Raw genomic sequence first — 55,971 nt, 5'->3', positions numbered from 1 at the left:
TCCAGCGCGATGCAGTCGGCCCGGTCGCCCAGCCGCGCGATCACCCGCTCCCATTCGCCCGCACTGGCGCCGAGCGCGTGGAGGAAGAACAGCTGGAGCTGGGGCATGGCCTGGCCGGAGCGATCGAGGTGGAGCGCGAGCATTGCGTCCGCCTGGTGTGGGGCGTGTGCAGGTTGGCTTCGCACGGCGTGTACATCGCGCGGCTTTACGCGAAGCCCGTCAGGCTCGGTCCGTCGTCCCCGCGAACGCGGGGATCCGTGGACGTTCGGTCCGGTGGCGCAACGTCCATGGGCTCCCGCGTGCGCGGGAGCGACGAGGATTTGGATCGCGACGACAGTTCAGAGCTAGGCGAAGGCCAGGTCTACGGCAGCGTCCCACGGTGCTTGGTTCGACAAGCAGTCGGTTGGAGATCCGCCGGGTCTCTGCCCGCGCCAAGCCCTGCGCTCGCGTAACGCCGGGTGAGGCCTGCCCGCCACTTGCTTCGCATCGCATTTACCGCACCCGGGCAAGGCTCGCGCGATCTCGCTCGCCTCCGCCGGCCACAGGACCGCCCCGCCATGTCAGACGCCCGCCGCTATGCCGCCTACTCACCGCAGATGGCCCTCCCCCATCCGGATGAGGCCGCGCTGGCCGAGGAGATGAGCGAGGTCCTGCTGCGCATCTCGCAGCAGACCTGGGAGGACAGCCACCATGCGCTGCGCAGCGTGCACGCCAAGAGTCACGGCCTGCTCGCCGCCACGCTGGAGGTGCTGCCCGACCTACCGCCGGAACTGGCCCAGGGCTTGTTCGCGCAGCCCGGTCGCTACGAGGCGGTGATGCGCTTCTCCACCACGCCGGGCGACCTGCTGCCCGATCGCGTATCCACACCGCGCGGGCTGGCGCTGAAGTTCCTCGATGTCCCGGGCGAGCGTCTGGAAGGCAGCGAAGCGGCGCGCTGCCAGGACCTGCTCATGGTCAACGGCCCGCAGTTCAACGCGCCCAACGCCAAGGCCTTCCTGCGCAGCCTCAAGCTGCTGGCGCCGACCACCGACCGCGCCGAGCGCACCAAGCAGGTGCTCTCCGCCTTGCTGCGTGGCACCGAACGCGCGCTCGAAGCGGTCGGCGGCCAGAGCGCCAAGCTCAAGGCGATGGGCGGCGAGCCGCCGCACCACATCCTGGGCGAGACCTTCTTCACCCAGCTGCCGCTGCGCTACGGCGCGCACGTGGCCAAGCTGCAGCTGGTCCCGGTGGATCCGGCGCTGCTGGCGCACCAGGACGAACGGATCGACCTCAAGCAGGCCAATGCGCTGCGCGATGCGGTCAGCGCGCACTTCGCCTCGCAGGGCGGCGTGTGGGAACTGCGCGCGCAGCTGTCCACCGATCTGGAGCGCATGCCCATCGACGATGCCACCGTGGTCTGGGACGAAGAGGAGAGCCCGTTCCGCACGGTGGCGCGCCTGACCGCATCGCCACAGGTCGGCTGGAGCCAGGACAGGGCCCGCCTGGTCGACGATCGGATGGGCTTCAGTCCCTGGCATGGCGTGCAGGACCACCGCCCGCTGGGCGACATCATGCGCATCCGCAAGCGCGCCTACCAGGCCTCACAGGACTTCCGCGCCCGCAAGTCCGGCTGCCCGCTGCACGATCGTTCGCTGTCGGCCGGCGCGCAGAACGAAAGCGAATAAACCGACCCCGCTTAGGCGTTGCCGATAGCGCTTCATTGCCGCCATTGGCCGAAAAGGTCACAACGGCGCCGCCCACCTGTAGAGCGGAGCTTGCTCCGCTGGGGCCTTCCCTACGAACCAGAAGCAGGTGAGCCTGCTCAGCTGGAGGCTTCCCACGAACTGAGCGAAGAGCAGCGGAGCAAGCTCCGCTCTACAGGTGAGGCGCTGCGCCTTACAGCACCGCCTGCGCTCCGGCGATGGTGATCAACGCACCCGAGGTATAGCTGGAGCTGTCGCTGGCCAGCATGACGAAAGCGAATAAACCGACCCCGCTCATGCAGTGCCGATAGCGCTTCATTGCCGCGATTAGCTGAGAAGGCCACAACGGCGGCTCCCACCTGTAGAGCGGAGCTTGCTCCGCTGGGGCCTTCCCCACGAACCAGAAGCAGCTGGGCGTGCTCGGCTGGAGGCTTCACACGAACCGGGCGAAGAGCAGCGGAGCAAGCTCCGCTCTACAGGAAAGGCGCTGCGCCTTACAGCACCGCCTGCGCTCCGGCGATGGTGATCAACGCACCCGAGGTATAGCTGGAGCTGTCGCTGGCCAGCATGACGTAGGTCGAAGCCAGTTCCGCCGGCTGACCAGGACGGCCGAACGGCGTCTGCGAACCGAAGTTCTTCACCTTGTCCTCGGCCATGCCGGCCGGGATGAACGGCGTCCAGATCGGCCCAGGCAGCACCGCATTGACGCGGATCTTGCGCTCGGCCAGCCACTGCGCCAGGCCCAGGGTGAGGTTGGCCACCGCACCCTTGGTGGTCGAGTACGGCAGGATGTTGGGCGTGGGGTCCTTGGAATTGACCGAGGCCGTATTGATGATCGAGGCACCCTCGCCAAGCAGCTCGAGCGCGCACTTGGTCAGGTAGAAGGTGCCGTGCACGTTGGTGTCGAAGGTCTTGCGCCATTCCTCCAGCGTCACCTCGTCGATGGACTGGAAGTACTTCTGGTAGGCCGCGTTGTTGACCAGCACGTCGAGGACGCCGAAGGCGGACTTCACCTCGCCGACCAGACGCTCGACTTCGCTCGGCTGGCTGATGTCGCAGGCGACCTTGAGCACCTTGACGCCAGCCTGTTCCATCAGCGAGGCGACCTGATCGGCGTCATCCTGCTCGCTGGGCAGGTAGGCGATGGCTACGTCGGCGCCTTCGCGCGCGAAGGCCAGCGCCACGGCCGCACCGATGCCGCTGTCGCCACCGGTCACCAGGGTGCGCTTGCCCTTGAGCAAGCCATGACCCTGATAGCTGTCCTCACCGATATCGGGCTTGGGGTCCATCTTGCTTGTCTTGCCCGGGAAGCTCTGCTGCTGCGGCGGGAACGGCGGGCGGGGATAGTCGGGCATGGCGAGACTCCTGCGGTCGATGTGTCGATGGGGCACGGCAATGCGCGTGCGGGAGTGACCCATCCTCACGGCTCGCGTAAAAAGCGACCGTGAACTTATCCGCGGCGATTCGTCATGCGGGCATGACAAAGCACTGCGCGGCAGCGTCGGTGTGAACACACCAGGGCCATCTCGCGCGCACAACGCAAGAAGCGCCGCCCTCACGAGCGACGCTTCACCTTGCATCTTCAGAAGAAGCGCGCGGCGCCGATCGCTCAGCGTCCGCGCCCGGCCCTCAGCTCTTGCACTCGAACACGCTGATGCTGCGCGGCGGAGCGAGGAAATCCTGCGCCCCCTCGGGCACCACATCAGTGCCGAGCGCATCGTCGGTGGACAGCACCAGCTCCCACTTCAGATGCGTCTCCGAATCGGGAAGCCTGAAATTGACGCCCTCGTGATACGCGTTGATCAGGATCAGCAGCGTCGCGTCCTGACCGTACTCGCGCACACCGGACACCTGCGCCTTGCCTTCCAGCAGCAGGCCCACCGACCGCGCGCCGCCATCGCTCCAGTGCGCGTCCTCCATCTCGCTGCCGCCCGGGTTGAGCCAGGTCAGGTCGCGCACCCCGGCCTGCTCGTTGTACTGGCCATTGAGGAAGCGGCCACGGGTCAGGATGGGGTAGCGACGACGCAGCGCGGTGAGCTGGCGCACGAAGTCGGCCAGGCGACCCTCGGTCGGGTCGGCGTCCCAGTTGATCCAGGTGATCTCGTTGTCCTGGCAATAGGTGTTGTTGTTGCCGCCCTGGGTCTGCGCGCGCTCGTCGCCGGCCAGCAGCATCGGCGTGCCCTTGGCCAGCAGCAGCGTGGCCAGCAGGTTGCGCATCTGCCGCTCGCGCAGCGCGTTGATCTGCGCGTCGTCGGTCGGCCCTTCCGCGCCGTAGTTGCACGAGCCGTCGTTGTTGGAGCCGTCCTGGTTGTTCTCGCCGTTGGCCTCGTTGTGCTTCTCGTTGTAGCTGACCAGGTCGCGCAGGGTGAAGCCGTCATGGGCGGTGATGAAGTTCACCGACGACCACGGCCGCCGCCCGCGTCGGTCGAACAGATCGGCCGAGCCGGTGAAGCGCGTGGCGAATTCGGCGAGCTTGCCCTCGTCGCCGCGCCAGAACGCGCGCGCGTTGTCGCGGAACTTGTCGTTCCATTCGGCCCAGCCCGGCGGGAAGTGACCCACCTGGTAGCCGCCCGGCCCGCAGTCCCAGGGTTCGGCGATCAGCTTGACCTGGCTCAGCAGCGGGTCCTGGCCGCAGGCGTCGAGGAAGCCGCCGCGCTGGTCGAAGCCGCTGGGTTCGCGCCCCAGGATGGTCGCCAGGTCGAAGCGGAAACCGTCCACATGCATCTCGCGCGCCCAGTAGCGCAGCGAGTCGTTGACGAACTGCACCACGCGGAAGTTGCTCAGGTTGAGCGTGTTGCCGGTGCCGGTGTCGTTGATGTAGTAGCGCGGGTCGTCGGCCAGGCGGTAGTAGCTGGCGTTGTCGATGCCCTTGAACGACAGCGTCGGCCCCATCTCGTTGCCTTCGGCGGTGTGGTTGTAGACCACATCCAGGATCACCTCCAGACCCTTGCGGTGCATGGCCTTGACCATGTCGCGGAACTCGTCGCGGTGGCCGCTGGCCAGGTAGCGCGACTTCAGCGCGAAGAAGCCCAGTGTGTTGTAGCCCCAGTAGTTGCGCAGGTCGCGATCCAGCAGGTGCTGGTCGTCCAGGTAGGCGTGCACCGGCAGCAGTTCGACCGCGCTGACGCCCAGCGACTTGATGTAGTCCAGCACCGGCGCCTGGGCCAGGCCGGCGAACGTGCCCTGCAGGTCCTGCGGCACCTGCGGATGGCGCTTCGTGTAGCCGCGCACGTGGGTCTCGTAGACCAGGGTCTGGCTCCACGGCGTGAGCAGCCGCTCGTCGTCCTCCCAGTCGTAGTCGTCGTGCACCACCACGGCCTTGGGCATGAAGGGCGCGCTGTCGCGTTCGTCGAAGCTCAGATCGCCATCGGGGTGCCCGACGGTGTAGCCGTAGAGCTCGTCGGCCCAGATCAGGTCGCCCTCGATCTCCACCGCGTACGGGTCCAGCAGCAGCTTGTTGGGATTGAAGCGGTGGCCCTCGGCCGGCGCGTAGGGGCCGTGCACCCGGTAGCCGTAGCGCTGCCCGGGGCCGACGTCGGGCAGATAGCCGTGCCAGATCTCGTTGGTGTACTCGGGCAGCTCGATGCGGGTCTCGTTGCCGGCCTCGTCGAACAGGCACAGCTCCACGGCGGTGGCGTTGGCACTGAACAAGGCGAAGTTGGTGCCCTTGCCGTCATAGGTGGCGCCGCGGGGAAACGGGCGGCCTTCGCGCACGCGCGAGGGGCTGGCGTACTTCGGGGTTGGAGCGTTGGGCATCGTGGGGGGCCGCAGTGGGGAGGACGGAGCATGTGGGCGCGCTTGTCGAGGTCGCGTCAGCGCACCGCGCCTGTCGCCCGGCGCTCGGCTTAGATCGCCGTCCGCGCCGCCCAAACAAAAAGAGCGTGAATTCGGCGTGACAAGCGTCGCGCAATCGATAGTATGTTCATCACTCCCCGCGCGTCCCCACCGCCCCGATGGCCGCCTCCGATCCGCTTCGTTTCCGCATGTCCTCCGGCCTGATGCAGGCCGGCCGTCAATGGCAGAAGGTGGTGGACGCGGCGCTGGCCGGCCACGGCCTGTCCAACGCGATGACCACACCCCTGCTGATGATCGGCCGTGCCGGCGGCGGCGTGCGCCAGATCGAGCTGGCCCAGCTGATCGGCGTCGAGGGGCCCTCGCTGGTGCGCATCCTGGACAAGCTGGCCGCCGCCGGCCTGGTCCGGCGCGAGAACGACGTCAGCGACCGCCGCGCCAACAAGCTCTGGCTGACCGAGGCCGGCGAAGCCATCCGCCAGCAGCTGGAGACCCAGTTGAACGCCCTGCGCAAGAAGACCTTCGGCGACATGAGCGACGCCGAGATGGAGGCGGTCCTCAAGCTCTACCGCATCGTCGAGACCGCGGCGCGCGGCGGCTGAGCGCCAGGGCCGGCGGCCCACGCCGTCGTTCCGGCAAAGACCGATCGCGCTGCGCGGCGCAACGCCGCTTCAGCACACGCAGACCGCTCTACCGTCATTCCCGCGAAAGCGGGAACCCATGGACTTCCGCGTAGAAGGCCAAAGGCGCTGGATTCCCGCGTTCGCGGGAATGACGGACTTTTGCGAATCGTCGGAGCACCCGGCGGCGCGCTCCCTAGAAGCAGCGGCCCACTCGAAGCCCCCAACCCCCCTCCTATCGTCATTCCCGCGAACGCGGGAATCCAGTGCCTTTAGCGCCTCCCGCAAACGTCCATGGGTTCCCGCGTTCGCGGGAACGACGGCTATGGCTACGCGGGCGAATGAAAGTGTTTACGGGGATGACCGTGGCTTGTCCGCACCCCGGCCATCACCGCCCCGCCAGCCGCCCTCAACCCCTGGGCTGGATGATCTGACTCAAGTAGTCCGGCGTGCCCTCCACACGTACCAGGTGCGGATACTGCAGCCCGTCGTGGTAGTCCACCTGCACCGTACGCAGCCCACCCTGGAACTGCAGCAGCAAGGTGATCGGCGTCTGGCCGCCCTTGGCCGCGGTGATCGCCTGGGCCAGCGTCTCGGTCGAATACTCCTGCCCGTTCACCGCCACCAGCTTGGCGCCGGTGCTGACCCCGGCCTTGAACGCCGGCCCGTTCCAGCGCACGTCGTTGATGCTGCCGTCCGGGTTCATGGTCAGGCCGATCGACCAGGCGAAGTTGTAGCGATGCCGCGGCGACTGCGCGGCGCGGTTGTACTGGGCCTCGTACTCGCTGGGCGTGTCGGTGTAGACCAGTTTCCAGCCGCTGGCGGCGATACCGTCCAGCAGCGGCGGGGCCACCGTCTGCACGCGCGTCTTGAGGAAGCCCGCCCAGTCGTCGTGGGCCACGCCGTCCAGCGTGTTGACCACGTCCTGGAAGGTGTAGGGATGGACCACGTAGCTGCCGTCGTCCACGCCGAAGAACGCCTTGGCGAAATCGTCCAGCGACTTGCGGTTGCCGGTGAGCTGGCGCAGGCGCGCGTCGATCTGCAGCCACACCATCTGCCCGGCGCTGTAGTACTCCTCGCTCATCTGCCAGCTGCGGTAGGGCAGCGCCTCGCGGTGGGCGGCGGTGGGATCGTTGGTGGTGTCCTCCAGCGTGCGCCACTGGAAGCCGACCCGGTTGCGGTCGTAGTTGGCCGCCACCATCGCCAGCGCGTCGCGGAACTGCTGCGGCGTCCACAGCCCGGCGCGCGCGGTCAGCACGAAGCCCCAGTACTGCGTGGCGCCCTCGTACACCCACAGCAGCGAGTCGCCCATCGGCTCGCTGAAGTTGGGCGTGGACAGGTCCGCGCCGCGGCGGAACTTGCCATTCCAGGAGTGGGTGAACTCGTGCGCCAGCAGGTCGCGGTCGGTCGGGTTGTCCTTCCAGCCGGTGAAGTAGCTGCGGTCCAGGCCGTTCTCGCTGGACTGGTGATGCTCCAGGCCGTTGCCGGCCAGCTCGTCGGACAGCGAGAACAGGAAGTCGTAGTGGTCGTAATGGTGCGAGCCGAACAGGCGCGTGGCCTGCACCGGCAGCGCGCGATGCGCGGCCAGCTGCTCGGGCGTGATCTCCAGGTCCTTGGGCTCGTCGGCGACGATGTTGAGCATCACCGGCGCGCCGCCCTTGGGCGTCAGATCGACCTGCTTGAAGTGCAGGCCGGCGTAGATCGGCGAATCGACCAGCGTCTCGTAGGACACCGGGTTGAAGGTGGTGCTGGCGCCGTCCTTCGACGCCGCGCGCAGGGCGCTGCCGAACTGCCAGCCGGCCGGTAGCGTCACGCTGGGCTGCACCTGGATGCCGCGCGTGTAGTAGCCGGCCGGATACAGCGACATCTGGTCCCAGTCCAGCATCAGCATGCGGTCGGTCATCTGGAAGCCGCCGCCGCGGCTGGACAGATACTGGAAGTCCGCCTCCAGCGTGGTCGCGCCGACCGGCACGTCGACATGGAACGCGTAGACGTCATACGGATCACGCTTCCACGGCAGCGGCTTGCCGTTGGCGCTGAAGCTCAGCCCGGCCAGCTGCGCGACGGGGCCGCTGGGCGAATGCGCGCCGGGGATCCACTCCGGATACAGCAGCGTGACCCGGCCGGCCTGCACCGGCAGGGACTCGTGGACGCGGAAGATGCCCTGGCGGGTGTCGCTGGCATCGACCTTGAGCTGGATCTGGCCGGGATAGGCCACGTCCTGCGGCGGCGGGACATCGGCCTTGCGCACGATCTGCGCCGAGGCCGTGCCGGCCAGCAGCGCCAGGCCCAGCGCGGCGGCCAGTCGGGTACGGGGACGACGCACCGAAGCGGCGGCGCGGTGGACGAAGGGCATGACGGGCTCCAGCACAGGATCAGGGCGATGAACCACCGTAGCATCGGTCCGCCGATCTGACATCGGGCACCCGTCCGGTCTGGATCCTGCCCGCTGCGATCCCCGTGCGGTGCGCTGTCGCCGCGACTGCATCATGGCCGACCCCGCCGATGCCGGATGCCATGCACATGGCACCGGCGACGCGTCGCACGCATGCCGTTGCCGATGCGGCACCTCGCGACCTATCCGCCGACGCGGGACGCCCCTACACTCGCCCGCGGGGAACCGGGGAGTCAGGATGGACCACACCGACCAGGCCGTGCAGGACGGCGACGCCGACATGCCTGCGGGTCGCCGCATCAGCTTCGAGCGCCTGCGCGAGCGCACCGACGAGCTGGAACTGCTGATCTCCGGCCTGCTCGCCTTCGCCCTGCTCACGCTGCCGCCGCGCCTGTTCGAGGCCTGGGTCGGCAGCGAGCTGCACGCCGAGGGCGCGACCTGGTACGTGCTGCAGTTCGCCTTCAATATCGGCGTCGGACTGAGCTACGCGCTGGGGTTCGCCTTCCTCGTCCATCTGGCGATCCGCGGCTACTGGGTCGGCCTGGTCGGCCTGAAATCGCACTTCCCCGGCGGCATCCGCTGGGAGCGCCTGTCGGCGATGGGCCCGGTCTCGCGCCGCTTCTATCGCGGCGCGATCGGCGACCTGGGCCAGGTGATCGATCGCGTCGACCGCACCGCCTCGGTGTTGTTCGCCACCACCGTGCTGGTCGCGCTGACGCTGGCGTGGATCGGCGTGCTCGGCCTGGGGCTGCTGATCCCGGCGACGCTGATCGGCCTGCTGTTCGAGGACAGCGAGCGCGCGACATTCATCGCCTTCGCCGTGCCCTATGTCGCGTTCCTGTTGGGCGGCATGGCGATCTTCGTGCTCGACAAGCTCGTCGCGCGCCGCGCCCAGCGCGATCAGCCCGCGCAAGGGCTGGAGCGGGCGACGGATCGCCTGCTGCGGGTGTTCTCCACGATCGCGCTGCAGCGCCTGGGCGGCCCGGTGCAGTTCACCCTGCAGAGCAATCTGGGCAACCGCGGCTTCAGCGCGGTGTATTTCCTCGTCCTCTCCGCGGCGATGGTGATCGGCGGGATGCAGATCGTCTCCTCGGCCAGCTTCTCCCTGCTCAGCCGCTATCGCGTGGTCACCAGCGAGGCGGTCGATCACGGCATGCTCAGCGCCCACTACGAATCCATGCGCGGGCCGGACGATGTGATGCTGCGCTATCCGATGATTCCCTCCGACCGGATCGAGGAGGGGCGGCTGCGGGTGTTCATCCCGCATCGCCCGCGCCTGGACAATCCGCGCGCCGAGCAGGCCTGTCCAACCCTGGCGCACGGCCGCAATGCGGCCCAGGGCCGCGTCGCCGCCGATCAGGCCGTCGCCTGCCTGGCGAAGATCTGGACCGTGACGCTGGACGGCCGGCCGGTCGCGCTGACCGACTTCGTCCCGATGGAGCGTCGCGACCTGGGCATGCGCGGCCTGGTCGGCTATCTCGATCTGGAGGGTAAGGCGCCGGGCCGACACGACCTGCGCCTGTTGTGGAACGCCGGCGGCGGGGAGCGCGGCGTGCAGCGCCAGCGCGACTACTTCATCCCGTTCTGGTACGACCCGCAGGGCGCCCCGCCGCCCGCCGCAAAGGCTGCCGACGCCTGAGCCGCCTGCCTCACCACGGCACCGTACGCCCCAGATAATCCAGATACTGCAGCCCGGCACGGCCGCGCTGCGCCTCCATGGTGTCGAGCAGGTTCGGGATGCTCTCCTCGATGGTCAGCCGCGCATCCGGCCCGCCCATGTCGGTCTTGACCCAGCCCGGCGCCATCAGCAGCAGCGTGCGCGGGTCCTCGGCATGGCGCGCGGCGAAGCTGCGCATGCACATGTTCAGCGCCGCCTTGCTGGCCCGGTAGGCCTCATGCCCGGCCCGGGTGTTGTTGGCCAGGCTGCCCTGGCCCGAGGACATCAGCCCGATCGTGCCGCTCGGCGGCACCAGGTCCTGCAGCGCTTCGACCACGCGCATCGGGCTCAGGGTATTGGTCAGCATAAGCCGCAGGAATTCGTCGGTGGCCACGTTCGCCACGATCGCGTCGTCATCGGTGTTGACCACGCCGGCATTGACGAACAGCAGGTCGATCGTCTCGCCTTCCAGGCGTGCGCGCAGGGCGGCGACCTGCGCCGGCTCGGTGATGTCCACCGTCTCCACGCGCAACGCCCCGGGATGCTGGCGCGACAGCGCGTCCAGGCGCTCGGTGGAATGCGCGCGGGCTGTGGCGATCACCCGCCAGCCGCGCGCCAGAGACTGCTCCACCATCGCGTAGCCAAGCCCGCGCGAAGCGCCGATCAGCAGGACGGTGTTGGATGAGGGTTTCATGGTGCGACTCCCGTGCGGCGCCATGCGCCAGTCCCCTCAGGCTAGGGGCGGCCCCACGCATGCGGAAGACGCACGGCATGCATTGATAGAGTGCGTGGCATGCACGCGTCCCCGACCCGCCGCCGCACGCCATGCCCGTCCCCGACCTCAACCTGCTGATCGCCCTGGACGCGCTGCTGGCCAGCGGCAGCGTCGCCGGCGCCGCGCGCAGGCTGGGCCTGAGCCCCTCGGCGATGAGCCGCACGCTCACCCGGCTGCGCGACACCACCGGCGATGCGCTGCTGGTGCGCGCTGGCCGGCAGATGGTGCTCACGCCCTATGCCGAGGCGCTCCGCGACCGTGCGCGCACCGCGGTCGAGGATGCGCGCGCCGTCCTGCAGCCGCCGCCGACGACACTCGACCTGGCCACGCTGCAACGCGTGTTCACCCTCCGCGCCAACGACGGCTTCATCGAAGCCTTCGGCCCGCGCCTGATCGCCGCCGTCGCGCACGCGGCCCCTGGCGTGCAGCTGCGCTTCGCGGCCAAGCCGCAGAAGACCGCCGCGCCGCTGCGCGAGGGCGAGGCCGATCTGGAGATCGGCGTGCTGAACGCGATGGGTCCTGAAGTGCGCGTGCAGGCGCTGTTCCGCGACCACTTCGTCGGCGTGGTCCGCGCGGCACACCCGCTGGCCAGGCCGCGCGAGGTCACGGCACAGGACTACGTCGCGCATGGCCATGTGGTCGCCTCGCGCCATGCGCGCGACCACGGCCCGGTCGATGACGCCCTGGCCAGGCTCGGCCTGCGGCGTCGCATCGTCGCGGTGGTACCCGGCTTTCCAGCCGCGGTGGCCGTGGCCCGCGCTTCGGATCTGATCGCGCTGGTGCCCGCCTCCTATGCCGCCAGCCAGGGCACCGCGGACGCGACATCGCTCCACGCTTTCAAGTTGCCGGTGCCGCTGGCCGGCATCACCGTCTCGCAGATGTGGCACCCGCGCCTGCACGGCGACGCGGCGCATCGCTGGCTGCGCGAGCTGGTCCTGGCGCAATGCCGGGAGCCGTAGGAACGCGGCACTGTTCACCCGGCGCAGGCGACCGGTACGGCGGCGATTGATGCTGCCGCTTTTGACGTCGCCGACCAGCAGCACAGTGGGGGAGCGGACGGCATGGCAGGAGGAAGCTCGGAGTCCGCATCGACCATGCTCGATCGCACGGGCCTGCAACGCCGCAGGGCCCCCGACGACAGCAGATCGACCCGGCACATGGAATCATGCGGCCCGCACCCGCCGGACATACGCAAGGAACAGTCCCATGATGAAGCTCTACTACGCCCCCGGCACCTGCGCCCTGGCCTGCTGGATCGCCCTGGAATGGGCCGGTGCCGACTACGAGGCGGTGAAGGTCGACCCGCACGCGGACGCCTACCGCGCCATCAACCCGCTGGGCACTGTGCCGGCGCTGGACATCGGCGGCGCACGCGCGATGACCCAGGCCGACGCCATCCTGCAGTACATCGTCCAGCGCCATCCCGAGGCCGGGCTGGGCGCCGACGCGGGCATCGAGGCGCAGTTCGTGTTCAACGAGACGCTGGCCTTCCTGACCGGCGACATGCATCCGGCGTTCTGGCCCTTCTTCACCCCTGAGCGCTACACCACCGACGCCAGCGAGGCGGCGCTGCAGGCGGTGCGCGATGCCGCGCCCGCACGCATCGCGCGCGTGCTGGCCCACCTGGACGCGCTGATCGGCGACACCGACCACGTCTACGCCGGCCGCCGCAGCGTGGCCGACGCCTACGCCTTCGTCATGGCGCGCTGGTCGGACAAGGCCGGCGAGAGCTGGCGCAAGTACCCCAACCTGGCCCGCTTCATGCAGGCCATGGCGCACGACCCCGCCGTCAAGACCGTGCTGGAACGCTCGAGCGGCCGCTGAAGACGCAAAGAACCTGCGGGAGCAACTGTCCCCTCAAATCTCGCGACGGTCTGCCTGTAGAGCGGAGCTTGCTCCGCTGGGGCCTTTCCCAGGCACTGAACGAAGAGCAGCGGAGCAAGCTCCGCTCTACAGGGGAGCCGCCCGTGGCGACGGGCTTTCCCCCCTTCCTCGGCCCTCCCAGCTGTACCCAGAAATCAGACTTTCCTTCCTGAGAAAACCCAACCCGTCGTTCCCGCGAACGCGGGAATGATGGGAGGAAGTGGCGGGCGGCTGTCAGTCACTGCACTTGCGGGAGCAACTGTTTCCTCAAATCTCGCGACGGTCTGCCTGTAGAGCGGAGCTTGCTCCGCTGGGGCTTTCCCACGAACTGAACGAAAAGCAGCGGAGCAAGCTCCGCTCTACAGGGGAGCCGCCCGTGGCGGCGACGGGGTTTTCCGGGAGAGCCCCATCGCCGGCATGCCGGCTCCCACCACAAGCGCTGCACTGGTGGGAAGTTTCGCGGTGCTGGGGCAGAACGGCCCGCAACCCCGTCGCTGCCAGGATCTTCCCCATCCGTCATTCCCGCCAACGCGGGAATCCAAGGACGTTCGCGCGGGAGCACCGGGGCGTTGAAGCGGAAGAGCAAAGTCCGTGGGTTCCCGCCTTCCCGGCAACGACGGTAGCCGCACCCATCACCCCTCCGACGCAAGCGTCTGGCGCACGATCACGTACTGATCGCGGCCGCGGCGCTTGGCTTCGTACAGGGCGGCGTCGCTGGCGGCCAGGATGGTCTCGACCTGGTCCGGCGCCGCGTCGTGGCAGACCACGCAGCCGCAGCTGATGGTCAGGATGCCGGCCTGGGTCCCGGCGTGGGCGATGCCCAGCGCATGCACGCGCTCGAACACGCGACGCAGGAAGGGCTCGGGGTTCTCCGTGCCGGCGAGCACGAAGACGAACTCCTCGCCGCCATAGCGCGCGACCAGATCGGTGGGCCGCACCGCATCGCCCAGCGCCTGCGCCACCTGGCGCAGCGCGCGGTCGCCTTCCAGATGGCCGTGCAGGTCGTTGAACGCCTTGAAGTCGTCCAGGTCGATCATGCCCACGCACACCGGTGCGCCGCCCGCGCCGGCCAACAGATCGTCCAGCTGCCGGTCCATGCCGCGCCGGTTGGCCACGCCGGTCAGCGCGTCCTCCTGCGCCTCGCGGCTGAGGACATCGCGCTCGTGCCGCAGCCGGCGGTTGGCGTCGCGCAGGGCGTGCTCGCCGCGCATCGCATCGGTGACATCGACCGCGAAGCCCACCGCGCGCGGCGCGGCGCCGCCGCGGGTCTCCATCCGCGCGGCCGAACGGATCCAGCGCACCTCGCCGTCCGGGCGCACGATGCGGTAGGCCGTCGAATACTGCTTGGCGCCGGTCAGCATTTCGGCGGCGAGGGTCTCCACCTGGGTGGCGCGCTCGCGATCGTCCGGATGGATCAGCCGCCGGAACTCCTCCAGCGTGGACACCGCCTGCCCCGGCGGCAGGCCCATGATCCGGCACCAGGTCTCGTCGCAGTCGAAGTGATCCTCGGACACGTTGTAGTCCCAGATGCCCAGCCCGCCGACCTGGGCGGCGACCACCAGCCGCGCCTCGCTGTCGCGCGCGGCCTCCAGCGCCAGCCGCTCGCCGGTGATGTTGCGCGAGATGCACAGGATCGCCGTGGGCTGCTTCGCCTCGTCGAGCATTGGCGTCAGCAGGTTGTCCCAGTATTCCGGCGCCCCGCCCTCCACCTCGCTACGGCCGGTGAAGCGATCGGCGTGCCCCTCCCGCACGCGCTCCAGGGCCCGCGCGCCAGGCCGATGCACGTCCTGCGGCAGCAGCGGCAACCACGGCATGCCGAAGCCCGAATCGGCCGCCACGCCCAGCGCCTGGCAGCCGGCCCGGTTCATGTGCAGCAGGCGGCCGTCCAGGGAGATGATCTTGATGCAGTCCTGGCTGACATCGAGCATGCGCGACTGCGCCGTGGTCAGCCGTTCCAGCTCGGCGATGCGCTGCTTGTAGCGGTGGATGTCGGTGCCCCGCCACAGCAGGGTGGGCGTCCCCCCGTCCAGCGCCGGCTGCGCGCTGACCTCGAACGCGCACCAGCGCAGGCCGGCCGGCGTGCGCAGCGGCAGCTCCAGCGTCTGCGGCGCGGCGTCGGACGCCAGCGCATCCAGGGCGTCGCGCAGCCCGGGCCGGCCCTGCACCGCCACCAGGTCGAGCAGCGAGGTCGGCATCTCGGCCTCATCGGCCAGGGTCAGCCGCCGCAGGTCCTGGCCCAGCTGCAGCAGGCCGCCGGCGCGGTCGGTGACGCAGGCCAGCCCGTGCAGGCGCGCCATCGCCAGGTCGGCGCCTTGCCCAAGGCCGGGGCCCCTGGCGGGGTCCTGGTGTTGCACGCTTTCGTTCTGCACTCGCCGCTCCTCCCGACACCCGGGCCGTTCCGCGCCGGGTTCGCATCGATCCAACGGCTGTCGTATACGTGGATCGCACACTGCGCGTCCAGAGCGTGTCTTGGCCCCGCCGTGCCGCGCCACGCCCGGCTCCCGAAGCGCGCCGGGCAGCCCGGCGCGAACGCCATTGCGCCGCCCGCGCCCGCCCCGACCCGCGCGATCTTGCGTCAACGCCTGCCACGGAAGCCGCGCGCCGGCGCGCTACGATGCGCACACCCCACCGCCGCACGCACCAGAGCGCCATGAAGTCCCGCCCCCTCGACGCACCGACGGCATGAGCGACGCGTCGAACCTCGCGCGTGCGCGGACCCGGCCCTGGAACGACCGCGTCGACCCCTGGGTCGGCGCGCTGCTGAGCCTGCTGCTGCACCTGCTGATGCTGTGGGTGCTGCTGCATGCCGACGTGCCGGTGGTGCAGACCACCCAGGGCGCGCCGGCCGGCGGCCGCACGCGGGTGGACTTCATCGGCGAGAGCACCGCGCCGGCCGATCCGGCCCCGCCCAGCCCGCCGCCCTCGCGCCAGCCCACCCCGCCCACACCGGTCCCGCCCAAGCCGAAGGTCGCGCGCAAGCCGCCGCCGGCCTCGCGCCTGCAGACCACGCGCGTGGACCACGCGGCCGACCCGCTGCTGACCGAGGCCGACACCACGCCAGCGCCCAGCGCCACGCCCAGCCCGCCCGTGCCCACGCCGGCGCAGACCCCGCCCCAAGCGTCCACGCGCCCGCCGGCCAACCCGCCGCCGACCGACCGCCGCTCGCCCAACTGGGGCCACCCGCCCGGCTACATCGCCCAGGACAGCGCGCCGGAGAACGCCGGCTTCGACGACAGCCCGGCGCTCAACCAGGGCCGCGGCCGCGACAGCGGCATGGATGGTGCGAGCCTGTCCGTCGGCGGCTACCAGGCCTATTACGAACCGCGCGTGGAAGAACGCGTGCGCACCTGGATGGCGCAGGGCATGAAGGAGTTCTTCATCCCCCTGCCCGGCACCGAATACCTGATGGTGTGCCCGCTGGAGATCGTGCTGCGCAACGGCTCCGGCCCGTGCCGCGCGCTACCGCCGGATTCGCCCGAGCTCAAGGGCATCGGCGACTCGCGCGACATCATCAACATGCAGCGCGTGTATCACCGCGGCGAGCTGGTGTGGAAGGGGCCGGGGCCGTATCGCTGAGGTTGGGCGGGTGGGCTCAAGCGGATGATCGGATATGCGCTTAGGCGTTGGCCGATGGCCTGAGGCAGGCCGAAGGTGGGGGTGCCGGCGCCTTCGCTTCGACACCCACTCACGTGATTCGCGCACGAGTGCAGAGCATCGAACGCCTCGCCTGATGAGAAAGCGAGCAGGCCCTCGATCGCGCATGCGCAAGACCCCGGCACCGCGCACCACCTTGCACCGGATCGACACCGACTGGCCCAATACGGCTTCTCACCTGCCTGATCGGCCCGCTTCCATGTCGCCTGCCACGCCCACCTCCGCCGCGACCGTTCCCCTGCTGGAGACGCCGCGGCTGATCCTGCGCGAATACCGCGCCAGCGATTTCGAGCCCTTCGCCCGGCACCTGTCCGACCCGATCAGCGCCGAGTTCCTCGGCGTGGTCGACCGCCCCACCGCCTGGCGCTTCTTCTGCTCGCACGTGGGCATGTGGCAGCTGTACGGCGCCGGCTGGTGGTCGGTGACGCTGCGCGAGGGCGGCGAGCCGGCCGGCCATGTCGGCGCCTTCCTGCGCGAGGGCCACAACGGCCTGGAACTGGGCTGGAGCATCTACCGCCCGTTCTGGGGCCAGGGCCTGGCCGGCGAAGCCGCCGCAGCCGTCCTCGACTACGCCTTCCAGACCCGCCGCGAGCCGCAGGTCCACGCCCTCATCGACCCCGGCAACATCGCCTCGCGGCGCGTGGCCGAGCGCCTGGGCCTGCGCTTCGACGGCAACACCGAGCTGCATGGCAAGCCGGTGGAGCGATACGTGCGCAGCGCGACGCCCTCCGAGGCCTGATGTCGCGAGCGGCCGCCAGGTCGCCGACACGCCTCGCAGGCAGCGGATTCGGCAGGCCATCAGCCACGAGCGCTTGCGCGGCGCGCCGGTCGCCACCGACGGCGCCAGGCCCGCCGCGCCGCATCGCACCGCGGCGAATCAGGGATGCGCATCTCGATTTAGCCGCCGGACAAAACGGAGGGCTCGATCCCGTGCGCTAGTATCGAGAGGGGACGCACCCCACCATGCAAAGGAGCTGACATGGCGGATCCGAACCGGATGCCCAGCGACCCCTCCCATCCCGACCACGCGCTGTATCAGCAACTCCTGCGGGGCGTCGAGGGACTGCACCGCTGGCAGGGCGACCAGAACGCCAACGTCGCCGCCGCACTCTATGCGCAGGTCAAGGCCGATCCGCGCTTCCCGGAGCAGATCAGCCAGGTGGTGCTTGGCGATCCGTCCGCGAAGGTCCCTTCCGTCTTCGCCACCTACACACCGCCTTATGGGGCGGACCCCATGCGGGCCAGCGCGCCGACCTCGAGCGCGCAGACGCCAGCGGCGGACAGCCTGCGACCCTTCGCATTGCCTGCCTCCCAGGTCGACAAGGACGGCATGCTCACGGCCCCGGAGATCCGCAATGCGCGCGTCACCGCGCTCGAACATGGCGCGCTGACCTCGCCGGAAGCCATCGTGATGCACCGCACCGAATCCTCTACGGCAAAAAGCACGCTGGATGGCTACAACGCCGGCGGCCAGCCTGCCGGCGCGCACTTCCTGATCGACAAGGACGGCACCATCTATCAGACCGCGAGCCTGGACCACCAGACCTGGCACGTGGGCAAGATCCGCTCGCGCGGGGCCGAGGAAGGCACGCTGATCGAGCCCGACAAGACCTGGCACGCGCAGACCGGCTTCAAGCCCACGGCCATCAACAGCCACGAGAACGCGAACCCCTATCCCATCCGCTATCCCAACAACAGCGACAGCATCGGGATCGAGGTCGTGGGCGCCTACAACGCGACGACCAAGACCTGGGACGCGCCGACCGCCGAGCAGACCGCCTCGATCAATCGTCTGGTCGGCGTGCTGCAGCAGCAGTATGGATTGGACAACCATGACATCTACAAGCACGACACCATTTCCTACAAGACTGCGGGCGAGGGCGATGGCCTGTACGTGCCTGGCGCTGCCGCTGCTGGCGGCGTGCAACAGCCCGCAGGCCCGACCCGCTGACACCGGCGCGGCGCCGGCCGCTGCAGGCAGCGGCAACGTCCAAGTGCTGAGCGTGGGCACGTCGGTCTACGTGCCGGATGCGGGACGTGCAGCGGATCCGGGACTGGAAGCGGCTTGCAAGGCATGGAAGCTGGATCGCGAAGGCGTCGCGCGCTTCTTCGGCGCCAGCCGCGAGTATCCGGACGGCACGGGGGATGCGTTCTACGCCCTGCCCTGCACCATCAGCGGCCAGCTGCAGGCGGACGGCAAGACCTGGTCCTATGCGATCAATGCCGCCGCCACCGCGACGTGGACCCGTGGCAACGTGGTACGCACCTTTGGCTGTTCCGCCAGCGCGTGTACGCCGCTGGTGCTGATGATGCCCGACAACAATTCGGGCTAGTAGCGTTACACCCGCGGCGCCATCGAGGCCGCGGTGCTGCTGCCGATGCGACGCGGGACTGCAGGCCCGCTCGTCCATGTCCTTTCCCGCCCCGGCCGGATCGCCGAGGCTGGCACTGCACCCTCGATGCAGCCGGCGCTTGCGGGGCGGAGCGCAATCTCACGAGCGCCGATGCCGACATGGCACCTGTGGAACATCGACCACCAGGCACCGCCGCGCCAATCGTGTTTCAGCAGACGATCGGGCCCGACGCCCGCATGACGCGCCGACCCGAGCGCCTAACCGTTGCGTCGGGCGAACGCCTCGAACCGCGCATGCTCGGCGGACAGACGCTCGCGGAACTCCGCCGTGTCGGTGGGCCCGAACCCGACCTCGGCCTCGCCGCGCTCGATGCGCGGGAACACCGCATCGCAGAACGCGTCCAGATCCGCGCCGTGCGCCTGTCCCGGCCCCGCCAGGGCGGTGGCCACCGCCGGCGGAATCAGCTCGGTGACCGTCACGCCGGTCCCGGACAGGGCCCGGCGCAGATTCATCGTGTAGCTGTGCAACGCCGCCTTGGCCGCGCTGTAGCCCGGCGCGAAGGTCTGCGGATTGAAGGCGCCGCCTGAAGTGACGTTGACCAGCTGCCCACCCTGGCGGGCCTCGCGCAGCAGCGGGACCAGCAGCGAGCCCAGGTGGATCGGCGCGCAGAACAGCAGATCGATCTCCGCCTGACGCTCGGGCCAGGCCGCGGTGTCGTGGGCGATGTCGACCCGACGCTGGATGCCGGCATTGTTCACCAGCACATCCAGGCCGCCCAGCTCGGAGGCGATGCGGTCGGCCAGGCGCTCGCGCGCGTCGGCGCGCGCCAGGTCGCCGGCGATGGTCACGCAGCCGGGCAACTCGGCCCGCGCCTGCTCCAGGCGCTCGGCGAAGCGGCCGGTGATCACCACCCGCGCGCCGCCTTGGGCATAGCGCTTGGCCAGCCCCAGGCCGATGCCGGACGTGCCGCCCGTGATAAGCACTGTGCGTTGTGTTGTCATGTCAACAGCATGCGTCCGCTATTGTTGCCATGTCAACAAGGTGGAGATGCGCATGAGCAGGCTTTCGGAACAGGACATGCAGCGATGGATCGCCTGGAAGCGCGCCACCGAGGCCGTGATGGCCGCGGTCGTCGCGGAGATCACCGCACACACGGGCCTGTCGGCGGCGGACTTTTCCGTGCTGACGCGCGTGGTCGAAACGCCCGCGGGCCAGATCCGCCAGCAGCGCCTGTCCGATGATCTGGGCTGGGAACGCAGCCGGCTCTCGCGTCAACTGAGCCGCATGGAAACGCGCGGGCTGCTGCGCCGCGAAGGCTCGACCGCCAACTGGCAGGTCGTCGCCACCGCCGACGGACGCGACGCCGTCCGCGCCGCCCGCCGCGTCCACGCCGACGCCGTGCGGCGCGCCCTGATCGACGCGGTGCCCCCGGAAGATGCCGACGCGTTCTGGCGCGTGGTGGCGCGGCTTGGGGCGGGCAATCCGTCGCCCTGACCACCTAGGCATTGCCTCTAACCTTCCCTGCGCCAAGGCTTTTATCCCTCAGCAGGCGGATGAATTGGAGTTCAAGCCAGCAGCGTCAGACCCGCGGCGCGATCAGCGCCGTGTCCATCGAACATGCCGATATCCGCGCTGGACAGGGCACGCCGTCGACCTGACAAGGCTGCCCAGTGGATGCGCTTGCCAAACGCCTGCGCTACGCGCGGTCATGGCGCAGCGCGGCGCCCTCCGCCCATGACCCGCGATGCGACACGCCGGCCAGCTTGCGCCACAGCGCATACAGCAACAGCGGCACCGCCCAGCTGCCCCACAGCATCCAGGCGATCAGGTCCGGCGATGGCGCCAGGCCCTGCGCCACCACGCCCGCAAGCGACAGCCGGAACACCGCCGGGGCCAGCGTGACCAGATACGCACCCAGCATCCAGCGGCGATGCGCGGCCACGTTGCGACGCAGGATCGCCACCAGGCCCGCACCGCCGGTGACCAGCCACGCCAGCAAGGTGGAACTGAAGGCCACGCGGATGCCCGTCGGGGCCGGCGAGGTCGCGATCAGGCCGACCGCGCCGACCATGGCCACCAGCATCGCGGCGAAGTACACGCGGCCCGACACGCGATGCACGCGCCACAGCCGCGGCCAGCGCTGGGTCAGCAGTTGCACCAAGCCCAGCACCACGCCCAGCCCGCCACCGGCCAGATGGCACCACAGCCAGCCCCGCCGCAGCAGGAACATCGCGTACGCCGGCGAATCCAGCGCGGCGTACTTGAGATACGCCGCATGCAGAAAGCCGATGCCTAGCCAGCCCAGGGCCAGCACGACGGCCGCGGAGGCCGCCACCGAGATCCCTCGCCCGCTCCGCCCGCCTTCCCATGCCATCGCGCGACTCCCGTTCGCGGTGCTGCCGGCGCTTGGTTTCCTGGCGCCGGCAGGTGAGATCACCTGGCCTTGCGGACCAGCCCCACCCCCACCAGAACAGAAAGCGGCGAGGCGGGCGGATCGCAAGGTGCCCCGCGCTTCAGCGGCGCGGTGCTGCCGCCGATGCTACGCGGGATTGCGGGCCCGCTCATCCGTGACCTTCCTCATCCGGGACGGCTGGCCGACGCCGGCGCTGCCCCTCTTTGCGCCGCCCGCCGCTTACGGGGGCGGAGCGGAACCCACGAGCGCCGAAGCCGACAGCGGCTCCCCGCCCCGCAGCCGCTGCGCGTAGATCGTATCGACCAGCACCCGCACCTCGTGCGCCGCATGGAAGATGCTCTCCCCCAACGTGCCCAGGCTGGCGTCGTCCAACTGCGCGCCCGCGCACACCGCCACCATGTCGCTGTGCGCGCTGATCGTGCGCAGCAGCTGATGGAACCGATCGATCTGCGCCTGTGTCGCGCCGAACGCGTAGCTCGCGCTGGGCGGCGCGGCGGCCTTGGCCCGGGCCTTTGCGGACTTTTTCAAGGCCTTAGAAGTTGTCACGGCATCCTTCCTCGACAGGGCGGACAGAGCGTCCGTGAGTCGAACTTATCCGTTTTTCGGATATTTGAAAAGGGGATATAGCGTCGTTGCTCCCGCGCGACTTTCCCCCGCCATGTCCACCAAGTCGATCCATAAAGCGGAGTACGCAGTCCTGCTTCAACAGCTGCGCGATATCCGGTTGGCTGCAGGGCTGACGCAAGTGGGCCTGAGCGCCGCGCTGGGCCGTCCCCAGTCCTACGTAAGCGATGTCGAACGCGGTGAGCGGCGGATGGATCTGCTGCAACTGCGTGATTTCTGCACCGCCTGTGGAACCTCTCTCAAGGCATTCGTTTCGAAGTTCGAGCGAGCGCTGGCCGGCTGACCACAGCTGGCTTTTGGTGACGCGCCGCGCTTGATTGCTCACGGCATATCTTCGTAGTCGCGACTTCTTAACCGCTCCGTCTGCTCATCGCCGTACCCGCGAACCCTTCCTCGGCTGCAGCCAATTCCCCAAATGCAGGGCGCCGCCCGAGTACCCCTGATCCCGCTTCTCACACGGAACTCCACCATATCCTTCGACCTATCCGCTACTGCACGGAGCCCTGGGCGCCGCTTTCCTGATCCGCGGCGTCAGCCACCTGCTCGAGACGATGCCCACATTGCTGCCTGCGACGGATGCCACGCCCTGGGTCAACGGCTACGCGGTCGGACAATCCCTTGGATTCACGGTACAGCTGATCGCAGGCGTGAGTCTGCTGATTCTGGCCGTCCGCCCGTTGCTGACGAAGCGCGACAAGCAGCAGTCGGAAAGCGCGCTCTGACCCTCTTCGATGTGTCGAAATTTTCCGCCGCCGAAGCTTGGCCAATATTACTGCTGGCAGACTTAGCCCTAGAAGTTGCCGCTTGGTTAATTGTGAAGAATCCACGTCACTAATTCCCCGTAATCTTAATTTCTATGTGATCTTTCCTGTATCCCTCGTCCTCGCTTAGCTTAAAATTAACCGAAGCTCCGGCTCCAATTGCGTTCGCGACATCCCGAATCAGCTTGGCTAGTAAGCACTGCTTATGTTTCCAGAACTTTTCAAAATCTTCGCTCCTATCCAAAGTACCATCGATATCTATTAGGGAAAATAGTCGTTCTTCGTCGAGACGAAGTGCGTATATCGGGTCCAAATGCTTCGTTGCACCGAATTCGAACTCGTCACTTCCTTCCTGCTTTAGTCGAATTCGAATGCTTTTTGTTTTCGAGACCTTCTCCATAAGCTCAGAGTATGAGCAGACCGTCCTTTGAAATATGAAGAGCGGTTTGGTCTCGTCTGGTGCGGAAATAATTGCGAGCGCCCGCTGCACGGCAAGAGTTTCTGCCTCGTTCTCGCAGATGCCGAATGCTTTAATCGACGCCCCCCTAACCCATTCTTTGTCTTGCGTAAGTAGGAAGTCATCAAACCTGTCGCGGGCTGCATTGGTCGTTTCTCGATCTAAGAAGCCATAAGCTGGCTGCATGCCACTCACGCCCACAAAAATTCCCTTGTCATATACAACAAGGCTTCCTTTTGCAGAATACTTAGAATCATCCTCTAAAGGCATTAAAAAGGCCCGGCCGATCGTCTGGCCGTTTTCTGAGATGTCGGTCATCCCAGAACTAAATTTCTTAGCAACTTCGTCCCGAGGAAAGAACATCGGGGTAAAAAGCGAAGTCAAATCTTCGCCGCTTATCGAAGCCCAATCAGAAACACTAACCCGCTTGCGAACTTGTCCATATTCGACTTCTAATGTAAATGGCAAAAGTCCACCGATCTCCTTCACCATGTCCACCCAAAAATCCTCTGATCCGGGGCCTTGCTTATGCCGACCTCTCTGTTCAAAAAATCGAAATTGACTGGAAAGACGACGCTTTGTGGTGGCCTTAAATAGATCCGGCCTTAGATTTAGGGTGATTTGTGTGTGCCAACGCGTGGAGGTTTCGTTTTCACTTGCCAATCTTATTAAAGGCCTTGAGTTCAAACCCTCTTTGAATTCGAGGATTCTAGTTGAAGCTATGTTATCTCTGAACCGCCGAGAGGCCACCTTCACATCATTAGCCCACATGAAGACTGAGAAAAATCCGATGCCGTATCGGCCACGCATCTTTGTTAGCGCCTTACCTATTCCCGGCATCTCTTGCCTTGCCTCTGCCGATCGCCAGAATGAGGAGCCAAAATCAAGAAGAGCACTAGTTAATGTTCGCTCCGACATACCCACGCCGTTGTCAGAGACAGTTATGCTGCGCTGAGAATCGCTTTCATCTATCGAAACTAGTATCCGCGCATCACCGACGGAAAAATCTTTATCCACCGCAATTCTAGCCTCGATAGCATCTGCAGAATTCTGAATTAATTCTCTAAGCGTCGCGTACTCATAATTATATAGGTCTGAGCCACCGACAGTGCTTGCTAGTTTTGCAACATCCGTAACCCTAAGATTCACTGCGAGTGGTCGCCAGCCATTTACTCTTATATACTGCGACAACGATTCAGGTGAATCTGCTCCGCGAACACTATTGACGCTGAACCTATTGGCCCCGCGCCTGACGTTAATTTCATCTGCTGATCTAAGTTCGCCATCAATCATTCTCACTGCGTCGAATGCTAAATACCACGCATCAGCTTCCTTGGCTTCGAAGGCTTTGGTACTCGTATAGACAATTGCCATTTCATTAACTTGCGGTTTGGCTAGTCGGCTCTGAAAGTTCCAGTGTTCTCCTGATAAACCGGCGGGATTTTGTATTGCATATGCCATCAATGGAGCCCTTCGATGATCTATATGTGCCGCGTCAGCGCAGCGCAATAGCAATGCGACCTTAAGCACATCCACTTTCCATTCGATCGGGCAACCACTGATTGCTCCCAGTCCTTCCGAGAAATCCTCTAATAATTTTGAATGCGGCCAATGATGGCTTGCTGCAACTCTTCCGATCGTTTCACCGTAATGTGCTTCAAGCTCAGAATTGTCAATCAAACCAATTGACTCAGATGAATTAGGAATTCGCCACCTTTGCGTAGCTAAAATGCTGGCACGCTCTGCGTGCATAACCCTCAGCGCGTCAACGCGCGCAAGTCGTTCTGCCTCGGAATTTTGCAGATGATCCCGACCCTCGTAAAAAGCTAAGGCGTCTGCATACGCCGGCAGGACCATAAGGTCTTCCCACCCTTTTTCGTACGCGGCCAATGTCATGCCGGCATCGTGTAAAAGGATAGCACCGCCTAAAACGAACCCTTCAGCTGGATTTATCTCTACATCCGGAGCGATGAGCGATGCCATTTCCCACAGTGCATCTAGGTGCGAAATATCGTGTACTGTGTAGCCTCGCATGTCTTCCTGAACATGTGAGACCAAAGTCCTTACTTTATCTCTAAATTGACTCAAAGCGATGGCGAATCTCGAAGCTGCCTCTGAATCTTGGGGTCGTGCTTCAAAAGCCTTGCGATACAGCAAAGAGCTTTTCATTATTGAGTCTTCGTACATGCGAGCTCCTTTCCATTGGAGAGATATGAATTGGCAATCCACTTTTGAGTTGCTATAACTTGTTTCATATTGCGTGACAAGTTGTCTTAAACTGACGCCAGATGGGTTCGTCCTTTTCAATCTCCATCTTGTTTCAAGATGACTCGGATTTGACCAATCGTTTATAAGCTGTATTGGCCACTAGCTCAAGCATAAAGGGCTCGCCATGATAAGGAGGATGCGGAGCCGCATCGCCCTGTCGTCGCCGGTGTGCGCTATGCCAAGGTGGATGCGAGAGACTCATCGGGTACTGGATTAACATGTTAGGACAGAGCAGAGAGGGCAGTTTCTCCACAGAGCGCGCTCGACCCTCACCGCAGCTCCGCTCTATATCTTGGCCTCCCCTGCATCCCCCACCCGACATCCTCGCCGCCAGCTCAACTAGCACAGGGGTCAGAGTGCACTTTCTGATAAATCCCGCCCCACCCCAATTTTCTATCGACGTCCCCCGCTTTCAGTAGCGGGGCTCTTTAGAGTCCGGGCTTCATCCTAGCGGCTTTGCCGCTAGCTGTTGGCGCGCTCTTGTGAAAGGCACGCTAGCTCGTTCGAAAGGCACGCTAGCTCGTGATTTCCCTGCCGCCTCTTATCAGTTCCCGAAGTGCCGGGAGACGGAATGAGCGCCGCAAGCGCCCAAAAGCTGCACTCTGACCCTATTTTCCCCCTGCGCCGGGGCACGCACTCCCCAAGGTACCGGGCGCCCTGGGCTGCTGGGCCGGCACCGGGCAGCGGGGGACCGTCAGGCTGGCGGGGCCACCAGGCTCACCACGACGCGATGCACGCACGGACGGCCAGGACGCTGAGAGTGAGGAAGAGGACGAGCTCCAGCATGGGCGTCTGCGCATGGAGGAAGCCGACGGGCACGCCCCCATCGGCGTGGAGGCCTCATAGGCTGCCGAACACGCGCACCGCGAACACCGCGGCGCCGAGCAGCAGCAGGACGGTGGGGTAGAACGTCAGCGCGAAACCGAACGCCCGGCCGCGCGCGCCCCGCGCGTACCCGACGAAGAACAACGCCCGCCCCAGCAGGAACATCCCCGCCGCCACGGGCAACACTCCGAGCCAGCGCGCAGGCGCCAGCGCCCCCCACGCGGCGTAGACGGGCACGGCCAGGGCCAGCTGCTCCAGCGTGTTCTGCAGCAACGCCTGGAGCAACCGCGCCTGGCGGGTGCCTTCGGTCATGCCACTGCCATCCAGGTCGGCCGGCGTATGGAAGCGATGGGCTGCCAGCCGCGCGATGCAGAAGGCCAGCGCCAGGGCAGGCGCCAGCGCCGCAAATGCGACCAAGTGCAAACGCCCCTCCAGCGCGTCCTCCGCCCACGCGCCCGGCATGGCGAGCGCCGCGCCCAGCCCGACCGCCGCCAGCACCAGGGCCGACGCCATCCCGAAGGCAACACCGCGCTGTGGCGTGGACAAGCTCATCGGGCCCCTGATCGCAGATCCCCCGGTTGCGCCGTGCCGCAAGGCGGCCGGCCGGACGGATGGTGGTTCGGCTACAGCGCGCCCGACATGACGCCGGCCGCGAGAATGCCGAACAGCATGGCAGAAAACACCGCCAGGATCGTCATGCCCGGACGCCGCCCTGCCAACCCTTGCGGGCATCCCATTGCGCGGCCAGCTCCCGGAACTGAACCCCGGTCACAGCCTGACCCAACCCGATCATCGCCAGCACCACCAGCAACGCGTAGAGCCAACCGAACGGCTTGAAGCGCCACAGGTCATAGCTGACCGGAAACAGGGGTCAGAGTGCAGTTTCTTCGCAAGGCACACTGACCCCTGCTACCACCCGGATCTACATCCTTGACCTACTCTGCATCCCCTGCCCGGCATCCTCCCCGCCAGCTCAACTGACGGAGTACACACGATGATGAAGTGGATGGGTGCCGCACTGGCCACGGCGTTGCTGGTGTCCGGCTGCGCCAGGGGGGAGGGCGAGAAGTTCGTGGGCCACTGGGTCAACGTGCAGACGCAGGACGAGACGATGGACATCGAGCGCAGCGGCGAGGCCTTCATGGTCCGCAGCACCACGCCGAAGTTCTTCAGCCGCAAGCCCCAGACCGACAGCTACCCGGCCATCTACAAGGACGGCGCGCTGCAGGTGAACAACGACGGCGAGACGGTCACCTTCGCCATCGATGAGGCCAACGGCCACCTCAACACCGGCAGCGATCAGTACCGCCGCGTCGAAACCAAGTGATGTGAAAGGCTGGCCCCCCCAAACGCGGGCTCAGCCGACCGGATCAGGGGTACGCTGTGGTCCTCGCATGGAAGCCGGACACGCTCCACCGGCGTCGTCCGGGACCGTCAGACGCCATGGCGCTCGCTCCATGCGGTGGACCTCAGGAAAAGGAAGATCGCCATGCCACGCTTCACGCCTTGCGGCTGGACTGCATCGATGGCTTTGATTGCCGCCGCGGCCCTGCCGCTTGCATCCTGCACCAATACGGGCACGGCGCATCGCGCGGCGACACAGGAAGCCTCCATGAAATCAGGAGTTGGTCCCATGCTGGAAGAGATCTACGCGTCCCGGAAACCTGTCCGGTTCGAACAGTTGGATGTCAGCGACATCGTGCGCAGGCATTTCCCCGTCGGCATCGACAAGGCCACCGTCGTTGATGCGTTCGCAAGCTCCTCCACCTCGAAGGTGGTCGAGGACACGGCGGACAAACTGGTGGTACGCGACAACCATGGTCAGGCCATGCTGGATCCGGATGCGCGCTCTGTCGTGATCACCTTCCACCTGGATGCGGATGGCAAGGTGTCCGGGATCGAAGCGCTGCACCTCAAGAACCAATAGGGATCCTGGAGCGCCTCATGGACGAGAAGATCGAGGTCGGGTACCGCAACATCGGGTCGCAGTTGGGCAAGGACTATCACCACAAGTTCCTGCTCTACACGGACAAGCAGGGTCACCAGCACACCATCAGTGGATGGACGGGGGATCCTCAGCCCGGCCTGCCCTATGGAAGGATGCACGTCGAGGCCAACCTTCCCTACGACAGGACAAATCCCGACCATCCCGCCAACCCCAACGCGGTGGGCCAGAAGCAGTATCGGGAGGGCATCGCGCACGGTCCGGACTTGTCCAAGACCTGGCAGCAGATGATCGCCAACGCCAGGAGCAAGGACGACAGATACCCTTACGACCCGCTGGAGCAGAACTCCAACACGCTCGCAGACAGCGTGCTGCGGGACGCAAAGCTGCCGGAGCCCAGGCAGGATGGATTCACTGGTCATTGGGCGCCCGCATCGGGTCGGCAGCTGGATGAGTCGATCAAGCCGGTCGTGCCTGGGCTTGGCAATTCAGGCCGTGTCTCCAGCGCCGGGCACCCCGCCCTGGATGCCGATCGCGAGGCCCAGCTGCGCAACGACCCGTATTTCAGGCAGGCGCTCGCAGGGCTGGACAGGCTTGGTCCCGAGGCAGGCGTCTACATGAACCAGCAGGACAAGGAACGGATGGCGGGTGCGCTCGCGGTAGAAGCCAAGCAGGGCCGTCTGCCGGGGATCCAGGAGGTAGTCGCCAATCCGGCCAACGGCAACCTGTTTGCGGTCTGGAAGAATCCGGGAAACGATCAGGACGTCATGCGCGTCCACATCGACAAGGGCGAAGCGATCAAGCAGCCCTTGGCCGACCATCTGCACAGGCTTGAAATCGCCAACCAGCAGGCCATGCAGGCGCCAACTCAAGAAGCCCATTCGCGCTTGATGGAGCAGCCCCACCACGGCGCACTCGCGCGGTAAGTTCCTTTCGAGAGCCACGAGATCCCCGCCTTTACGGGGATGAGTGCTAGCAGGCGTCGACTTGATGCGCAACGGTATACAACCGCGATGGGCGGCGCCTGCGGTGACTCGCTAACGCTTCTTCCGACCGGGGCCGGGCTTCGTGCCACGCACAGGCTGCTTGCGTGCTTGCTCGATCTGTTTCAAATCCCGTGTCGCCGCATCGAAGTCGCGCTCGACGGGCGAAGACTGGTTCAGCTGGTGTCGCTTAAACCTGGCGAACTGCGCCTTGCCATGTTCCAGCGCCTGTTCACTGCTGACGCTGCCTGCGTGCGTCAGGACCGCGCGATCGCTCAGACGCAGAAGGTCATCGAGCTTGGCGATCCAGTCGGCCATGGTCATCGGTTTGCGGTTGAACGCCTGTAGCTCCGCGAATTCCAGATAGGCGGTCCGATGCGGTTGAGCGCTTCCAGTTCATCGGCCTGCAGATAGCTCTTGGCCACCACCGCGTCTGCGCCGCGCGGCGCGCTGCCGACCCAGTTGGTCATGCCGGCCTGTGGCTTGTCGCCATCGGCACGCGCCAGGATCAGCTCCGCGGCGGTGTGTCCGTGCGCCGCCCAGTGCATCTTGTTCTGCACGGTGGCGAAGAAGCGCTGACTGGCTTCGGCTCTCGGATCGTAATCGACGCTGGTCGCGTAGATATCCAGCACCTTGCGCCAGAACATCTTCTCCGAGGAGCGGATGTCCCGAATCTTCTCCAGCAACTCTTCGAAGTAACCGTCGTCCGGGCCGCGCTTGAGACGCTCGCTGTCCAAGGCGAAACCTTTGACCAGATAGCTGGAGAGGCGCTCGGTGGCCCACTGGCGGAACTGTGTGCCCCGGGCGGACCGGACGCGATAGCCGACGGCGAGGATGGCGTCGAGATGGTAGTGATCGGTCACGCGCTTTACTTGGCGCTCGCCCTCCATTTGAACTATTCGGAATTTCCGAATAGTTCGTTCAGGATTGAGCTCGCCCTCGGCGTAGATCCCCGCCAGATGCTCGTTGACGGTCGGAACAGACACCTTAAAAAGCTCTGCCAGCTGCCGTTGCGTTAGCCAAACAGATTCGCCTTCCAGCCGAACCTGGATGCGCGTCTTTGCGTCCTCCGTGCGGTAGAGGATCAGCTCCGACTGCGGCGCGTCCTGATCTTCCTGGCTCATTGTGTCTCCTATTTGCGTCAGAACAAGTCGCCCTGGATCGGTGTGGCCGCATCCTCGGCGCGCGCGGGTTCCATCGCATTCTCCTGACCTCCCAACCGCCACGCCAATCCCGACATCCGCTCGGCGTGGCGGGCCAGGGCGTCGCGCAGGACCTGGGCGCTGCCGGCGATGTGCAGGCGGGTGCGGGCGCGGGTGATGGCGGTGTAGATCAGTTCGCGCGAGAGGACGCGGCTGTCGTTGCGGGGGAGCTGTAGCCAGACTTCGTCGAATTCGCTGCCTTGTGCCTTGTGCACGGTCATGGCGAAGGCGCTGTCGTGGGCGGGCAGTGTGGCGGGGTGGAAGGCGCGCACTTCGCCAGGTGCGTCGCCGGGGAACCAGGCCATCAGGGTGCCGTCTTGTGCGGCAGATGGGCTTGCTTCGCCAGACTCGGAGAACGAGCTAACTTCGCTGCGCAGGCAGATGCCGATGTCGCCGTTGAACAGGCGGTGGCGGTAGCTGTTCTGGGTGATCAGCAGCAGGCGGCCGTGGAACCAGGCCGGGGTGGGGCCGGTGCGGCGGCCGGAGAGCAGTTCTTCGATGCGGGCGTTGAGGCCGCGCGCGCCCTGCGGGCCTTCGCGCACGGCGGTGAGCAGACGCAGGCGCTGGGCGCGGGCCAGGGCGGTGGCCGGGTCGGGGGCGTCGGCCAGGCTGCGCCAGTGCGCCAGCAGGGCCTCGCGCTGCACCTCGAACGGGTCCAGCACGTCTTCGTGGAAGTGCACGCCCTGCAGCCCGCCGCCGCGCAGCAGGGCCAGCGCGGTGTCGGCCTCGCCGCTGCGCGCGGCTTCGGCCAGCGGGGCGAGGTCGAAGTCCGCGTCCTGGCGGTATCCGCGACGCAGCTGCACGCGATGGCCGCGCAGGCCGGTGGCGTCGGCATCGATGGGCGTGCCGGGGCCGAGCAGCGGCTGCAGCGCGCGCGCGTCGTCCTCGCGCAGGGCGTCGCCCGCGCCGGCGGCGGCGAGGATGGCGGCCAGCACGTCGCCGGCCTCGACCGAGGGCAGCTGGTCGGCGTCGCCCAGCGCGATGAGCTGGGTGCCGTCGGCCACGGCCTCGACCAGCTTGCACATCAGCGGCAGGTCGACCATGGAGGCCTCGTCCACCACCAGCACGTCCAGCGGCAGCGGGTTGTCGGGCGTGTGGCGGAAGTCGGGGCTATCCGGGATGACGCCGAGCAGGCGGTGCAGGGTGCTGGCGGTGTCGGGCAGCGCGGCGCACAGGGCCGGGTCGATGCCGGTGGCCAGCATCGCGGCCACCGCGCGGCGCAGGCTTTCGGCCATGCGCTCGGCGGCGCGGCCGGTGGGCGCGGCAAGGGCGATGCGCGGCGGCGGCGCGCCCGAAGCGGCGGCCAAGGCGATGCGCAGCACCAGCAGGCGGGCGATGGTGGTGGTCTTGCCGGTGCCGGGGCCGCCGGTGACCAGCAGCAGGGCGCGGCGCAGGGCCAGCGCGGCGGCGCGGGCCTGGCGGTCCTCGCCCTGGGCGGCGTGCGGGAACAGCGCGGCGAACGCCTCACGCACGCGGCCGGGGGCGTCGGTGAGCGGTGGCTGCGCGGCGATGCGGCGCAGGCCGGCGGCCAGGCGCGCCTCGTACTCGCGGTAGCGGCGCAGGTAGAGCAGGCCGGTGCCCTCGCCGGTGTGTTCGAACACCAGCGGCGCATCGGTGGCCGAGGTGGCGAGCGGATCGTCGGGCTGCGCGATCCAGGGCGAGGCGCGCAGCTGTTCGATCCAGTCGGCTGGATCGGGCCAGGGCAGCGGCGGGTCGGCGCTGGGTGCGGGGCCGGCGTCGATCAGCAGGCGCGGGCGCGCGGGGTCGAAGCCGGCGTGGCCGTTGGCCACCGCCAGCGAGGCCAGGGCGGCGGCGGCCAGCACGGCGTCCGGGGTGTCGGGGCGCAGGCGGCGCAGGCTCTGCGCGAACGCGTGGTCGAGCGTGCGCAGGTGGCCTTGGGTGTGGAGGGCGGTGAGGAGGAAGGGGGTGGAGCTCATGGTGTGCGCTCGCTTGGTGCTTCGGCACCGTGATTGCGAGCGTGCTTGGGGTCGCGGGTGGGGGTGGAGAAGACAGACGTGTTCTGTTGAGCGCCGCGGAGCGGCAGCGTTCCTTCTTCGGGTTGGGTGCTGCGCGCGTTCTGTTTGTGACTTCGGAAGCGCCCCCTCACCCCCTCAATCGCTAGCCGCGATGTCGAGCTCTCCCCCGCGGGCGGGGGAGAGGGGGCAGAAGATGGCGCGCGCTGTGGAGAGGGGGCAGTGAGGTGCGCGTGCGGGTGAACCGAAGCGTGCAAGTGAGGGCTCATGCCGCGGCCTCGGCGGCGTTGCCGGCGAACAGGGCGTCCAGCGCGTGAATCAGTTCCGGGGCGAAGCGCTGGGCGTGGACGCCAGGGGAGTCGGCGCGGGTGGCGTCCAGGCCGCGGCAGAACAGGTAGCGCAGGCCGCCGAAGTCGCGGGCGTAGTCGTAGGCCGCGCCCAGGCGGAAGCGCAGCCAGCGGTGCAGGGCCAGGGTGTAGATCAGGGCCTGCAGGTCGTACTCGCTGTGCGCCATCGCCTGGGCCATGGCCGCCGCGTCGTACTGGGGCAGGCGGTTGGACTTGTAGTCCAGTACGTACCAGCGCCCGACGTGGGTGTAGGTGAGATCGATCAGGCCGGTCATCAGACCCTCCAACACGCGGCGCAGGCCGAAGCCGTGGCGCTCGCGGATCACGCCATGGGCGTGCAGCAGCTGCAGCAGCGCGTCCACCTGGGTGGGCTGCAGGGCGAACTGGAACTCGATCTCGGCGCGGCGCGCCTCGGTCGGCAGCTCGCACAGGCGCAGGCCTTCGGGCAGGGCGACGGTCAGCGTCTGGCCGATCAGGTCGGTCAGCGCGGCCACGCCGTCGTCGAGGGCGTCGAGCGGGTAGCCGCCGGCCTTCAGCGCGGTCTCGATCGTGCTGCGCTCGTCGGCCGGCGCGGGGTCGCCGGCCTGCCAGTCGCGCCAGGCGCCGAAGTCGGCCTCCTCCAGCGCCGCGTGCAGCACCACGCCGAAGCGGTTGCCGGAGAAGCGCGCGTCGAAGGCCTCGGCCGGCTGGGTCGCGTTCGGCGTGGGGTCGGCCTCGGGTTCGTCGCGGCCGCCGGCGGTGGCCACGGTGGCGCGCGTGGAGGTGTCGACGCTGCCGCCCTCGGCGTTGGCCAGCTGGGTGAAGCTGTAGACCCACCAGTCCGGCGCCAGGTGGCGCGTGGCCTGGCGCGCGGGCGGCGTGTCGCCGGCATGCGGCGGCGGCGGCCACGGCAGCGCGGCGGGCTGGGTATCGTCGCGGGCGATGTCGGCAAGCTCGGGCAGGCCGTCGAGCATCGGCCACAGCGGGGTCCTGCGGTGCTCGTAGAAGGCGCCGGTGGCGATCCATAGCGCGTGCTCGGCGCGGGTCAGGCCGACATAGAGCAGGCGCGCGTCCTCGGCGCGCTGGGCATCGACCCAGCGCTGCCTGGCGGTGGCCCAGCCGGAGGTCTCGGTCTGCAGTCTCCAGTGCAGCGCGCGCGTGCCGTCCTCATCGGCCACCACGCAGGCGCGGCCCGGGTCGGGCGGCTTGCCGCCGATGCCGGCGAAGGGCAGGAACACCAGCGGGTACTCCAGGCCCTTGGACTTGTGCAGGGTGACGATCTGCACACGGCGCGCGTCCGACTCCAGCCGCAGCAGCTGGGTCTCGTCGTCCGGGTCGGCCTGGGCGATGCGCTGGCCCAGCCAGTCCACCAGCCCGGCCAGGCCCAGCGCGCGTGCGTCGGCCTGCTGCAGCAGTTCGCCCAGCTGCAGGTAGTTGGTGAGGCGGCGTTCGCCGTCGAACAGGCCGAGCAGGCGCTCGGCGTTGTCGGCGCACAGGTCCGAGACCAAGGCCAGCGGGCCGCCGCGCTGCCAGCGCTCGCGCCAGGCCACGGCGCGCTGCTGCCAGGCGCCGAGCGCGGCGCCGTCCTCTTCCAGCGCGGCGATGCCGGCCGCGTCCACGCCCAGCAGCACGGTGGCCAGCGCCGCGCGCAGGCGGCCGTCGTCGGCGGTGTGCAGCAGCGCCAACAGCAGGCTCAGCAGGTCGCGCGCCTCAGGTGTGGCGAACAGGCTCTGCTTGCCCGCCGCCACCGCCGGGATGCCCACCGCGGCCAGCGCCTGCTGGATGCGGGTGGCCTCGCGGTGCGTGCGCACCAGCACGGCGATGTCGCCGGGCTGCACGGGTGCGCCGTTGAGCGTGGCGTCGCCGGCGCGGGCTTCGCTCAGCACCGCGTGGATGGCCGCGACGCAGGCCTGGGTGGCCAGTTCGCGCGAGCGCTGCGCGCTGTAGGGCTTCTGCCTGCCGGCCTCGTCGCTGGGCGGCGGCGGGGCTTGCCACAGCGTCAGTGCGGGCGCGTCGCGCCCGGCGCGCCGGTAGTCGGCATCGCGGCGCTGGGTGCCGGGCAGCACCGGGTGGAAGGCGATGTTCTCGTCGAGGAAGGCCTGCGCGCCGGCCTGCGCGTACAGCGCCTGGATCGCGCGCAGCACGGCCGGGCGCGAGCGGAAGTTGCGCTCCAGCGGCGGCGCGATCTGCGCGGTGGCCGCGGCGCGCAGGTAGGTCTGCACATCGCCGCCGCGGAAGCCGTAGATGGCCTGCTTGGGGTCGCCGATCAGGGCGAGGAAACGGCCGTCCGCGCCCTCGCCTGCGCCCTCGCCGAACACCGTGTCGAAGATCGCCCACTGGCGCGCGTCGGTGTCCTGGAATTCGTCCACCAGCGCCACCGCGTACTGCGCGCGCAGGCGCTGGGCGAGCGCGGCGCCGTGGGGCCCTGCCAATGCGTCGGCCACGCCGTCGATCAGGTCGTCGTAGGTCTGCACGCGCAGCTGGCGCTTGCGCTGGGCCAGGCGCGTGCGGGCGGTGTCGCGCAGGGTGTGGAGCAGGCGCACGCTGGCGCGTTCCTGTTCGTCGGCCAGCTCGGCGAGCGCGGCCAGGTACGGCGGGATCAGCGCGCACAGCGGCGAGGTCGGCGTGGATGCGGCCTTGCCCTTGTTCGTCTTGGTCTCCAGCGCCTCGGGCGCCAGCAGCGCCAGCTTGGGGTGCGGCGGCGTGGACCAGTCGCCGCGCGCGCAGCGCTGGGCCAGCTCGTCCCAGAGTTCGTGGATCCAGGCGGCCTTGTAGCTCTGGCCGTTGAGGATCTTGGCTTCGACCGCCTCCAGCAGCGCGGCGCGCAAGGCATCGCCGTGGGTGGCGAAGGCGTCGGCCAGCGCCTGCGAGGCGCGGTGCAGTTCGGTCGCGCTGCGCTCGGGGTCGTCGGCCTGCGCGGGCAACGGCGGCAGCAGTACGGGCTGGCGGATCAAGACGTCCAGATCGCGCGCCAGGGCCTCGGGGCCGGCGGGCCACAGCGTCATCAGCAGCGGCGCCTGCGCCGCGTCGGCGGCGGTGGTGCGCCACAGGTCGGCGGCCAGCTCGTCGCGCAGCGCGCGGTCGTTGGCCAGCAGCTCGGGCGCGGCAAAGGTCTGGTCGCTTTCCAGCGCATGCTCGCGCAGCACGCGCGCGCAGAAGCCGTGGATGGTGAAGATGGCGGCCAGGTCGATCTCGTCGGCGGCCTGGCGCAGGCGGCGGCGCAGCTGCGCGGGCGTCTCCTCGCCGATCTGCAGATGCGCGGCGATGATGGCGCGGCTGAGGGCGATGTCGGGTGCTTCGGCTGCGCTTGGTGCTGCGTCCTGTTGCCCCTGTGAGAGCCGCCATGGCGGCGAGGGGCTTTCCCCGTTTACTGCGTCTGCGCTGTCCTGCTCTCGTTGGAAATCGGAGGAGTCGGCGAGTTGGTCGGTGAAGCCACTCGCCGCCATGGCGGCTCCCACCGGGTCGGGGACCAGGGAGGCGGCCAGGGCCAGGCGCTCGCGGATGCGCTTGCGCAGTTCCTGCGTGGCGGCGTCGGTGAAGGTCACCGCCAGGATCTGGCCGATGCGCAGGCGCCGCTCGACCACCAGCCGCGTGACCAGCGTGGCCAGGGTGAAGGTCTTGCCGGTGCCGGCGCTGGCCTCGATCAGGCGCGTGCCGGTCAGGGGCAGGTGGAGGAAGGGGTCGGTGGGCGGGGTCATGCGCGGGCGTGGTGCGCTGTGCGGCGGGCGCATGGGGTGTGGGGCGGGGGCGGTGGTGTGACGATCTTCTGGCTGATGGCGATGAGGCGCTTCGCGTGCCTGCGCGATGCAGGCGGCGGCAACATGATTGCTGCTCTTGCGCTGGCGGGAGACGTTGCGAAGGGGCGTGCTGTGCTGGTCGTCCCGTGCGTTTGCGTGGTCGGGTCGAACGTCCCTGGATTCCCGCTTTCGCGGGAATGACGAGATTTGAGTTTGGGGCGAGGTTTGTGTGCGTCGTGGTGTTGAAGTGCGTCGCGATCGTAGGGCGGCTGTGTTGCCGAGCGGCTCGCAAACACGCTGAGGCGCAGCTGGCCGCGTCCATCGGGCAGGCCGTGTCCGCTGGCTCCGCCTTGGCCGCCGCGCCCATGCTGCGGGCAGTGCCCGCGTGAGCCGCCCTGCCCCGTCATGGTTCTCCCTCGCTTTCGGCTTCGGCGGCGAAGGCGTGCGCGTCGTCGAAGCCGGCGTGCAGGGTGCCGTGTTCGACCGCGCCGAAGATGTCGAAGCTGGTCTGTGCGAAGTCGCGCAGCAGGGCCGGGTCGGTGAAGGGGTCGCGGCCGCGCAGGGCGAGCTGGTAGGCCTCGCCGTTGCCTTCGCCCCAGCTGCGCTCGCTGCCGCGCCAGCGGGCGGCGGCTGCCTTCAGCGCCTTGTCGGCGTCCTCGGCGTTGAAGTATTCCCAGCCGCTGTAGGGGCCGAACGGCAGCGGCGCCTGCAGGCCGCGGGCGCGCACCTCGAGCAGGCGCTGCAGGGCGGCGCGGGCCTGGTCCGGGGCGAGCGGCGCGCGCACGAACGGCCCGACGCCGGGCAGGTCGCGGCTGCCCGGCTCGAAGAAGCGCACCAGCGGCAGCGCCAGCCCGGCCGCACTGGCGAGCAACCAGTCCAGCCCCTGGCGGATCGCGGCTGGGCCGTTCATCGGGCCCAGGCGTACATGGGCCAGGCCGTGTTGGTAGACGCCCTCGAGGCGGCCCTGCAGGCGCAGCGCATCGAGCTCGACCTCCACCCGTACGCTGCCGCGTGGCGCCGCGCCGCGCCAGGCGAGGAAGGCCTCGGCATACGGCTGCAGCCGTGCGACCAGTGCCGTCAGCTGCTGGCGCCCCAGCGGCCCGGACGGCAGCAGCGCACGCGCGCGCAGCGTCTCGTACAGGCCCTCGTCCTTGCCTTCGAGCAGCGCGTCGAACACCTGCTGCTGCAACAGCGCCTTCTCCAGCCCGGCGGCGGGCGCGAGCAGCGGCTCGACGTCCTGGCCGACGTCGTGGTCCTCGGCCAGGCGCAGGCCCAGGCGCTGGCGCAGGAACTGCTCGGCCGGCGCGGTGAGGAAGCGGCGCAGCGGTTCGAGCGGCAGCACGCTGTCCGGCTCGCCGCCCGACGCGGGCAGCCCTGCCTGGTACCAGGGCGCCAGCGCGGTGCGCGCGCCGCCGATGCGGACCGAGGCCGGCTGCCACTGCGTGCGATAGCTGAAGCGCCGCGGATCGCCGTTCGCGCCGAACGCGGCCGGCGCGAACGGCTGCAGCGCGTGGCGCACCGTCAGCCCCTTGGCCGCCGCGACCGAATCGGCGTGGTAACGCGCGGCTTCGGCGATCAGCTCGCTGACCAGCGCCGAGGGCTCGCGCACGCTGCCATCGCGCGCATCGGCGCCCAGGTAGCTGACGTAGAACACGTCCTGCGCGGCGGCGAACAGCTGCAGGAACAGGAAGCGGTCGTCTTCGCGCGTGGAGCGGTCGCCGTGACGGCGCCGCTCGCTGCCGAGTTCGGCGGTGAGGCGGTTGAGGCCGGCGGCCGGGTCGCGGCGCGGGAACTCGCCATCGTTCATGCCCAGCAGGCAGATCACGCGGAACGGCAGCAGCCGCATCGGCACCATGCGCCCGATGCTCACGCCGCCGGTCAGCAGCGGCGCGCGCGTGTCGGCCTGGCCGAGCACCGCGGCGAAGTGCGCGCGCACCACCTCGGCCGGCACGGCGGCGGCAAAGCCGGCGCGCGCAGCGTCCTGGGCGAAGGCATCGATCAGCGTGCGCAGACGATCCAGCGCGCGCTGGGTGTTCGCCGCCGCCGGGGGCTGCGGCAGCAGCGCGTCGAGCAGGTCGAGCAGGCGCTCGCGCCACTGGGTGGGCGAGAGCGCCTCGTCCAGGCTGCGCTGGGTGCGGGCCAGCACCCGCAGCAGGCGCAGCAGCGCATCGAGCGCATCCAGCGCGCCGCCTTCCAGCGCCGGATAGGGCGCGACGCCGGCGATCTCGTCGCTGCTGCCGCTGGCGTGGCCCAGCAGCAGCCGGTCCAGCGCGAAGGCCCAGGTGTAGGCGTCGTCGGCCGGCGCGCCGTGGCGCGCGCGATGCGCCGCGTCCACGCCCCAGCGCGCGCCGGCGGCGGCCAGCCAGCCGTGCAGGCGTTCGAACGCGGCCGCGTCCAGCCCGGCCGCGTCGGCCAGCGGCGGGCTGGCGAGCAGGTCCAGGATCTCGTGCAGGCCGAAGCGCGAGACCGGCAGGTCCAGCAGGCGCACGAACACCTCGGCCAGCGGCTCGCCGGCCAGCGGGCTGGTGTCGGCCAGCGCATAGGGAATGCGCGCGCCGGCCGTGTCGCCGCCGAACACGGCTTCCAGGTACGGCAGATAGGGATCGATGTCCGGTGCCAGCACCGCGATCTGGCGCGGCTGCAGCGGGGGATCGAAGCGCTTGTCTTCCAGCAGGCCGCGCAGCTGATCGTGCAGCACCTGCAGCTCGCGCAGGCGGGTGTGGCAGGCGTGCACCTGCAGGCTGGGATCGGTCGGGTCCAGCCTGGTGAGCGGCGCGGGCTCGGGCGGGGCGGCGCGGCGCAGCAGGTCGTGCTGCAGCCGGCGCAGCAAGGTGTCGCCCAGGCCGCCCTCGGCCAGGGTGCGCTGGCCGGTGTCGAGCGGATCGGCGTAGACCTCGATCTCCGCGCTCGGGTGCACCACCTCGTAGCTGCCCAGCATCGCCATGAAGTCGCGCCCGGCCGCGCCCCAGGCCTGCAGCAGGCGGTTGTCGCCGGCGGTGCCCTCGAACAGGTCCGCATCGGCCGAAGCCGCCGCGCGCGCGCGCGGACCCAGCGCCTGCAGATCGCCCCAGTAGCCCTGCGCGGGCGTGGGCAGGTAGAAGTGCAGCGTGCCCACGCGCGCCTGCGTGGCCAGCACGCGCAGCACGTCGGGCGAGACATTGAGCGTGGCGAAGGCGAACACGCGCCGCGGCAGGCCCTGCGGCAGCGCCCCGGTTTCGAACCGGTCCAGGTAGTCCTGGATGCGCCGCGCGCGGTGCGTGGTGCCGGCGGCGACATGGCGCCACAGCAACGCCTGCGGATCGCGCGGATCTGCGCCGGCTTCCCAGCGCAGCAGCCAGTCGCGACGCCAGGCCTGGTACTTCTCGAACACGCCGGCCAGCTCGCCGGCCAGCGCCCACGGCTTGAGCGCGTCGTCGCCGTGCAGATAGCCGGCCAGCTGCTCCAGCGCCGGGTTGGCCAGCAGCGTCGGGTCGGTCAGCGCCGCATACAGGCGCCAGTGCAGCGTGGCCGCGTCGAGTTCGTCGCGGGCCGCGTCCGCTGCCTGGCCCGGCGCGGGATTGGCCGCCAGCGCGCGGGCGACGAATTCGCCCGGGGTGAGGAACTCCAGGTTGGCCGCCACGCCGTGTTCGGCCGCCAGCGTGGCCTGCAGCCAGCGCCGCATCGCCACCTGCGGGATCAGGATCACCTCGGGCGTGAGGATCGACTGGCCGGGCACGGGCGTGCGCAGCTCGGCCGCCAGCAGCTGCGCCAGCAGGTCCAGGGCATTGGAGGGATAGAGCCGGAAGTCGGCGGGCGGCGGCGCGGGCATCGTGCGGGATTGTGCCGCAGACAGGTCGCCGGGGTTGAGATCGGGTCAGGGGCTGCAGTCGCTGGCGGCAGCGGTTCTTCCCTGTTCGGGGCGGCTTGGAACATGCTGGTGCGCAGGCACGCACCTTGGCCCTCACGGGCTGAGCGAGCGGATCGACGATCCATCGCCGCCGCAGGAGGAGCGGCGTGCGCGTTTCAGCGCCGGATTTCTGCGGAGATTGCGCGGATCGGTTGTCTCAGGATGGTCCTGAGCCTGGTCGGTTCGGTTTTGCGTGGATCGCTGAGATAGATCTCATGATGAGGACCGTTGAAGGTGACACCACGTCCGGGCATCACCGTGTCGTGCAGGTGCTTGAGCACCGGGCCTTCGTCATCGTAGCGACCGATGTGCAGGATCTGCAGCGACCGCCCCTCGGCGTAGGGCTCGAGGCGCAGCGAGGCTGGAGGATCGCTCCTCTTGGCGAGGGTTTTGGCTACCGCATCCTCGAACATGGAGCGGGTGACGAAGTCCGGCACCATGATCATGACCGTCCATTGCCAGCGATCCTTTTCGCGGCGGACAAAGGCACCGGGATCGTCCGACCACCAGAGCGCTTCCAGCGGCGGCACCACATAGTCGCGGCCCAGGCCGTTCTTCGCCGCGAACTTCATGGCATAGCTGACGCCGTAGAGCCATTCGACCGCCGTCCTGTACTCGGCCGCGGTGTTGGGGTCGCCCGATCCATCGACCTTCACATAGGTCAGGGTCGGCACCGCAATCTCGGCGAAGTCCTGCTTCGGCGGATTGAAAAGGTCGCGAAACTGCTTCTTCAGATCGAGCTTGTCCATTCACGCGTCCGTCCGGATCAGCCGGCCTGCGGGCGTATGGCTGCCGCCGACATCGCCCTGGAGAAAGCGGCTTCCTGTGCCCGCACGCATCACGGGTCATCTTCCCAGGCGATGGAAGCGATCCGCCAGCCGCGGAGCGTTCGCACGAGTTGGAACAGTTTGGCGCCGCCGCCGTCGTAGGGCGCGCCCTGGTAGAGGCCGCGCTTCTCGTAGGTCGAATGGCGGCAGGCGATGTCGCGCAGCACCTGTGTCCGCGCGTGCGTCTCCCATTCGTGGAAGTCGGTGAGCGTGCCGTCGGACAGCATCCGCGCCCGGGGCGCGATGAAGCTGTCGACCGTCATCGTGTCCGTTCCGCTGCCGGCTACCCGCGTGACGATGGCCTCGGGCAGGAACATGTCACGCAGCGCCTCGGCCGGAATCGCCCGTCCGCCGCGATTGTCGAACGCGCCATAGAAGGCGGCGATCAGCGCATCGATCTCCGCGTGGTCCTGCGCGTCGTCAGCGCCTTTCATGTCGTGCCAATCGCGTTCTTTGGGAGAGACGATCGGGCGTCTCGCGGGGATTGCGTCGAAGCATAGGTGTGTCGGGGCAGGTGCGCCATGGCGGCTCCAGGCGAGGGGCTTCGGATGGGCAGCGGTCCGGCGGGCAATGGTCCGCTACCGCGCGGGTCAAGTCACAAGGCTTCGGTTTGCGTGGTCACTCGAGCCCCCTCCCTTGCGCGTAGCGCAGGGGAGGGATGGGGAGGGGTTGGGGCTTTACCGGGCAAGCCACAGAAGCAAGAGCAACAGCACCCCACCCCCTCAGCCGCTAGTTCGCGACTTCGAGCTCCCCTTCGCCTACGGCGAAAGGGAGGGGGCAGATCAGGATCAGGGTGGGAAGTCGTCGACTTGCGGCCCCCTCCCTTGCGCGGAGCGCAGGGGAGGGATGGGGAGGGGTTGGGGCTTTACCGGGCAAGCCACAGAAGCAAGAGCAAAAGCACCCCACCCCAACCCTCCCCTTCGCCTGCGGCGAAAGGGAGGGGGCAGATCAGGGCCAGGAGCGGGAAGTCGCGGCTAGCGACTGACACGCGAAAGAACCACCGCCACACCCGAAAGAACCACCGCCACACCGCCGATGTCACGCAGCGTTGCGACAGCGGAAACGGACCGGCGTGCAAGCATCGACGCCGACGGGCTACAATTTCTGAACTGGCCAGTCCAGTCATGGTGGCATTCAGTCCGTGCAGGCCATGCTTAACCGATTTTTCGCATTCCGCCCTCCTCTCGCCTCGCCTGCCCACGCATGCCGCATTCCACCTCCCCTGCTGCGAAGTTCGAGGCGGTCCGCCTGGATCGCGGCGGGCGCGCGATCCTGTCCGGGCTGGACCTGGTGGTGCCCCAGGGCAGCATCACGGCCGTGCTGGGCCCGTCGGGCAGCGGCAAGTCCACGCTGCTGGCGGCGCTGACCGGTGAGCTGGTGCCGGCGGCCGGCACGGTGGAGCTGTTCGGCCAGCCGATCCCGCGCAGTGCGCGCGCGCTGCTGGAGCTGCGCAAGAACCTCGGCGTGCTGCTGCAGGGCAATGGCCTGCTGACCGACCTGACCGTGGCCGAGAACGTGGCGCTGCCGCTGCGCACGCACACCGCGCTGCCGGGCGAGCTGATCGACCAGCTGGTCGATCTGAAGCTCAACGCGGTCGGCCTGCGTGCCACCGGCGGGCTGTATCCGCGCGAGCTGTCCGGCGGCATGGCCCGGCGCGTGGCGCTGGCCCGCGCGCTGGCGCTGGATCCGCCGCTGATGATCTACGACGAGCCGCTGACCGGGCTGGACCCGATCGCCTCGGGCGTGATCATGTCGCTGATCGGCCGGCTCAATCATTCGCTGGGGCTGACCAGCGTCATCGTCAGCCACCACGTGCACGAGACCCTGCCGGTCTGCGACCAGGCGCTGGTGATCGCCAACGGCAAGCTGGTGTTCTCCGGCACGCCGGCGCAGCTGGAGGCCAGCGGGGACCCGCTGGTGCTCCAGTTCCTGCGCGGCGCGCCCGATGGCCCCATCCCCTTCGACAGCGCCGCCTCGGCGCGCGCCGCATAGGACCCGTGCCGATGGCCTTCGCCGCTTCCATCCGCTCGCTGGGCGCCGCCGGGCTGTTCTCGCTCTCGGTGCTGCGCGCCTCGGTGCCGACACGCGACTTCTGGGCCGAGCTGACCAAAGAGATCTACAAGATCGGCGCGCGTTCGCTGCCGATCATCGCGGTGGGCGGTGCGTTCGTGGGCCTGGTGCTGACCCTGCAGGGCTATCGCACGCTGACCACCTTCGGCGCCTCCGACGCGCTGTCCACGCTGCTGGGCCTGTCGCTGTACCGCGAACTGGGTCCGGTGCTGACCGCGCTGCTGTTCATCGGCCGCGCCGGCAGCTCGATCGCCGCCGAGCTGGGCCTGATGCGCGCCACCGACCAGATCAAGGCGCTGGAGCTGATGGCCATCGATCCGGTGGCCAAGGCGGTGGCGCCGCGCTTCTGGGCGGCGGTGCTGACCGTGCCGCTGCTGACCGGCTTCTTCTGCTCGCTGGCGATCAGCGCCAGCTGGTTCGAGGCGGTCAAGGTGCTGGGCCTGGACAACGGCACGTTCTGGTCGGCGCTGCAGGGCAGCGTGGATCTCTGGGACGACTTCGGCGTGGCCCTGCTCAAGTCGGCGGTGTTCGGCGGCGTGGCGGCGCTGGTCGCGGCCTACGTGGGCTTCAACGCCGAGCCGACCATCGAGGGCACTTCGGTTGCCACCACCCGCGCGGTGGTCAACGGCTCGCTGCTGGTGCTGATGCTCAACTTCATCCTTTCCGCCCTGTTGTTTCAGTGAGAGACCTCTAATGGCCGCACGCGGACCACGACTCGAATTTGCCGTCGGCGCCTTCCTGCTGCTGGCGCTGGCCTCGCTGCTGGTGCTGGCGCTGGCCTCGACCAACCGTTCCTTCGGCTTCGGCGGAGGCGGCTACGACCTCAAGGCCCGCTTCACCAACCTGGGCCAGCTGCGCGTCCAGGCGCCGGTGAAGATCGGCGGGGTGGTGGTCGGCCAGGTCGCCAGCATCGCGCTGGATCCCAAGTCCTTCGACTCGGTGGTGACCCTGCGCATCGACGGCCAGTACAAGGGCCTGCCGGCGGACACCGCGGCCGGCATCTTCACCAGCGGCCTGCTGGGCGAGAACTACGTCGGCCTGTCGCCGGGCGGCGACCCGGACGTGCTCAAGGCCGGCGACGAGATCACCTACACCCAGCCCGCAGTGGACCTGCTGCAGCTGGTCGGCAAGTACATGTTCAGCGGCGGTGGCAAGCCGGCTGGCGACGATTCCACCGCCAGCCCGGCGCCTGCGCCGGCGGCGACCGCCCCCAAGGGAGATACCCCATGAAGCGTTCCACGATCACCCTCGCCCTGGCCGCCGTCCTGGCCGCCGCCGCACCGACCGCCGTCCTGGCGCAGGCCTCCGCCGCTTCGGCCGCCGCGCCGGCGCAGGGCTCGGCCAGCGCGGTGGTGTTGAGCCAGTCCACCCGCGTGCTGACCACGCTGGAGCAGCGCCGCGCCGAGTTCAAGGCCAACCCGGCCGCGCTGAAGGCGTTCATCAAGACCGAGTTCAACACCGCCTTCGACGGCAACTACGCCGCGCGCCTGGTGCTGGGCGTGCACGGCCGCGGCGCGTCCGATGCCGAGGTGAGCGGCTTCGCCGATGCGCTGGCCGACAACCTGACCGCGCGCTACGGCCAGTCGCTGCTGGACTTCAACTCGCGCCTGCGCGTGCGGATCAAGTCCGAGACCCCGCTGCCCAACGGCAAGGGCGTGCGCGTGTCCAGCGAGATGCTGCGCGAGAGCGGCGACCCGGTGCCGGTGGACTACCTGATGCGCAACGTCGGCGGCCAGTGGAAGATCTTCGACGTGATGATCGAAGGCATCTCCTACGTGCAGACCTTCAAGAACCAGTTCGACGGTCCGCTGCGGCAGAAGTCCATCGCCCAGGTCACCGCCGACCTGCGCGCCGGCCGCATGCAGGCCTCCGGCGACACCGGCCAGCGTTGAGCCGCCGATGAGCACCGCGACACTCCGGCGCGAGGGCACGGCCCTGGTCTTCAGCGGGGCGCTGGACCGGGCTGCCGCGCAGGCCCTGTGGCCGTCCGCGCAGCGCGCGCTGGACGGCGCGCAGCGGCTGGACGTGTCGGCCGTGTCGGCGCTGGACAGCGCCGGCCTGGCGCTGCTGGTCGCGCTGGCCGCGCGCCTGCGCGCCGCGGGCAGCGGCCCGGTCACCGTGGAAGGCGCCGCGCCCGGCCTGGCCGAGCTGTGCGCTGCGTATCGCCTGACACCGGCGCTGGATTATCAGCCGGCTTGATTGCCCGGCACCGACATTAGCGTCGGTCCGCCCCCCAGAGGGATCTTAGGAATGAAGACCTTGCATCTGTTGTCCCCGCTGCTGACCGGCCTGCTGCTGGTCGGCTGCGCCTCCAACGCCACCAAGCCGGCGGCGCCGTCGGCCGGCGCCACCGTGCCGCCACCGTCTCCTGCCGCCGCCGCGCCCGCGGTCGAACCGCCGCCGGCAGCGCCGGCCGCCCAGGCGACCGCGCCGACCACGGCCGCGCCCAGCACGGCGACGAGCGCGCCGCCGACCAGCGCCGAGAACGACTACAGCGCGATCTACGACCCGGTCGCCGATCCCACCCTGCCGCCGCCGGCCGAGGGCGCGCCGCCCAGCTACGACCCGTGGGAGAAGTGGAACCGCAAGGTCCACGCCTTCAACAACGTGGTCGATCGCAACGTCGCCAAGCCGCTGGCCACCGCCTACATCAAGGTGGTCCCTCGCCCGGTGCGCAACGGCGTGCACAACTTCTTCGACAACCTGGGTCAGCCGCTGACGGTGGTCAACAGCCTGCTGCAGGGCAAGCCGGGCGAGGCCTGGGACGCGCTGGGCCGGTTCCTGATCAACACCACCGCTGGCGTCGGCGGCGTGGTCGATGTGGCCACGCGCGATCAGGTGCCCAACACCAGCGAGGACTTCGGTCAGACCCTGGGCGTGTGGGGCTGGCGCCAGTCGCGCTATCTCGAGCTGCCGCTGTTCGGTCCGCGCACCGTGCGCGACACCTTCGGCCTGATCGGCGATGCGCCGCTCTCGCCGGTGCAGCGCGTGGAGAACGACAAGGCGCGCATCTTCCTGCAGGGCCTGCAGCTGGTCGACGTGCGTACCCAGCTGATGTCGCTGGACTCGATCCGCGAAGGCGCGGTGGACGAGTACGCGCTGTTCCGCGACGGCTGGCTGCAGCGCCGCAACTACCAGATCAGCGACGAAGGCGAGCGTAGCCGCCGCAAGGGTCACGCCAACGACGACCTGCCGGCCTATCTGCGCGACGACGACGACAATCCGACCGTGCCGATGGACGCCATTCCCACCATCATGCCCAACGCGCGCTGATCTCAGGCGCGCCTCAACGAAGAAGGCCGCCCTCGCAGGCGGCCTTCTTCGTTTGCGCTAGGGCGTTGGCGATCAGGCGGCCAGCGCGGCGTCCACGGCCTCGCGCAGGCGCGCGTCGTCGGCCGCCACGTCCGGCGAGAAGCGCGCCACGACGCGGCCGTCGCGACCGATCAGGAACTTCTCGAAGTTCCACAGCACGCCCGGCGCCGGGTTGACCTTGATGTCCAGGCCCTTGAGCTTCTCGCGCAGCGGGCCTTCGCCGAGGGCCACCGGCTGGGCGTTGACCAGCGCCTGGTAAAGCGGATGCACGCTGTTGCCGGCCACCGAGATCTTGGAGAACAGCGGGAAGGTCACGTCGTACTCGGTGCTGCAGAAGCTGGCGATCTCCGCATCGCTGCCCGGCTCCTGCTCCTTGAAGTTGTTGGCCGGGAAGCCGAGCACTTCCAGGCCGGCCTCGTGCTTGTCGCGATACAGCGCCTCCAGGCCGGCGTACTGCGGCGTCAGGCCGCACTTGGACGCGACGTTGACCACCAGCAGCACCTTGCCGCGGTAATCGCCGAGCTTGGCCGGCTGGCCATCGATGGTGGTGAGGGGAATGTCGTACAGGCTGGTCATCGGCGCGGACTCGGGCTGGATGGGAGAACGGGCCGCTAGTCTAGGCTGGAAATGTTGACGCCCGCTTCCGCCAACCCTGCAGGCACGTGAACGCCCGCGTCGTCGTCCCGCGCGCGGGCGACCAGGCCTCGCCGGTCGAGCACCGGCGCGGCGGCCAGCAGCCAGTCCGGGTAGGCGCGCACGCTGACGACCAGCGTGCAGGTGCCCGCCGCATCGACGCAGGGCGGGCCGTGGATGGCGCCGATGGACACGGTATGGCCGAGCAGGCCCAACTCCTCGAGCGAGCCGATGACCTCGCGCATCATCCGCTCGGTGTTGGTATTGGCGCGGACGAAGCGGTAGTAGCGGCGGACCTGGTCGTTCATCGAAGACTCCTGCGACGCACGTGGGACGGCGGGACCTTCGTGACGGTCTGCTTGCGCGGGATCAGACACCGGCAATGCCGCAGAGCGTGACGACCCTGGCATTCAGATGCCGGGCCTCGAGCAGGGCGCACAGGCGCTGGCTGACTTCGCGCACGCCGCACAGGTTCTGCGGGCCATACAAGGTGTAGGTTGGACGGTCATCGCCGTAGGGCTGAAGGCGCCGGCCCACGTGGACGGCATTGACGCCGCTGGCGCGGGCCCAGAGCTCACGCAGTTCGGCCGGTCCGATGCTGTTGTTCCCGCCAAGGGTGAACGAGAACATCGCCACCTGCGACTGCGCCATGGATCCAGCTCCTGGTATGCGCCACATGCCGGTCGCACCCAGTCGCAGATCTGGAACCTACGCGCGCGGCCGTTCCGGAAACGTGAGGGGCCGCACAGACGCAGCGCTTCATGACGGCGCGGATGCCACGCTCCGCGCGATGGACGCGCACTCGCTATGAACTTCGAACTGCCTTCCAAGACTGGACACGCGCACAAAGCGTCGGTCATTCCCGCGAACGCGGGAGGTACTTTTCGGCAGAGGCATGTCTGACGATTCAGCGTCTTTGCTGCTTGCGGAGGAAGTCGCTGGGTTCCCGCTTTCGCGGGAGCGACGGTAGTGATGTCTTACGCGACGGAGCCTGCGCGGCGGCAATCGAGCGCGTCTGTCGCTGCAGTCGCAGGAGCGCACGGCTGCAGGTGTCGGCGAACGGGCCGCCAGACACCGAGCAGCGCGATCAGGCTTCCTCGTCCTCGCCGCCCGCGGCGGCGCCCTCGTCGGCATCGCCGATCAGGTCCTCGCCCAGCAGCGCCTGCGATTGCGCGCCGACCAGCGTTTCCACGCCGCGCAGCTTGCGCTCGATGGTGCGGGTCTTGCGGCTGGCATCGCCCAGGCTCTTGCCGACGGTGTGGATCTGCTTCTCGGCCTTTTCCAGGATGCCGGCGAACTTGCCGAACTCGCCCTTCACCGCGCCCAGCAGCGCCCACACCTCGCTGGAGCGCTGCTCGATGGCCAGGGTGCGGAAGCCCATCTGCAGGCTGTTGAGCAGCGCGGTCACCGTGGTCGGGCCGGCGATCACCACGCGATGCTCGCGCTGCAGCAGATCGACCAGGCCCGGGCGGCGGATCACTTCGGCGTACAGGCCTTCGGTGGGCAGGAACATCACCGCGAAATCGGTCGTGCGCGGCGGTACGATGTACTTCTCGCAGATGGAGCGGGCCTGCACGCGGATGGCGCGTTCCAGCTGCGCGCCGGTGGCGCGCACGGCCTCGGCGTCGCCGGCCTCCTGCGCGTTGAGCAGCTTCTCGTAGTCCTCGTGCGGGAACTTGGAATCCAGCGGCAGCCACACCGGCGCATCCTGCGCGCCGCGCCCGGGCAGGCGCACCGCGAAGTCGACCATCTCGTTGCCGTCCTCGCGCAGCTTGACCCCGCGCTGGTACTGCTCGGCGGTGAGGGTCTGTTCGAGGATGCTCTCCAGCTGCACCTCGCCCCAGCCGCCGCGCGACTTGACGTTGGTCAGCACGCGCTTGAGGTCGCCCACGCCGGTGGCCAGCTGCTGCATCTCGCCCAGGCCGCGCTGCACCTGCTCCAGCCGCTCGGAGACCAGCTTGAACGACGCATCCAGGCGCTCGTTGAGCGTGCCCTGCAGCTTCTCGTCCACGGTCACGCGCATCTGCTCGAGCCTGGCGGCGTTGTCGGCCTGCAGGCGCTGCAGCTGCTGGTCCAGCGTGGCGCGCATCTCGCTGATGCGGGTCTCGTTGCGCTGGGTCAGCTCGGTCAGGCGCAGGCCGAGCTGCTCGTTGAAGCGGCCCAGCGATTCGCCGCTTTCGCTGCGTGCCTTGCGGCTGTCCTCGGCCAGCTGCTCGCGCAGCGTCGCCATGTGCGTGTCGCTGCGCGCGATCAGCTCGGCCAGCTGCTGGCCGAAGGCGACGATGCGCGCCTCCTGCTGATGGCCGAAGGCGTCCAGCTGGGTGCGCATGTCCTGCAGGCGCGCGCCGAGCAGTTCGGCGGTGCGCTGCTGGGCCTCGCTGCCCTCGGCGCGGGCCTTGCGCGCGTCCTCGCCCAGCGCCTCGCGCAGCTGGTCCAGGCGCGTGTCGGTGCGGGTGGACAGGTCGGTGAGGTTGCGGGCGAACAGGTCCAGCCGCGCGTCCTGCTGGCGGGCCAGGCCGTCGAGCTGTTCGCGCAGTTCGCTGCGGCCGTTGCGCTGTTCCTCGCGCAGGGCGTGTTCGAGCGCGGCGTGCTGGCCGCGGCGCAGCAGCAGGACCAACTGCAGGAGCAGGACGAGGGCGATCAGCGCGCCCAGGATCAGAGTGTCGACTTGCATGGCGCGCAGTGTATCGGCCGCGGGTCTCAGGCATTGCGCCTGGGTGCCCGGCTTCAGCGCCTGGGCAACTGCCAGATGCGGCGCGCCAGGCGGCGCGCGGCGGGTGTGTCGGCCACTTCGATGCGCACGCCGTAGGGCGCCAGGCGGCGGCCCAGCTCGACCAGCGCCGCCGACGGCAAGGCCTGCAGGCCGATCACCAGCGGCGGCCCCTGGCGCGGTGTGAGCCCGAGCATGGGCACGGCGCGGCCGTAGGACCACAGGCCGCGCGGCGCGGACAGCCAGGCGCGCGCGACCCGCGCCAGCGCGATGCGACGCACGCCGAACAGAGTGCGGACCTCTAGCGAGCCGGCCTCGAGCGTGAGCCGCAGCCGCCACACCCCGGCGACCAGCAGCGCTGCCGGCACCAGCGCGAAGAGCGCCAGCCCGAGGCTGCCGCCGCGCAGCCCGGCCGCGCTCAGCGCCAGCAGCAGCGCCGCCAGCACGCCCGCGCCGATGCGTGCGGCCGGTGTGGCGCGGTAGTGCTGTGCGGTGTGTGGCGCTGGCGCGTCCAATGGCGACTCGCTCCCTGTGTGGGCCGCGAGTATGCCGCGCGCGCACCGCGCACGGCAGGCGCGGGCCGAAGCGCCGCGCCAGACTTGGACGCGGCCGAGCTCAGTCGAAGCCTTCCAGCACCAGCTTGCCCTTGGCCTTGCCGCTCTCGATCAGCGCGTGCGCACGACGCAGGTTGGCGGCGTTGATTGTCCCGTAGTGCTCGCCGAAGGTGGTGCGCAGGGTGCCGGCGTCGATCAGCGCGGCCACGCGGGTGAGCAGGTCGTGCTGGGCCTGCATGTCCGGGGTCTGGAACACCGAGCGGGTGAACATCGATTCCCAGTGCAGCGAAATGCTCTTGGGCTTGAGCGGCATCGCATCCAGCGAGGGTAGGTCGTCGATCAGCGCCAGCTGGCCCTGCGGCGCCAGCAGCTCGATGAACTGGCTGTAGTAGCTGCCGGTGTGGGTGAGGCTGGCCACGTGCTGGACCTGTTCGATGCCCAGCGCCTGCAGCTGCGGAGCCAGCGGCTGGCTGTGGTCGATCACGTGATGCGCGCCCAGTTCGCGTACCCAGGCCTGGGTCTCGGGGCGCGAGGCGGTGCCGACCACGGTCAGCGCGGTCAGCTTGCGCGCCAGCTGCACCAGGATCGAGCCCACGCCGCCGGCCGCGCCGGTGACCAGCAGCACCTGGCCCTCGCCCTGGCCCTCGGGGATGCGCAAGCGGTCGAACAGCAGCTCCCAGGCGGTGATGGCGGTCAGCGGCAGCGCCGCGGCCTGGGCGTCGTCCAGGCTGGCCGGCTTGCGCGCGACGATGCGCTCGTCCACCAGCTGGTATTGCGCATTGCTGCCCGGGCGGTTGATCGACCCGGCGTAGTAGACGACCTCGCCCGGCTTGAACAGGGTCACCGCCTCGCCCACCGCCTCGACCGTGCCGACCGCATCCCAGCCGAGCACGCGCGGCTCGGTCACCTGCGCGCGATGGCGCACCTTGGTGTCGACCGGGTTGACCGAGACGGCGTGGACCTTGACCAGCAGGTCGCGCGGGCCCGGCACGGGCTGGGGCAGGTCGACATCGACCAGCGCGGCCGGGTCGTCGATGGGCAGACCAGCCTGGAGATAGGCGACGGCTTTCATGGGGAAGCTCCGTGAGGTGGGGACAGGCGCCCATCTTCCTCCGCGCGTTTTGCCATGTTAACCGGCAGAATCGAGCATCACTTTCACTCCAGGAGCGCAAATGATCCGGCTCGAGGACCTGGCCCTGTTCGTGCGCACCGCGGCGCTGGGCAGCTTTTCGGCGGCCGCGCGCGAGGCCGGCCTGCTGCCCGGCCAGGCCAGCGCGGCGATCAAGCGGCTGGAGCGCGAGCTGGACCTGCGCCTGTTCGTGCGCACCACCCGCGCCCTGCGCCTGACCGCCGAGGGCGAGCAGTACCTGGAGACCGCGCGCGAGGTGCTCGACACCCTGCGCCAGGGCCGCGAACGCCTGCGCGGCGACGATGCGCCGCTGTCCGGCACCCTGCGCCTGGCCGCGCCCTCCGACCTGGGCCGCAACATCCTGCTGCCGTGGCTGGACGACTTCCACGCCGCCCACCCCAGGCTGAGCGTGCAGCTGCTGCTGTCCGACCAGGTCACCGACGTGTTCCGCGAGCCGGTGGACGCGGCGGTGCGGCAGGGGCGCTTCGACGACGCGCGCTACGTGACCCTGCCGCTGCTGCCCGACAACCGCCACGTGCTGGTCGCCTCACCGCGCTACCTCGCCCAGCGGGGACGGCCCGAACGCCTGGAGGACCTGCGCGAGCACGAGGCGGTGCTGTACATGCTCGGCGGTCGCGCCTACGACCGCTGGAACTTCGAGGTGGACGGCCAGCGCCAGGTGGTGCAGGTGCGCGGCCAGCTGCTCAGCAACAATGCCGATGTGACCCGGCAGTGGGCGCTGGCCGGGCACGGCATCGCCTACAAGTCGTGGCTGGACGTGCACCGCGACATCGCCGCCGGCCGGCTGGAGTGGCTGCTGCCGCAGTTCGGCGAACCCTTCCCGATCCTGCTTGTGTGCCCGCACCGGCGCCAGTTCTCGCCCGCCGTGCGCCAGCTGCACGCGCTGCTGGCGCAGCGCCTGCAGGCGCTGGCCGGAACGGACCGATTGCAACCTTAGGGGGTTGACGAAGCGCTCCGTGGGAGCCGCCACGCCGTCGATGAGGCTTCGCCCTTCAATTCCCTCGCCGCCATCGGCCCAAAGCGCCCCCACCTGTAGAGCGGAGCTTGCTCCGCTGGGGCCTTCCCCACGAACCGAACGAAGAGCAGCGGAGCAAGCTCCGCTCTACAAGGTGGGCGCGAGGCGATTGGAGGAGACAGCTGCTCCCACGAATCACTCGCGGCTGGCGGTCAGGTCACGCAGGTGATCATCGCGAAGAAAGCGGTGGACTCGCCGTCGATGGTGGCGCTGAAGCCGCCGGCCGGGGCGTCCAGGCCGCAGCTGTCCTGGCGGATGCGCAGCGTGGCCGCCAGCGCATTCGACTGCGCCGACCACACCGCCACGCGGCCGGCCTCGATCAGCGGGATCGCCACGTAGCCGGCATCGTGCAGCGGCGCCAGCGACACCGGCTGGCAGCCCTGCGCATCGGCCGGCTGATCCTTGGCCGCGGCCAGCACCGCCTTGGCGCGCTTGCCCATGATCCGCACCATGCGCGCATCCAGCGGCAGGCCGTCGCCGCGCTCCTCGGCCAGCGCCTGCAACGTGTCGGCCGAGACCAGCAGATGGCTGCCGTGCGGCGCGTCCTGGTACAGGGCCAGGCAGTGGGCCGGCACCTGCGTCTGCACGGTGACGGCGCGCGCGGTCGGCGCGGTGGCCGCGGCGGCGGCCAGGAGGGTGGACAGCAGGGGGACGAGCATGGCGGGCGACGCGGTCCTTCGGCACGGCGGCCCCGGGGGCCGACCCGTGCACTGTAAACGCGTCGGTCAGTGCGAGGGCTGCGGCAGCTGCGCGGGTTCGCGCCCGGCGCGGCCGGGCTTGTCGACGCGAGCCAGCGACTGTGCCGGGGTGACCCGCGGCAGGCGCAGACCGATGGCGACCTCGCCCCCGCGCGACTGCGCGAACACGCTGCCGCCATGCAGCTGGGCCACCGCCTTGACGATGGCCAGGCCTAGGCCGTGGCTCTGGTCGCTGCCGGTGCGCGAGGGATCGGCGCGGTAGAAGCGGTCGAACAGGTGCGCCAGCTTCTCCGGCGGAATCGGCGCGGCTTGGTTGCGCACGGTCACCGTCACCGCGTCCGGCCCCTCGGCGATGTCCACGTCCACCGCGCTGCCGGCCGCGCCATGGCGCAGCGCGTTGTCCAGCAGGTTGGTGATGGCGCGCGCGTACAGCGACTGCTCCACGCAGGCGCGCGCATCGCCCCGGATGCGCAGCTCCAGGCCGGCGTCTTCCATCAGCATTTCCATGAACTCGGCCGCGTGCGTGGTGGCCTCGTTGAGCGAGACCTCGACCAGGTCGCGCGCGGTCTCGCCGCGGTCGGCGCGGGCCAGGAACAGCATCGAGTTGACGATGTTGCGCAGGCGCTCGAGCTCCTCCAGGTTGGACTGCAGGGTGCCCTCCATCTCCTCGGTCGTGCGGGCGCGCGAGAGCGTCACTTGGGTCTCGCCGATCAGGTTGCCCAGCGGCGTGCGCAGTTCGTGGGCCACGTCGGCGTTGAAGGCATTGAGCTGCTCGTAGGCGCGCTGCAGCCGGGTCAGGGCCTCGTTGAGCGAGACCACCAGGCCGTCCAGCTCGGTCGGCAGATCGTTGGCGGGCAGGCGCAGGGTCACGTCGCGCACGTCGAGGCGGCGGGCGTGTTCGCTCAGCCGGTCCACCGGCGCCAGGCCGCGCCGGGCGATCCACCAGCCCAGCCCGGACACCGCGCCGATGGCGACCACGCACAGCACGACGATGCCCACGGCCTGCAGCCACTCGGCCGCCTCCACGTCGCGCCGGCCGGCGGCGACCATCAGCTGCACCGCCGGGCGCTCGCCCATCGCCGGCAGGGCGTGGGTCAGGGTAATGTAGCGCTGGCCGTTGGGCAGCGAGGCGCTGCCGAAGCCCTCGCCATGCGCATCGAAGCTGGCCCGGTCCAGGAAGCCGTTGCCTACGCGGAAGCGCGCGTCCGCGCTGTCGGCCAGGAAGTACAGGCTGCCGTCCTCGGGCGTGAAGTCGGCCAGCTTCTCGCGGAAGTACGACCAGTGCTCGGCGTCGTTGGCGCGCTGGGCCAGGCGCTCGACCAGCATCAGCCGCGCGCTGAGCTGCTCGCGCTGGTTGCGCTGCAGCTCGTAGGACTGGAACAGGAACAGCGAGACGGCCAGCACCGCCAGCACCACCGTGGCCGCCAGCCCGAACATCAGAGCCAGCCGCGCCGCGATGGAGCGGGTGGTCATGCCACTTCGCCCTCGCGCTGCTCCAGCACGTAGCCCATGCCGCGCACGGTGTGCAGCAGCTTGGTCTCGCCCGGATACTCCAGCTTGGCGCGCAGGCGCTTGATCGCCACTTCCACCACGTTGGTGTTGGTGTCGAAGTTGATGTCCCACACCGTCTCGGTGATCACGGTCTTGGACAGGATCTGCGAGCGGCGGCGCGCCAGCGCGGCCAGCAGCGCGAACTCCTTGGCCGACAGGTTCAGGCGGCGGCCGCGGCGGGTGGCGCGGCGGGCGAGCAGATCGATGTGCAGGTCGCCGACCTGGATCTGGGTGGACTCGTGGGCGCGGCCGCGGCGGGTGATGGCCTGCACGCGGGCGAGCAGTTCGAGGAAGGAGAACGGCTTGATCAGGTAGTCGTCGGCGCCCGCGCCCAGGCCGCGCAGACGGTCGTCGACCTGATCGCGCGCGGTGAGCATGATCACCGGCGTGTCGCGCTGGGCGCGCAGGGACTGCATCACCTGCAGCCCGTCCATGCCCGGCAGCATCACGTCCAGCACGATGGCGTCGTAGTCGCCGGTCAGGGCCAGGTGCAGGCCGTCCACGCCGTTGGCGGCATGGTCAACGCTGTAGCCCTGCTCGCCCAGGCCCCGGGTCAGGTAGCCGGCGGTCTTGGGCTCGTCCTCGATGATCAGCAGTTTCATGGCGTCGTGGTAGGTGGCGGGAGCGATGCTCATGCGGCGGTCCTGTCGAAAGGTACGGACCCAGTGTGTCCACCGGGTCCCAACGCCTTCCTGACAGCACGCTGACGATTCTGTCAGCGATTCAAGCAGTGTTGCATGAACCGCGCCGCCGCCCCGGTAGAGCGGAGCTTGCTCCGCTGCACTTCGGCCGGATCGTTGGGAAGGCCCGGCGGAGCAAGCTCCGCTCTATGGCAGCTGGATCATTGGGGAAGCCGCAGCGGAGCAAGCTCCGCTCTACATCGGCCGGACCGTTGGGGAAGCCGCAGCGGAGCAAGCTCCGCTCTACATCGGCCGGACCGTTGGGGAAGCCACAGCGGAGCAAGCTCCGCTCTACAGCTCGTAGCGGAAGCCGAGCAGGTACTGGCGACCGTACTTGGTGTACTCCTCGGGGAAGAACAGCCCGGTGCCGGTGCTCTCGCTGACCTCGGTGCGGAACGGCTCGTCGGTCAGGTTGTTGACCTGCCCGATCAGGGTCAGGCCCTCCAGCGCGCTGCCCTTGGGGAAGGCGTAGCTGAGCTGGAAGTCCAGCGTGCGCTCGCTGAGCGTGTTGCGGTACTGGCGCTGGCCGAACAGGGCGCTGTACTCGCCGCGATAGCCGTCGCGGTAGCGCTGGCTCAG

General features: G+C 68.8%; 51 protein-coding genes (2 of these 51 only partly in view). 22 read left to right on the top strand and 29 right to left on the bottom strand.

Translation table 11 applies throughout. The features are described 5' to 3' along the window. Positions 1-107: the start of an alpha/beta fold hydrolase gene (locus tag MWN52_RS00765; RefSeq protein ID WP_425608140.1), read on the bottom strand. 1,261 nt of this gene lie to the left of the window's left edge; only the first 107 of its 1,368 coding nucleotides appear in the window; its start codon is at positions 105-107; its stop codon lies beyond the left edge, outside the window. Positions 108-557: 450 nt separating this feature from the next. Between MWN52_RS00765 and MWN52_RS00760 the strand changes: the two genes are divergently transcribed. Continuing rightward, positions 558-1,664, top strand: coding sequence for a catalase family protein (locus tag MWN52_RS00760; protein WP_286576085.1), 1,107 nt, complete (start codon positions 558-560; stop codon positions 1,662-1,664). Positions 1,665-1,875: 211 nt separating this feature from the next. On the opposite strand, the gene MWN52_RS00755 is transcribed toward MWN52_RS00760, so the two are convergent. The 3 genes from MWN52_RS00755 to glgX form a co-directional block, all read right to left on the bottom strand. Then, positions 1,876-2,001: a hypothetical protein gene (locus MWN52_RS00755; RefSeq protein ID WP_286576084.1), complete on the bottom strand. Its 126-nt coding sequence runs from the start codon at positions 1,999-2,001 to the stop codon at positions 1,876-1,878. Positions 2,002-2,176: 175 nt separating this feature from the next. Beyond that, the gene (locus MWN52_RS00750) at positions 2,177-3,037 is read right to left on the bottom strand and encodes an SDR family oxidoreductase (protein WP_286576082.1); all 861 of its coding nucleotides are present in this window, start codon (positions 3,035-3,037) and stop codon (positions 2,177-2,179) included. Between the two features lie 274 nt (positions 3,038-3,311). Then, positions 3,312-5,438 carry a glycogen debranching protein GlgX gene (gene glgX, locus MWN52_RS00745; RefSeq protein ID WP_286576081.1) on the bottom strand — a complete coding sequence of 709 codons (2,127 nt, stop codon included), beginning with the start codon at positions 5,436-5,438 and terminating at the stop codon, positions 3,312-3,314. A 227-nt stretch (positions 5,439-5,665) separates the two neighbouring features. On the opposite strand from glgX, the gene MWN52_RS00740 reads away from it, so the two are divergent. Next, positions 5,666-6,076, top strand: a complete 411-nt coding sequence (locus MWN52_RS00740; protein WP_235872472.1) for a MarR family winged helix-turn-helix transcriptional regulator — start codon at positions 5,666-5,668, stop codon at positions 6,074-6,076. A 427-nt stretch (positions 6,077-6,503) separates the two neighbouring features. Here MWN52_RS00740 and MWN52_RS00735 read toward each other — a convergent pair whose 3' ends face one another. Then, entirely contained in the window at positions 6,504-8,450 is a 1,947-nt protein-coding gene (locus tag MWN52_RS00735) for a M61 family metallopeptidase (protein WP_286576080.1), read from the bottom strand. A 277-nt stretch (positions 8,451-8,727) separates the two neighbouring features. Here MWN52_RS00735 and MWN52_RS00730 point away from each other — a divergent pair, with 277 nt between their 5' ends. Continuing rightward, entirely contained in the window at positions 8,728-10,128 is a 1,401-nt protein-coding gene (locus MWN52_RS00730) for a hypothetical protein (protein ID WP_286576079.1), read from the top strand. A 10-nt stretch (positions 10,129-10,138) separates the two neighbouring features. Here the strand turns inward: MWN52_RS00730 and MWN52_RS00725 are convergent, their stop codons facing one another. After that, on the bottom strand, positions 10,139-10,840 hold the full coding sequence (locus MWN52_RS00725) for an SDR family NAD(P)-dependent oxidoreductase (protein WP_286576078.1): 702 nt from the start codon (positions 10,838-10,840) through the stop codon (positions 10,139-10,141). Between the two features lie 131 nt (positions 10,841-10,971). Between MWN52_RS00725 and MWN52_RS00720 the strand changes: the two genes are divergently transcribed. Both MWN52_RS00720 and MWN52_RS00715 read left to right on the top strand, forming a co-directional pair. Beyond that, the gene (locus tag MWN52_RS00720; RefSeq protein WP_286576077.1) at positions 10,972-11,880 is read left to right on the top strand and encodes a LysR family transcriptional regulator; all 909 of its coding nucleotides are present in this window, start codon (positions 10,972-10,974) and stop codon (positions 11,878-11,880) included. Positions 11,881-12,127: 247 nt separating this feature from the next. Then, on the top strand, positions 12,128-12,745 hold the full coding sequence (locus MWN52_RS00715; RefSeq protein WP_205954209.1) for a glutathione S-transferase family protein: 618 nt from the start codon (positions 12,128-12,130) through the stop codon (positions 12,743-12,745). A gap of 671 nt (positions 12,746-13,416) precedes the next feature. Here the strand turns inward: MWN52_RS00715 and MWN52_RS00710 are convergent. Further along, positions 13,417-15,081: a sensor domain-containing diguanylate cyclase gene (locus tag MWN52_RS00710; RefSeq protein ID WP_286576076.1), complete on the bottom strand. Its 1,665-nt coding sequence runs from the start codon at positions 15,079-15,081 to the stop codon at positions 13,417-13,419. 385 nt (positions 15,082-15,466) lie between these two features. On the opposite strand from MWN52_RS00710, the gene MWN52_RS00705 reads away from it, so the two are divergent. The 4 genes from MWN52_RS00705 (at position 15,467) to MWN52_RS00690 (ending at position 18,771) form a co-directional block, all read left to right on the top strand. After that, entirely contained in the window at positions 15,467-16,360 is an 894-nt protein-coding gene (locus MWN52_RS00705) for a type II toxin-antitoxin system RelE/ParE family toxin (protein WP_286576075.1), read from the top strand. Between the two features lie 184 nt (positions 16,361-16,544). After that, positions 16,545-17,177, top strand: a complete 633-nt coding sequence (locus tag MWN52_RS00700; protein ID WP_286576073.1) for a GNAT family N-acetyltransferase — start codon at positions 16,545-16,547, stop codon at positions 17,175-17,177. A 240-nt stretch (positions 17,178-17,417) separates the two neighbouring features. Continuing rightward, positions 17,418-18,389, top strand: coding sequence for a peptidoglycan recognition family protein (locus MWN52_RS00695; RefSeq protein WP_286576072.1), 972 nt, complete (start codon positions 17,418-17,420; stop codon positions 18,387-18,389). Between the two features lie 52 nt (positions 18,390-18,441). Further along, on the top strand, positions 18,442-18,771 hold the full coding sequence (locus MWN52_RS00690) for a hypothetical protein (protein WP_286576070.1): 330 nt from the start codon (positions 18,442-18,444) through the stop codon (positions 18,769-18,771). A gap of 278 nt (positions 18,772-19,049) precedes the next feature. Here MWN52_RS00690 and MWN52_RS00685 read toward each other — a convergent pair whose 3' ends face one another. Continuing rightward, a complete protein-coding gene (locus MWN52_RS00685; RefSeq protein WP_286576069.1) occupies positions 19,050-19,775 on the bottom strand; it encodes an SDR family oxidoreductase in 726 nt (241 codons plus the stop codon). Positions 19,776-19,845: 70 nt separating this feature from the next. On the opposite strand from MWN52_RS00685, the gene MWN52_RS00680 reads away from it, so the two are divergent. Next, positions 19,846-20,286: a MarR family winged helix-turn-helix transcriptional regulator gene (locus MWN52_RS00680; protein ID WP_286576068.1), complete on the top strand. Its 441-nt coding sequence runs from the start codon at positions 19,846-19,848 to the stop codon at positions 20,284-20,286. A gap of 202 nt (positions 20,287-20,488) precedes the next feature. On the opposite strand, the gene MWN52_RS00675 is transcribed toward MWN52_RS00680, so the two are convergent. Beyond that, complete coding sequence (locus tag MWN52_RS00675; protein ID WP_425608139.1) at positions 20,489-21,103, bottom strand: DUF2306 domain-containing protein; 615 nt, start codon at positions 21,101-21,103, stop codon at positions 20,489-20,491. A gap of 321 nt (positions 21,104-21,424) precedes the next feature. Further along, a complete protein-coding gene (locus tag MWN52_RS00670; RefSeq protein ID WP_425608063.1) occupies positions 21,425-21,751 on the bottom strand; it encodes a hypothetical protein in 327 nt (108 codons plus the stop codon). A 112-nt stretch (positions 21,752-21,863) separates the two neighbouring features. On the opposite strand from MWN52_RS00670, the gene MWN52_RS00665 reads away from it, so the two are divergent. After that, entirely contained in the window at positions 21,864-22,112 is a 249-nt protein-coding gene (locus tag MWN52_RS00665; RefSeq protein WP_286576065.1) for a helix-turn-helix domain-containing protein, read from the top strand. A 268-nt stretch (positions 22,113-22,380) separates the two neighbouring features. Beyond that, positions 22,381-22,551, top strand: coding sequence for a hypothetical protein (locus tag MWN52_RS00660; RefSeq protein ID WP_286576064.1), 171 nt, complete (start codon positions 22,381-22,383; stop codon positions 22,549-22,551). Between the two features lie 109 nt (positions 22,552-22,660). Here the strand turns inward: MWN52_RS00660 and MWN52_RS00655 are convergent, their stop codons facing one another. After that, positions 22,661-25,234: an HD domain-containing protein gene (locus MWN52_RS00655; RefSeq protein WP_286576063.1), complete on the bottom strand. Its 2,574-nt coding sequence runs from the start codon at positions 25,232-25,234 to the stop codon at positions 22,661-22,663. Positions 25,235-26,155: 921 nt separating this feature from the next. Continuing rightward, the gene (locus MWN52_RS00650) at positions 26,156-26,692 is read right to left on the bottom strand and encodes an MAPEG family protein (protein ID WP_286576062.1); all 537 of its coding nucleotides are present in this window, start codon (positions 26,690-26,692) and stop codon (positions 26,156-26,158) included. A 442-nt stretch (positions 26,693-27,134) separates the two neighbouring features. On the opposite strand from MWN52_RS00650, the gene MWN52_RS00645 reads away from it, so the two are divergent. From MWN52_RS00645 to MWN52_RS00635, 3 genes are all read left to right on the top strand, one after another. Beyond that, on the top strand, positions 27,135-27,467 hold the full coding sequence (locus tag MWN52_RS00645; protein WP_286576060.1) for a hypothetical protein: 333 nt from the start codon (positions 27,135-27,137) through the stop codon (positions 27,465-27,467). A 162-nt stretch (positions 27,468-27,629) separates the two neighbouring features. Beyond that, the gene (locus tag MWN52_RS00640) at positions 27,630-28,067 is read left to right on the top strand and encodes a DUF6393 family protein (RefSeq protein ID WP_286576059.1); all 438 of its coding nucleotides are present in this window, start codon (positions 27,630-27,632) and stop codon (positions 28,065-28,067) included. Positions 28,068-28,084: 17 nt separating this feature from the next. Then, a complete protein-coding gene (locus MWN52_RS00635; protein WP_286576058.1) occupies positions 28,085-29,011 on the top strand; it encodes an XVIPCD domain-containing protein in 927 nt (308 codons plus the stop codon). Positions 29,012-29,122: 111 nt separating this feature from the next. Here MWN52_RS00635 and MWN52_RS00630 read toward each other — a convergent pair whose 3' ends face one another. From MWN52_RS00630 to MWN52_RS00600, 7 genes are all read right to left on the bottom strand, one after another. Further along, positions 29,123-29,386: a RhuM family protein gene (locus MWN52_RS00630; RefSeq protein ID WP_286576057.1), complete on the bottom strand. Its 264-nt coding sequence runs from the start codon at positions 29,384-29,386 to the stop codon at positions 29,123-29,125. A gap of 2 nt (positions 29,387-29,388) precedes the next feature. Beyond that, the gene (gene rhuM, locus MWN52_RS00625; protein ID WP_286576056.1) at positions 29,389-30,192 is read right to left on the bottom strand and encodes a RhuM family protein; all 804 of its coding nucleotides are present in this window, start codon (positions 30,190-30,192) and stop codon (positions 29,389-29,391) included. A gap of 17 nt (positions 30,193-30,209) precedes the next feature. Continuing rightward, a complete protein-coding gene (gene recD, locus MWN52_RS00620; RefSeq protein WP_286576055.1) occupies positions 30,210-32,207 on the bottom strand; it encodes an exodeoxyribonuclease V subunit alpha in 1,998 nt (665 codons plus the stop codon). A gap of 301 nt (positions 32,208-32,508) precedes the next feature. Further along, positions 32,509-36,267, bottom strand: coding sequence for a UvrD-helicase domain-containing protein (locus MWN52_RS00615; protein WP_286576054.1), 3,759 nt, complete (start codon positions 36,265-36,267; stop codon positions 32,509-32,511). Between the two features lie 442 nt (positions 36,268-36,709). Continuing rightward, complete coding sequence (recC, locus tag MWN52_RS00610; RefSeq protein WP_286576053.1) at positions 36,710-40,114, bottom strand: exodeoxyribonuclease V subunit gamma; 3,405 nt, start codon at positions 40,112-40,114, stop codon at positions 36,710-36,712. Between the two features lie 194 nt (positions 40,115-40,308). Continuing rightward, positions 40,309-40,941: a GyrI-like domain-containing protein gene (locus MWN52_RS00605; protein ID WP_286576052.1), complete on the bottom strand. Its 633-nt coding sequence runs from the start codon at positions 40,939-40,941 to the stop codon at positions 40,309-40,311. 89 nt (positions 40,942-41,030) lie between these two features. After that, positions 41,031-41,453 carry a hypothetical protein gene (locus MWN52_RS00600; RefSeq protein WP_286576050.1) on the bottom strand — a complete coding sequence of 141 codons (423 nt, stop codon included), beginning with the start codon at positions 41,451-41,453 and terminating at the stop codon, positions 41,031-41,033. A 769-nt stretch (positions 41,454-42,222) separates the two neighbouring features. Here MWN52_RS00600 and MWN52_RS00595 point away from each other — a divergent pair. Genes MWN52_RS00595 through MWN52_RS00570 form a run of 6 tightly spaced genes read left to right on the top strand, consistent with a single transcriptional unit; the run spans position 42,223 to position 46,362 of the window. Next, the gene (locus MWN52_RS00595) at positions 42,223-43,011 is read left to right on the top strand and encodes an ABC transporter ATP-binding protein (protein ID WP_286576049.1); all 789 of its coding nucleotides are present in this window, start codon (positions 42,223-42,225) and stop codon (positions 43,009-43,011) included. 11 nt (positions 43,012-43,022) lie between these two features. Then, the gene (locus tag MWN52_RS00590; RefSeq protein WP_130520537.1) at positions 43,023-43,772 is read left to right on the top strand and encodes an MlaE family lipid ABC transporter permease subunit; all 750 of its coding nucleotides are present in this window, start codon (positions 43,023-43,025) and stop codon (positions 43,770-43,772) included. Between the two features lie 10 nt (positions 43,773-43,782). Further along, positions 43,783-44,319: an outer membrane lipid asymmetry maintenance protein MlaD gene (gene mlaD / locus MWN52_RS00585; protein ID WP_130520535.1), complete on the top strand. Its 537-nt coding sequence runs from the start codon at positions 43,783-43,785 to the stop codon at positions 44,317-44,319. After that, the gene (locus MWN52_RS00580) at positions 44,316-44,981 is read left to right on the top strand and encodes an MlaC/ttg2D family ABC transporter substrate-binding protein (RefSeq protein ID WP_130520533.1); all 666 of its coding nucleotides are present in this window, start codon (positions 44,316-44,318) and stop codon (positions 44,979-44,981) included. The genes mlaD and MWN52_RS00580 overlap by 4 nt, the downstream gene beginning before the upstream one ends. 7 nt (positions 44,982-44,988) lie before the next feature. Next, on the top strand, positions 44,989-45,288 hold the full coding sequence (locus tag MWN52_RS00575) for an STAS domain-containing protein (RefSeq protein ID WP_130520532.1): 300 nt from the start codon (positions 44,989-44,991) through the stop codon (positions 45,286-45,288). A gap of 51 nt (positions 45,289-45,339) precedes the next feature. Continuing rightward, entirely contained in the window at positions 45,340-46,362 is a 1,023-nt protein-coding gene (locus tag MWN52_RS00570; protein ID WP_286576048.1) for an MlaA family lipoprotein, read from the top strand. Between the two features lie 72 nt (positions 46,363-46,434). Here the strand turns inward: MWN52_RS00570 and MWN52_RS00565 are convergent, their stop codons facing one another. The 6 genes from MWN52_RS00565 to MWN52_RS00540 form a co-directional block, all read right to left on the bottom strand. After that, entirely contained in the window at positions 46,435-46,977 is a 543-nt protein-coding gene (locus tag MWN52_RS00565) for a glutathione peroxidase (protein ID WP_286576047.1), read from the bottom strand. 35 nt (positions 46,978-47,012) lie between these two features. Next, a complete protein-coding gene (locus tag MWN52_RS00560; RefSeq protein WP_286576045.1) occupies positions 47,013-47,342 on the bottom strand; it encodes a hypothetical protein in 330 nt (109 codons plus the stop codon). A gap of 61 nt (positions 47,343-47,403) precedes the next feature. After that, entirely contained in the window at positions 47,404-47,685 is a 282-nt protein-coding gene (locus MWN52_RS00555; RefSeq protein WP_130520525.1) for a hypothetical protein, read from the bottom strand. 436 nt (positions 47,686-48,121) lie between these two features. After that, positions 48,122-49,708, bottom strand: coding sequence for a DNA recombination protein RmuC (locus MWN52_RS00550; RefSeq protein WP_286576043.1), 1,587 nt, complete (start codon positions 49,706-49,708; stop codon positions 48,122-48,124). A gap of 53 nt (positions 49,709-49,761) precedes the next feature. Further along, positions 49,762-50,259 carry a hypothetical protein gene (locus tag MWN52_RS00545; RefSeq protein ID WP_286576042.1) on the bottom strand — a complete coding sequence of 166 codons (498 nt, stop codon included), beginning with the start codon at positions 50,257-50,259 and terminating at the stop codon, positions 49,762-49,764. A 100-nt stretch (positions 50,260-50,359) separates the two neighbouring features. Then, on the bottom strand, positions 50,360-51,370 hold the full coding sequence (locus MWN52_RS00540) for a zinc-binding alcohol dehydrogenase family protein (RefSeq protein ID WP_286576041.1): 1,011 nt from the start codon (positions 51,368-51,370) through the stop codon (positions 50,360-50,362). A gap of 100 nt (positions 51,371-51,470) precedes the next feature. Here MWN52_RS00540 and MWN52_RS00535 point away from each other — a divergent pair, with 100 nt between their 5' ends. Beyond that, positions 51,471-52,385, top strand: a complete 915-nt coding sequence (locus MWN52_RS00535; RefSeq protein WP_130524060.1) for a LysR family transcriptional regulator — start codon at positions 51,471-51,473, stop codon at positions 52,383-52,385. Positions 52,386-52,615: 230 nt separating this feature from the next. Here the strand turns inward: MWN52_RS00535 and MWN52_RS00530 are convergent, their stop codons facing one another. The 4 genes from MWN52_RS00530 to MWN52_RS00515 all read right to left on the bottom strand — a co-directional run. Beyond that, positions 52,616-53,122, bottom strand: coding sequence for a hypothetical protein (locus MWN52_RS00530; protein WP_286576040.1), 507 nt, complete (start codon positions 53,120-53,122; stop codon positions 52,616-52,618). Between the two features lie 66 nt (positions 53,123-53,188). Continuing rightward, positions 53,189-54,634, bottom strand: coding sequence for a heavy metal sensor histidine kinase (locus MWN52_RS00525; RefSeq protein ID WP_286576039.1), 1,446 nt, complete (start codon positions 54,632-54,634; stop codon positions 53,189-53,191). Next, the gene (locus MWN52_RS00520) at positions 54,631-55,314 is read right to left on the bottom strand and encodes a heavy metal response regulator transcription factor (protein WP_130520616.1); all 684 of its coding nucleotides are present in this window, start codon (positions 55,312-55,314) and stop codon (positions 54,631-54,633) included. Before MWN52_RS00520 ends, MWN52_RS00525 begins: the two co-directional genes overlap by 4 nt. Before the next feature lie 369 nt (positions 55,315-55,683). Beyond that, positions 55,684-55,971 carry the 3' end of a TonB-dependent receptor gene (locus tag MWN52_RS00515; protein WP_286576037.1) on the bottom strand. It continues 2,460 nt past the right edge of the window, so 288 of the gene's 2,748 nt are visible here — the last part of the coding sequence; its start codon lies off the right edge, out of view; it ends in the stop codon at positions 55,684-55,686.

This window comes from Pseudoxanthomonas winnipegensis (assembly GCF_030322905.1).
Taxonomy (GTDB): Bacteria; Pseudomonadota; Gammaproteobacteria; order Xanthomonadales; family Xanthomonadaceae; genus Pseudoxanthomonas_A; species Pseudoxanthomonas_A winnipegensis.
Note: the sequence above shows the minus strand (reverse complement) of the source record. Positions and strands in the feature narration are given on the sequence as shown.

Excerpts from the sequence above, each read along its gene's own strand:
- MWN52_RS00760 (WP_286576085.1), top strand. The coding sequence starts at position 558 with ATGTCAGACGCCCGCCGCTATGCCGCCTACTCACCGCAGATGGCCCTC.
- MWN52_RS00755 (WP_286576084.1), bottom strand. The coding sequence starts at position 2,001 with ATGAAGCGCTATCGGCACTGCATGAGCGGGGTCGGTTTATTCGCTTTC.
- MWN52_RS00750 (WP_286576082.1), bottom strand. The coding sequence starts at position 3,037 with ATGCCCGACTATCCCCGCCCGCCGTTCCCGCCGCAGCAGCAGAGCTTC.
- glgX (WP_286576081.1), bottom strand. The coding sequence starts at position 5,438 with ATGCCCAACGCTCCAACCCCGAAGTACGCCAGCCCCTCGCGCGTGCGC.
- MWN52_RS00740 (WP_235872472.1), top strand. The coding sequence starts at position 5,666 with ATGTCCTCCGGCCTGATGCAGGCCGGCCGTCAATGGCAGAAGGTGGTG.
- MWN52_RS00735 (WP_286576080.1), bottom strand. The coding sequence starts at position 8,450 with ATGCCCTTCGTCCACCGCGCCGCCGCTTCGGTGCGTCGTCCCCGTACC.
- MWN52_RS00730 (WP_286576079.1), top strand. The coding sequence starts at position 8,728 with ATGGACCACACCGACCAGGCCGTGCAGGACGGCGACGCCGACATGCCT.
- MWN52_RS00725 (WP_286576078.1), bottom strand. The coding sequence starts at position 10,840 with ATGAAACCCTCATCCAACACCGTCCTGCTGATCGGCGCTTCGCGCGGG.
- MWN52_RS00720 (WP_286576077.1), top strand. The coding sequence starts at position 10,972 with ATGCCCGTCCCCGACCTCAACCTGCTGATCGCCCTGGACGCGCTGCTG.
- MWN52_RS00715 (WP_205954209.1), top strand. The coding sequence starts at position 12,128 with ATGATGAAGCTCTACTACGCCCCCGGCACCTGCGCCCTGGCCTGCTGG.
- MWN52_RS00710 (WP_286576076.1), bottom strand. The coding sequence starts at position 15,081 with ATGGCGCGCCTGCACGGGCTGGCCTGCGTCACCGACCGCGCCGGCGGC.
- MWN52_RS00705 (WP_286576075.1), top strand. The coding sequence starts at position 15,467 with ATGAGCGACGCGTCGAACCTCGCGCGTGCGCGGACCCGGCCCTGGAAC.
- MWN52_RS00700 (WP_286576073.1), top strand. The coding sequence starts at position 16,545 with ATGCGCAAGACCCCGGCACCGCGCACCACCTTGCACCGGATCGACACC.
- MWN52_RS00695 (WP_286576072.1), top strand. The coding sequence starts at position 17,418 with ATGGCGGATCCGAACCGGATGCCCAGCGACCCCTCCCATCCCGACCAC.
- MWN52_RS00680 (WP_286576068.1), top strand. The coding sequence starts at position 19,846 with ATGAGCAGGCTTTCGGAACAGGACATGCAGCGATGGATCGCCTGGAAG.
- MWN52_RS00665 (WP_286576065.1), top strand. The coding sequence starts at position 21,864 with ATGTCCACCAAGTCGATCCATAAAGCGGAGTACGCAGTCCTGCTTCAA.
- MWN52_RS00660 (WP_286576064.1), top strand. The coding sequence starts at position 22,381 with ATGCCCACATTGCTGCCTGCGACGGATGCCACGCCCTGGGTCAACGGC.
- MWN52_RS00655 (WP_286576063.1), bottom strand. The coding sequence starts at position 25,234 with ATGTACGAAGACTCAATAATGAAAAGCTCTTTGCTGTATCGCAAGGCT.
- MWN52_RS00650 (WP_286576062.1), bottom strand. The coding sequence starts at position 26,692 with ATGAGCTTGTCCACGCCACAGCGCGGTGTTGCCTTCGGGATGGCGTCG.
- MWN52_RS00645 (WP_286576060.1), top strand. The coding sequence starts at position 27,135 with ATGATGAAGTGGATGGGTGCCGCACTGGCCACGGCGTTGCTGGTGTCC.
- MWN52_RS00640 (WP_286576059.1), top strand. The coding sequence starts at position 27,630 with ATGCCACGCTTCACGCCTTGCGGCTGGACTGCATCGATGGCTTTGATT.
- MWN52_RS00635 (WP_286576058.1), top strand. The coding sequence starts at position 28,085 with ATGGACGAGAAGATCGAGGTCGGGTACCGCAACATCGGGTCGCAGTTG.
- MWN52_RS00630 (WP_286576057.1), bottom strand. The coding sequence starts at position 29,386 with ATGGCCGACTGGATCGCCAAGCTCGATGACCTTCTGCGTCTGAGCGAT.
- rhuM (WP_286576056.1), bottom strand. The coding sequence starts at position 30,192 with ATGAGCCAGGAAGATCAGGACGCGCCGCAGTCGGAGCTGATCCTCTAC.
- recD (WP_286576055.1), bottom strand. The coding sequence starts at position 32,207 with ATGAGCTCCACCCCCTTCCTCCTCACCGCCCTCCACACCCAAGGCCAC.
- MWN52_RS00615 (WP_286576054.1), bottom strand. The coding sequence starts at position 36,267 with ATGACCCCGCCCACCGACCCCTTCCTCCACCTGCCCCTGACCGGCACG.
- recC (WP_286576053.1), bottom strand. The coding sequence starts at position 40,114 with ATGCCCGCGCCGCCGCCCGCCGACTTCCGGCTCTATCCCTCCAATGCC.
- MWN52_RS00605 (WP_286576052.1), bottom strand. The coding sequence starts at position 40,941 with ATGGACAAGCTCGATCTGAAGAAGCAGTTTCGCGACCTTTTCAATCCG.
- MWN52_RS00600 (WP_286576050.1), bottom strand. The coding sequence starts at position 41,453 with ATGAAAGGCGCTGACGACGCGCAGGACCACGCGGAGATCGATGCGCTG.
- MWN52_RS00595 (WP_286576049.1), top strand. The coding sequence starts at position 42,223 with ATGCCGCATTCCACCTCCCCTGCTGCGAAGTTCGAGGCGGTCCGCCTG.
- MWN52_RS00590 (WP_130520537.1), top strand. The coding sequence starts at position 43,023 with ATGGCCTTCGCCGCTTCCATCCGCTCGCTGGGCGCCGCCGGGCTGTTC.
- mlaD (WP_130520535.1), top strand. The coding sequence starts at position 43,783 with ATGGCCGCACGCGGACCACGACTCGAATTTGCCGTCGGCGCCTTCCTG.
- MWN52_RS00580 (WP_130520533.1), top strand. The coding sequence starts at position 44,316 with ATGAAGCGTTCCACGATCACCCTCGCCCTGGCCGCCGTCCTGGCCGCC.
- MWN52_RS00575 (WP_130520532.1), top strand. The coding sequence starts at position 44,989 with ATGAGCACCGCGACACTCCGGCGCGAGGGCACGGCCCTGGTCTTCAGC.
- MWN52_RS00570 (WP_286576048.1), top strand. The coding sequence starts at position 45,340 with ATGAAGACCTTGCATCTGTTGTCCCCGCTGCTGACCGGCCTGCTGCTG.
- MWN52_RS00565 (WP_286576047.1), bottom strand. The coding sequence starts at position 46,977 with ATGACCAGCCTGTACGACATTCCCCTCACCACCATCGATGGCCAGCCG.
- MWN52_RS00560 (WP_286576045.1), bottom strand. The coding sequence starts at position 47,342 with ATGAACGACCAGGTCCGCCGCTACTACCGCTTCGTCCGCGCCAATACC.
- MWN52_RS00555 (WP_130520525.1), bottom strand. The coding sequence starts at position 47,685 with ATGGCGCAGTCGCAGGTGGCGATGTTCTCGTTCACCCTTGGCGGGAAC.
- MWN52_RS00550 (WP_286576043.1), bottom strand. The coding sequence starts at position 49,708 with ATGCAAGTCGACACTCTGATCCTGGGCGCGCTGATCGCCCTCGTCCTG.
- MWN52_RS00540 (WP_286576041.1), bottom strand. The coding sequence starts at position 51,370 with ATGAAAGCCGTCGCCTATCTCCAGGCTGGTCTGCCCATCGACGACCCG.
- MWN52_RS00535 (WP_130524060.1), top strand. The coding sequence starts at position 51,471 with ATGATCCGGCTCGAGGACCTGGCCCTGTTCGTGCGCACCGCGGCGCTG.
- MWN52_RS00530 (WP_286576040.1), bottom strand. The coding sequence starts at position 53,122 with ATGCTCGTCCCCCTGCTGTCCACCCTCCTGGCCGCCGCCGCGGCCACC.
- MWN52_RS00525 (WP_286576039.1), bottom strand. The coding sequence starts at position 54,634 with ATGACCACCCGCTCCATCGCGGCGCGGCTGGCTCTGATGTTCGGGCTG.
- MWN52_RS00520 (WP_130520616.1), bottom strand. The coding sequence starts at position 55,314 with ATGAAACTGCTGATCATCGAGGACGAGCCCAAGACCGCCGGCTACCTG.